Origin of the sequence: Xenorhabdus sp. PB30.3, from assembly GCF_963895965.1 — a bacterium.
In the GTDB taxonomy this organism is placed as follows: domain Bacteria; phylum Pseudomonadota; class Gammaproteobacteria; order Enterobacterales; family Enterobacteriaceae; genus Xenorhabdus; species Xenorhabdus stockiae.
This window is the reverse complement of the sequence record NZ_CAWQMW010000155.1, coordinates 55,027-105,332: the sequence shown is the minus strand read 5'-3', so window position 1 is coordinate 105,332 and position 50,306 is coordinate 55,027. Positions and strand designations below refer to the sequence as shown.

The 50,306-nt window shown below is 41.7% G+C and carries 51 protein-coding genes and 1 other annotated feature (1 of these 52 running past the window's edge); of the genes, 21 read left to right on the top strand and 30 right to left on the bottom strand.

Annotation, left to right across the window (positions count from 1 at the left end):
• The first annotated feature begins 434 nt into the window (after nt 1-434).
• Genes tssA through AACX38_RS15605 form a run of 6 tightly spaced genes read left to right on the top strand, consistent with a single transcriptional unit; the run spans nt 435 to nt 7,458 of the window.
• A complete protein-coding gene (gene tssA, locus AACX38_RS15630) occupies nt 435-2,054 on the top strand; it encodes a type VI secretion system protein TssA (RefSeq protein WP_228863144.1) in 1,620 nt (539 codons plus the stop codon).
• A gap of 32 nt (nt 2,055-2,086) precedes the next feature.
• Nucleotides 2,087-3,850: a type VI secretion system baseplate subunit TssF gene (gene tssF / locus AACX38_RS15625; protein WP_228863143.1), complete on the top strand. Its 1,764-nt coding sequence runs from the start codon at nt 2,087-2,089 to the stop codon at nt 3,848-3,850.
• Nucleotides 3,814-5,031, top strand: a complete 1,218-nt coding sequence (gene tssG, locus AACX38_RS15620) for a type VI secretion system baseplate subunit TssG (RefSeq protein WP_228863142.1) — start codon at nt 3,814-3,816, stop codon at nt 5,029-5,031. Before tssF ends, tssG begins: the two co-directional genes overlap by 37 nt.
• On the top strand, nt 5,012-5,599 hold the full coding sequence (tssJ, locus tag AACX38_RS15615; protein WP_255711944.1) for a type VI secretion system lipoprotein TssJ: 588 nt from the start codon (nt 5,012-5,014) through the stop codon (nt 5,597-5,599). The genes tssG and tssJ overlap by 20 nt, the downstream gene beginning before the upstream one ends.
• 4 nt (nt 5,600-5,603) lie before the next feature.
• Nucleotides 5,604-6,047 (top strand): type VI secretion system baseplate subunit TssE, encoded by a 444-nt coding sequence (gene tssE, locus AACX38_RS15610; protein ID WP_228863141.1) that lies wholly within the window; start codon nt 5,604-5,606, stop codon nt 6,045-6,047.
• A gap of 28 nt (nt 6,048-6,075) precedes the next feature.
• Nucleotides 6,076-7,458: a VasL domain-containing protein gene (locus tag AACX38_RS15605; RefSeq protein ID WP_228863140.1), complete on the top strand. Its 1,383-nt coding sequence runs from the start codon at nt 6,076-6,078 to the stop codon at nt 7,456-7,458.
• Between the two features lie 136 nt (nt 7,459-7,594).
• On the opposite strand, the gene AACX38_RS15600 is transcribed toward AACX38_RS15605, so the two are convergent.
• Both AACX38_RS15600 and cls read right to left on the bottom strand, forming a co-directional pair.
• Nucleotides 7,595-7,918 (bottom strand): HI1450 family dsDNA-mimic protein, encoded by a 324-nt coding sequence (locus tag AACX38_RS15600; RefSeq protein ID WP_228863150.1) that lies wholly within the window; start codon nt 7,916-7,918, stop codon nt 7,595-7,597.
• A gap of 189 nt (nt 7,919-8,107) precedes the next feature.
• Nucleotides 8,108-9,568 (bottom strand): cardiolipin synthase, encoded by a 1,461-nt coding sequence (gene cls / locus AACX38_RS15595; RefSeq protein ID WP_099123114.1) that lies wholly within the window; start codon nt 9,566-9,568, stop codon nt 8,108-8,110.
• Between the two features lie 326 nt (nt 9,569-9,894).
• Here cls and AACX38_RS15590 point away from each other — a divergent pair, with 326 nt between their 5' ends.
• Nucleotides 9,895-10,074 carry a YciY family protein gene (locus tag AACX38_RS15590; protein ID WP_099111766.1) on the top strand — a complete coding sequence of 60 codons (180 nt, stop codon included), beginning with the start codon at nt 9,895-9,897 and terminating at the stop codon, nt 10,072-10,074.
• 118 nt (nt 10,075-10,192) lie between these two features.
• A complete protein-coding gene (tonB, locus tag AACX38_RS15585) occupies nt 10,193-10,912 on the top strand; it encodes a TonB system transport protein TonB (RefSeq protein WP_228863139.1) in 720 nt (239 codons plus the stop codon).
• A gap of 403 nt (nt 10,913-11,315) precedes the next feature.
• Here the strand turns inward: tonB and yciA are convergent, their stop codons facing one another.
• Both yciA and AACX38_RS15575 read right to left on the bottom strand, forming a co-directional pair.
• A complete protein-coding gene (yciA, locus tag AACX38_RS15580) occupies nt 11,316-11,744 on the bottom strand; it encodes an acyl-CoA thioester hydrolase YciA (protein WP_086953261.1) in 429 nt (142 codons plus the stop codon).
• Nucleotides 11,745-11,823: 79 nt separating this feature from the next.
• Nucleotides 11,824-12,360: a septation protein A gene (locus AACX38_RS15575; RefSeq protein WP_099123115.1), complete on the bottom strand. Its 537-nt coding sequence runs from the start codon at nt 12,358-12,360 to the stop codon at nt 11,824-11,826.
• A 262-nt stretch (nt 12,361-12,622) separates the two neighbouring features.
• Between AACX38_RS15575 and AACX38_RS15570 the strand changes: the two genes are divergently transcribed.
• Entirely contained in the window at nt 12,623-14,329 is a 1,707-nt protein-coding gene (locus tag AACX38_RS15570) for a SulP family inorganic anion transporter (protein WP_228863149.1), read from the top strand.
• A gap of 25 nt (nt 14,330-14,354) precedes the next feature.
• Here the strand turns inward: AACX38_RS15570 and AACX38_RS15565 are convergent, their stop codons facing one another.
• The gene (locus AACX38_RS15565; RefSeq protein WP_228863138.1) at nt 14,355-15,092 is read right to left on the bottom strand and encodes a YciC family protein; all 738 of its coding nucleotides are present in this window, start codon (nt 15,090-15,092) and stop codon (nt 14,355-14,357) included.
• A gap of 304 nt (nt 15,093-15,396) precedes the next feature.
• Between AACX38_RS15565 and ompW the strand changes: the two genes are divergently transcribed.
• Nucleotides 15,397-16,038, top strand: coding sequence for an outer membrane protein OmpW (ompW, locus tag AACX38_RS15560; RefSeq protein ID WP_099123118.1), 642 nt, complete (start codon nt 15,397-15,399; stop codon nt 16,036-16,038).
• A 105-nt stretch (nt 16,039-16,143) separates the two neighbouring features.
• Here ompW and AACX38_RS15555 read toward each other — a convergent pair whose 3' ends face one another.
• The 7 genes from AACX38_RS15555 to AACX38_RS15525 all read right to left on the bottom strand — a co-directional run bounded on the left by AACX38_RS15555 (nt 16,144) and on the right by AACX38_RS15525 (nt 23,257).
• Nucleotides 16,144-16,458, bottom strand: coding sequence for a BON domain-containing protein (locus AACX38_RS15555; RefSeq protein ID WP_099123119.1), 315 nt, complete (start codon nt 16,456-16,458; stop codon nt 16,144-16,146).
• A 218-nt stretch (nt 16,459-16,676) separates the two neighbouring features.
• A complete protein-coding gene (trpA, locus tag AACX38_RS15550; RefSeq protein ID WP_228863137.1) occupies nt 16,677-17,483 on the bottom strand; it encodes a tryptophan synthase subunit alpha in 807 nt (268 codons plus the stop codon).
• Nucleotides 17,483-18,673: a tryptophan synthase subunit beta gene (gene trpB, locus AACX38_RS15545; RefSeq protein ID WP_228863136.1), complete on the bottom strand. Its 1,191-nt coding sequence runs from the start codon at nt 18,671-18,673 to the stop codon at nt 17,483-17,485. The genes trpA and trpB overlap by 1 nt, the downstream gene beginning before the upstream one ends.
• Before the next feature lie 46 nt (nt 18,674-18,719).
• Entirely contained in the window at nt 18,720-20,084 is a 1,365-nt protein-coding gene (gene trpCF / locus AACX38_RS15540) for a bifunctional indole-3-glycerol-phosphate synthase TrpC/phosphoribosylanthranilate isomerase TrpF (RefSeq protein ID WP_228863135.1), read from the bottom strand.
• Nucleotides 20,085-20,086: 2 nt separating this feature from the next.
• Nucleotides 20,087-21,085 carry an anthranilate phosphoribosyltransferase gene (trpD, locus tag AACX38_RS15535; protein ID WP_228863134.1) on the bottom strand — a complete coding sequence of 333 codons (999 nt, stop codon included), beginning with the start codon at nt 21,083-21,085 and terminating at the stop codon, nt 20,087-20,089.
• Between the two features lie 16 nt (nt 21,086-21,101).
• Nucleotides 21,102-21,698 carry a glutamine amidotransferase-related protein gene (locus tag AACX38_RS15530; protein ID WP_228863133.1) on the bottom strand — a complete coding sequence of 199 codons (597 nt, stop codon included), beginning with the start codon at nt 21,696-21,698 and terminating at the stop codon, nt 21,102-21,104.
• The gene (locus AACX38_RS15525; RefSeq protein WP_228863132.1) at nt 21,698-23,257 is read right to left on the bottom strand and encodes an anthranilate synthase component 1; all 1,560 of its coding nucleotides are present in this window, start codon (nt 23,255-23,257) and stop codon (nt 21,698-21,700) included. Before AACX38_RS15525 ends, AACX38_RS15530 begins: the two co-directional genes overlap by 1 nt.
• Before the next feature lie 39 nt (nt 23,258-23,296).
• Nucleotides 23,297-23,397 (bottom strand) — a sequence feature (Trp leader region).
• A gap of 309 nt (nt 23,398-23,706) precedes the next feature.
• Between AACX38_RS15525 and AACX38_RS15520 the strand changes: the two genes are divergently transcribed.
• The 5 genes from AACX38_RS15520 (at nt 23,707) to rluB (ending at nt 33,898) form a co-directional block, all read left to right on the top strand.
• Nucleotides 23,707-26,082: a hypothetical protein gene (locus AACX38_RS15520; protein ID WP_228863131.1), complete on the top strand. Its 2,376-nt coding sequence runs from the start codon at nt 23,707-23,709 to the stop codon at nt 26,080-26,082.
• 29 nt (nt 26,083-26,111) lie between these two features.
• A complete protein-coding gene (locus tag AACX38_RS15515; RefSeq protein WP_228863130.1) occupies nt 26,112-31,145 on the top strand; it encodes a trypsin-like serine protease in 5,034 nt (1,677 codons plus the stop codon).
• A gap of 255 nt (nt 31,146-31,400) precedes the next feature.
• Complete coding sequence (gene rnm / locus AACX38_RS15510) at nt 31,401-32,273, top strand: RNase RNM (protein WP_228863129.1); 873 nt, start codon at nt 31,401-31,403, stop codon at nt 32,271-32,273.
• Nucleotides 32,274-32,290: 17 nt separating this feature from the next.
• Nucleotides 32,291-32,911, top strand: a complete 621-nt coding sequence (locus tag AACX38_RS15505) for an L-threonylcarbamoyladenylate synthase (protein ID WP_228863128.1) — start codon at nt 32,291-32,293, stop codon at nt 32,909-32,911.
• 63 nt (nt 32,912-32,974) lie between these two features.
• Nucleotides 32,975-33,898 carry a 23S rRNA pseudouridine(2605) synthase RluB gene (gene rluB / locus AACX38_RS15500; RefSeq protein WP_099111897.1) on the top strand — a complete coding sequence of 308 codons (924 nt, stop codon included), beginning with the start codon at nt 32,975-32,977 and terminating at the stop codon, nt 33,896-33,898.
• A gap of 82 nt (nt 33,899-33,980) precedes the next feature.
• On the opposite strand, the gene cobO is transcribed toward rluB, so the two are convergent.
• Both cobO and AACX38_RS15490 read right to left on the bottom strand, forming a co-directional pair.
• Nucleotides 33,981-34,577, bottom strand: coding sequence for a cob(I)yrinic acid a,c-diamide adenosyltransferase (gene cobO / locus AACX38_RS15495; RefSeq protein ID WP_228863127.1), 597 nt, complete (start codon nt 34,575-34,577; stop codon nt 33,981-33,983).
• On the bottom strand, nt 34,577-35,341 hold the full coding sequence (locus tag AACX38_RS15490; RefSeq protein ID WP_228863126.1) for a YciK family oxidoreductase: 765 nt from the start codon (nt 35,339-35,341) through the stop codon (nt 34,577-34,579). The genes cobO and AACX38_RS15490 overlap by 1 nt, the downstream gene beginning before the upstream one ends.
• Before the next feature lie 267 nt (nt 35,342-35,608).
• Between AACX38_RS15490 and sohB the strand changes: the two genes are divergently transcribed.
• The 3 genes from sohB to cysB all read left to right on the top strand — a co-directional run bounded on the left by sohB (nt 35,609) and on the right by cysB (nt 41,135).
• Nucleotides 35,609-36,655 (top strand): protease SohB, encoded by a 1,047-nt coding sequence (sohB, locus tag AACX38_RS15485; RefSeq protein WP_228863125.1) that lies wholly within the window; start codon nt 35,609-35,611, stop codon nt 36,653-36,655.
• A gap of 564 nt (nt 36,656-37,219) precedes the next feature.
• The gene (topA, locus tag AACX38_RS15480; RefSeq protein WP_228863124.1) at nt 37,220-39,817 is read left to right on the top strand and encodes a type I DNA topoisomerase; all 2,598 of its coding nucleotides are present in this window, start codon (nt 37,220-37,222) and stop codon (nt 39,815-39,817) included.
• Nucleotides 39,818-40,160: 343 nt separating this feature from the next.
• Nucleotides 40,161-41,135: an HTH-type transcriptional regulator CysB gene (gene cysB, locus AACX38_RS15475; RefSeq protein WP_099122609.1), complete on the top strand. Its 975-nt coding sequence runs from the start codon at nt 40,161-40,163 to the stop codon at nt 41,133-41,135.
• Nucleotides 41,136-41,392: 257 nt separating this feature from the next.
• Here cysB and AACX38_RS15470 read toward each other — a convergent pair whose 3' ends face one another.
• Complete coding sequence (locus AACX38_RS15470) at nt 41,393-42,007, bottom strand: FMN-binding negative transcriptional regulator (RefSeq protein WP_255711939.1); 615 nt, start codon at nt 42,005-42,007, stop codon at nt 41,393-41,395.
• 113 nt (nt 42,008-42,120) lie between these two features.
• Nucleotides 42,121-42,516 (bottom strand): hypothetical protein, encoded by a 396-nt coding sequence (locus AACX38_RS15465; RefSeq protein ID WP_228863122.1) that lies wholly within the window; start codon nt 42,514-42,516, stop codon nt 42,121-42,123.
• A 166-nt stretch (nt 42,517-42,682) separates the two neighbouring features.
• Here AACX38_RS15465 and AACX38_RS15460 point away from each other — a divergent pair, with 166 nt between their 5' ends.
• Nucleotides 42,683-43,867, top strand: a complete 1,185-nt coding sequence (locus tag AACX38_RS15460; protein ID WP_099122607.1) for a tyrosine-type recombinase/integrase — start codon at nt 42,683-42,685, stop codon at nt 43,865-43,867.
• Here AACX38_RS15460 and AACX38_RS20805 read toward each other — a convergent pair.
• From AACX38_RS20805 to AACX38_RS15400, 13 genes are all read right to left on the bottom strand, one after another.
• Nucleotides 43,857-44,036: a helix-turn-helix transcriptional regulator gene (locus tag AACX38_RS20805; protein ID WP_193757236.1), complete on the bottom strand. Its 180-nt coding sequence runs from the start codon at nt 44,034-44,036 to the stop codon at nt 43,857-43,859. The genes AACX38_RS15460 and AACX38_RS20805 overlap by 11 nt on opposite strands.
• 143 nt (nt 44,037-44,179) lie before the next feature.
• Nucleotides 44,180-44,359 carry a hypothetical protein gene (locus tag AACX38_RS15455; RefSeq protein WP_099122605.1) on the bottom strand — a complete coding sequence of 60 codons (180 nt, stop codon included), beginning with the start codon at nt 44,357-44,359 and terminating at the stop codon, nt 44,180-44,182.
• The gene (locus AACX38_RS15450) at nt 44,341-44,889 is read right to left on the bottom strand and encodes a phage N-6-adenine-methyltransferase (RefSeq protein ID WP_228863121.1); all 549 of its coding nucleotides are present in this window, start codon (nt 44,887-44,889) and stop codon (nt 44,341-44,343) included. The genes AACX38_RS15455 and AACX38_RS15450 overlap by 19 nt, the downstream gene beginning before the upstream one ends.
• A gap of 11 nt (nt 44,890-44,900) precedes the next feature.
• On the bottom strand, nt 44,901-45,470 hold the full coding sequence (locus AACX38_RS15445; RefSeq protein ID WP_228863120.1) for a hypothetical protein: 570 nt from the start codon (nt 45,468-45,470) through the stop codon (nt 44,901-44,903).
• Nucleotides 45,460-45,642, bottom strand: a complete 183-nt coding sequence (locus AACX38_RS15440; RefSeq protein WP_099122602.1) for a hypothetical protein — start codon at nt 45,640-45,642, stop codon at nt 45,460-45,462. Before AACX38_RS15440 ends, AACX38_RS15445 begins: the two co-directional genes overlap by 11 nt.
• A 311-nt stretch (nt 45,643-45,953) precedes the next feature.
• Complete coding sequence (locus AACX38_RS15435; protein WP_228863119.1) at nt 45,954-46,469, bottom strand: single-stranded DNA-binding protein; 516 nt, start codon at nt 46,467-46,469, stop codon at nt 45,954-45,956.
• Nucleotides 46,470-47,087, bottom strand: coding sequence for an ERF family protein (locus tag AACX38_RS15430; RefSeq protein ID WP_099123939.1), 618 nt, complete (start codon nt 47,085-47,087; stop codon nt 46,470-46,472). It abuts the gene before it with no gap.
• A 2-nt stretch (nt 47,088-47,089) separates the two neighbouring features.
• Entirely contained in the window at nt 47,090-47,764 is a 675-nt protein-coding gene (exoX, locus tag AACX38_RS15425) for an exodeoxyribonuclease X (protein ID WP_339385693.1), read from the bottom strand.
• Nucleotides 47,764-48,099 (bottom strand): hypothetical protein, encoded by a 336-nt coding sequence (locus AACX38_RS15420; RefSeq protein WP_228863118.1) that lies wholly within the window; start codon nt 48,097-48,099, stop codon nt 47,764-47,766. The genes exoX and AACX38_RS15420 overlap by 1 nt, the downstream gene beginning before the upstream one ends.
• On the bottom strand, nt 48,096-48,266 hold the full coding sequence (locus tag AACX38_RS15415; RefSeq protein ID WP_228863117.1) for a hypothetical protein: 171 nt from the start codon (nt 48,264-48,266) through the stop codon (nt 48,096-48,098). The genes AACX38_RS15420 and AACX38_RS15415 overlap by 4 nt, the downstream gene beginning before the upstream one ends.
• Nucleotides 48,263-48,442 (bottom strand): hypothetical protein, encoded by a 180-nt coding sequence (locus AACX38_RS15410; RefSeq protein WP_228863116.1) that lies wholly within the window; start codon nt 48,440-48,442, stop codon nt 48,263-48,265. The genes AACX38_RS15415 and AACX38_RS15410 overlap by 4 nt, the downstream gene beginning before the upstream one ends.
• A 20-nt stretch (nt 48,443-48,462) precedes the next feature.
• Nucleotides 48,463-48,591, bottom strand: a complete 129-nt coding sequence (locus AACX38_RS15405; RefSeq protein ID WP_255711927.1) for a hypothetical protein — start codon at nt 48,589-48,591, stop codon at nt 48,463-48,465.
• Between the two features lie 434 nt (nt 48,592-49,025).
• Nucleotides 49,026-49,148 carry a hypothetical protein gene (locus tag AACX38_RS15400; RefSeq protein ID WP_255711926.1) on the bottom strand — a complete coding sequence of 41 codons (123 nt, stop codon included), beginning with the start codon at nt 49,146-49,148 and terminating at the stop codon, nt 49,026-49,028.
• Between the two features lie 319 nt (nt 49,149-49,467).
• Between AACX38_RS15400 and AACX38_RS15395 the strand changes: the two genes are divergently transcribed.
• On the top strand, nt 49,468-49,923 hold the full coding sequence (locus AACX38_RS15395) for a hypothetical protein (protein WP_228863115.1): 456 nt from the start codon (nt 49,468-49,470) through the stop codon (nt 49,921-49,923).
• A 5-nt stretch (nt 49,924-49,928) separates the two neighbouring features.
• Here AACX38_RS15395 and AACX38_RS15390 read toward each other — a convergent pair whose 3' ends face one another.
• Nucleotides 49,929-50,183, bottom strand: a complete 255-nt coding sequence (locus AACX38_RS15390) for a hypothetical protein (RefSeq protein ID WP_228863114.1) — start codon at nt 50,181-50,183, stop codon at nt 49,929-49,931.
• A gap of 31 nt (nt 50,184-50,214) precedes the next feature.
• Here AACX38_RS15390 and AACX38_RS15385 point away from each other — a divergent pair, with 31 nt between their 5' ends.
• Nucleotides 50,215-50,306, top strand: the 5' portion of a protein-coding gene (locus AACX38_RS15385; RefSeq protein ID WP_228863113.1) for a hypothetical protein. The gene runs 58 nt beyond the window's last position; the window shows 92 of its 150 coding nt (coding positions 1-92); its start codon is at nt 50,215-50,217; its stop codon lies off the right edge, out of view.

Genomic DNA, 50,306 nt, shown 5'->3' with positions numbered 1-50,306 from the left:
CATATAATTATTCCAAAGATTCCATTCTGACTACATTGATTAGTTGATATTAACTGTATCTTTTCATTACCTTGGCACAAGTGAGTTCCAACTAAAATACCTTATTGGAGTTAGAGTAAAAGTGATTGGATTGACTCTGTTTTTTCTGCCATATCTTTTTGTGTTTTTTGATATTTAGCAATAAGGATAAATGATACCTATTTATATCGTATCCCGATGAATAAACGCCAAAATATTGTTTATTTGTACGTAATGATTCGGAAAAATAAGAATATAATTTAAGTAAAATAAAATGTATCTAAGAGTTGTAATCATTTCAGTATGAGCAAATATGATGATTTTATCTTTTTGGTTAGATGAATAATCTACTTTTTTATTTTTATGCTTTATTTTGCTATTTCACGGTTCAATTTTAAGAACAGGGATTACGTGTAATGAGTTTGCTGGATACCTTATGTCAGTCCTGTTTTGGTGATGAACACACCAAATCTGATAAGCTGGCACAAAAACAGATCGCCATCTGGGAAAAATGGCTTATTCCGATTACTGCTGAGCAGCCGGTTGGCAGTGATCCGGGTTACGATGATGATTTTGAACGGATGCGTGAAGAAGTTAATAAACTCTCAGGCGCTGATACAGAGTTAATTTGCCAATTAGCAGAAAAGTTATTAACGACGGTCTGTAAAGATGTCCGTGTGGCAACTTATTACCTTTGGGCACGCTTGCATCGTGAAGGAGAAGAAGGGTTCGCAGATGGGTTAGCGTTATTAGCCGGGTTATTAATGAAGTTCGGGGATGGTTTGTTACCTGCACGGCCTAATAGCCGGAAGGCTGCGTTGGAATGGTTATCCGGCAACCGTGTTCTGGATAGCCTTTCTTTATATCCAGAAGTGGGTAAACCTGAATTTGAGCGCATCATCGCTTTACTGCGGTTTATGACTAATCAGCTCGAAACATGGGATGAAAATAACCGTCCTCTATTTGGTAAGTTATATAGCGCTCTGGAAAGCAGGTTGATGCAATCGGGGGGATGGAATGCTGTGATTCCTCAGAATATCAGTGCTTCTTCTTCACATGATATAGGGCTGGCAACTGGGGCTAAATCTGGGCCGTCTATTGCCATTCAGCCGATCCAGTCCGGTCGTGAATTGTTGGATCAGGCTAAATCTCTGGCTCATTATCTGCGTAACCAGCCTCAAGGCTGGCTTTCTGCTCATCGATTAATGAAAAGTGTACGCTGGGATACCATTCACCAATGCCCACCACAGGATACTCAGGGATGTACTCGGTTAGCACCACCTAGAACTGATGCCCGTGCCCAGCTTAAGCGTCTTTATATGCAGCAAAGCTGGGGAGAATTGCTGGAGCAGGCAGACAGGCTTTTTGCTGAAGGTGTAAACCATTTTTGGCTGGACGTGCAGTGGTATCTCTATCAGGCATTAAGTAAGTCAGGAGCACCCTGGGATGGTTGGGCGGATATCATCAAACAGGATCTGAAGTTACTTTTACAGCGGTTGCCCGGATTAGAAAAATTAGCGTGGAATGATGGCACGCCGTTTGCCGATGATGTTACTGCCAGTTGGATCATGCAAAAAGTGTTGGATGAAGGAAAAGGGTGGTCAGATCCATCAATCAGCCCCAGTGTTGTCGTGGAAGAGGATGATATTTTGTCTCTTGAGGCAGAAGCAATCGCACAGGCGGATAGTGATGGTCTGGAAAAAGCGATGGCATGGTTGCAATCTCGTCCGGCGGTAACAACAGCTCGTCAGTGCTGGATGATGCGTCTGCTGATGTCACGTGTGGCAGAGCAGTTTGGTCGGAACGATTTAGCGTTGCACCTGCTGAGTGAACTGGATACAACCGCCGGAACTCTTACCCTCGTAGACTGGGAGACTGAACTGGTGTTTGAGATCAAGGCGCGTCGCTTGCAATTGTTGCGGGCCAAATCCCAACGTAATAGTACAGATAAAACCGTGATGGCTCAGCAATTGGATGAATTATTGGCTGAATTGGTCAGGCTAGATCCTGTTCGTTCTGTGGTGCTCTATGGATAATCATTTTTTACTTATGGTAAGGATTCCGTTTAATGGATGATTTAACACTCCGTTATTTTGATGCTGAAATGCGTTACTTGAGAGAATCCGCTCGCGAGTTTGCGCAGGCTCATCCTGATCGTGCTGCTTTGCTGGATTTGGATAAAGCCGGTACACCAGATCCTTTTGTAGAACGTTTGTTTGAAGGCTTTGCTTTCTCTATGGGGCGATTACGCCAGAAAATAGATGATGATCTGCCTGAATTGACAGAAGGTTTGATGAGTTTATTGTGGCCACACTATTTGCGTACGATCCCATCTCTGTCTGTCGTCGAAATTTCCCCTGATATCAGCCAGATGAAAATGGGAGAAGTTGTACCTGAGGGATTTGAAGTCTTATCTCAGCCCATTGGCCCAAAGCAGTCAGTCTGCCGCTATCGAACAACGCAAGAACTCTATTTACACCCTTTTACTGTATCCAACGTACACGTCTCGACAGAGCCGGATGGCCGCTCTGTTCTTCGGATCCGTTTTAATTGTGGGGAGCAGGCTGAATGGTCTCAGGTAGATCTGTCCCGGTTACGTTTTTATCTCAGTGGTGATGCTCAAATCAGTGCGGCCTTGCATTTAGCACTGACTAAGCGTCAATCAGCCATTTATTTACGTTTACCTGAAGTTATGGAGCGGATTCGTTTTGATGGTTATTTTTCTCCGGGAGGTTTTACTGATAACGATCGGTTGTGGCCGAAAGGGGATACCTCATTCAGTGGTTATCAACTTTTACTGGAGTATTTCACTTTCCGGGAAAAATTCATGTTCGTTGAATTGAATGGCTTGGAGGGTGTCCGTTTTCCTGACAAAACCCAATGGTTTGAATTGGATATTGTTTTAAGTAATCTTTGGGATTCTGATTTCTTAGTGAAAACAGAACATATTCGGTTGCACTGTGTCTCTGTGATTAATTTATTCACTCTGGAGGCTGACCCTTTGACTGTCAATGGTCTGGAAAATGAATATCTACTGCGTCCACGCCGTTTGCAGGATGGTCATACGGAAATTTATTCCGTCGATGGTGTTAATAGCTCCCGACATGCTGAAGAAGGTGCTTATGTGCCATTTACCAGTTTCCGCCACCGAGGAGGAATGTTGCGCCGCACAGCACCAGAGCGTTATTACCATACTCGTGTCAGACGAGGTGTTACTGGTTTACATGATACATGGCTGATACTGGGTGGACAGGTTTGGGAAAACAACCGGAATATCACATCGGAAACACTCTCCTTACAGATTACGGGTACAAACGGTCAGTTACCGCGTAAAGCCCTTCAAAGTACTTTATTGAATCGCTGTGAGCAAACGTTGCAGCTTCCTGTCAGGGTACAGAATTTATGCAAGCCAACTTTACCTGCTTACCCTCCGGCAGAGGATCGTTTTCATTGGCGGGTTCTAAGCCATTTGGGTTCGAGTTTTCTCAATATGATGGCAAGTGCAGAAGTCTTACGTGGGACGCTGGCGTTATACAACTGGCAAGAAGATGAAATGAATAATCGTAAATTGGATGCGATTGTGGTCGTTCGCCATGAGCATCTGCAACGATTTGAAAAAGGTTTTTTATTACGTGGCATTGATATTGAAGTCACACTGGATAGTAACGGTTTCACGGGAGAAGGCGATATTCATCTGTTTGGTGAAATGCTCAATCGGTTTTTCTCTTTATATGCCGATATTCATCTGTTTAACCAACTGACTTTGATTATTCAACCAAGTGGGAAATGTATCCGATGGACCGAGAATCACAACCAGAACTTACCGCGCTGATTGCTCAGCTTAAAGATAAGCTGCCATTGGTCAATTTTTACCGTTTTTGTCAGTTGATTGAGAGCCTGCAACCTGAGAAATCGGGTTTAGGTAGTACAACAAACCCGGATGATGACCCCGTGCGTTTTCGTCCTCATCCGGGGATGGGATTTCCTGTCAGCGAACTGAAAACGATAGAAAAAGGGCATGAAGCTCATGGCAATAAACCCAGTGTAAGAACCACTTTTTTAGGATTATATGGGGTTGAATCACCGCTGCCACCGACTTATATCGATGATATCGCCCAGCAGCGAGAAGGAGCGGAAGCTGTCACTGATTTTCTCGACCTATTCAATCATCGCCTGACAACACAGTTTTATCGTATCTGGCGCAAATACTCATATCCTGCGACTTTTAAGGCTGGTGGAAGTGATGAAACTTCACAATACCTGCTTGGTTTAATTGGGCTAGGTATTCCGGGATGTGCAAATCATATTGGCACACCTGTCTCTCGTTTTTTGGCTTTGTTGGGCACGATGCGTTTACCTACCCGGACATCAGAAGGTATCTGCTCTTTGATTAAACTGCTGGCACCTAATACCGAAGTAGAGGTTATCCGCCATGATCGACGTCGGATAGCAATAGATAATCCAGTCAGGATGAGTTGCCATTCACCTGTTAGCCTATCTCATAAGCCCGTGTTGGGTCGGAGTGGTATTGATGTAAATAGTCAGATACTACTGGTGTTGAAGACTCAGGATCCAGAGGAGGTCAGACAATGGTTACCTCCTGATGGTCAGTTACATGCAGATTTAATGACTCTGCTTCATGCATATCTGGGATCACGTGTTCATGCTCGTTTACAACTGCGTATACCTCGTGAGTTGTTGCCTGAAGCGCAGTTGAGTGTCACAACCGGGCAAGGGGTGAAGCTGGGGCAAACGGCGGTGATGAGAAGGCTGTCATCTGCTGCGGCTAACGATTCGGTTGTTAATCAAACAATAACTCATAGGGTGATTGTGGGGAATGCGATAATCGATAAAACAAATACAGGTAAAACGGCGAGTAATAACAAGGCCATTAATAGAGCCAGTACAAATAAAAAGGTCAATGAAATCACTATTGGTTTGGGACGTTATCAGGCTGCCCCCGAACAGCTTTTCCGAAAAGAGACTCATGAATATGGCAATTATCGATTCTAAACATGGCTCCACTGAATGCATCATTAGAAGCAATAAAAGCAACAATACAAAAAAAGGGGCTTTGGCATTCATATTGTTTGCTGCAATGTATGTAACTGGGTGTGGATTAACCCAGACTATCGGTAATGGTTCAGCCGAAGTAACCAGGTCAATTTTTTATAAAAAAATCAAAGAAGTTCATCTGGATTTTCAGGTTCGGGATGGATCTAATCTGAATGATAATGGTATCGCATTGTCTACAATGGTTCGTATCTATCAGTTAAAAGATCGCAGGGCCTTTGATTTAATTGAATATCAAAACATATTTACAGATGACATTAATACTATCCAGTCAGATGTATTGAGTGAAAAGGATTTACAGCTTCGTCCGGGAGAAAGTTATTCCCTTGATATGCCTTTAGAGAAAGGAGCTCAATATGTCGCGGTTGTTGCGATGTTTCACTCGCCGGATCTGACAAAGAATAACTGGCAGATTGTTATTCCTAAAACGGCATTGGATCCGGATAAAGCCCGCCAGGTTGAGTTGAAAAATCAGGCGATTCACTTATTACCTCTGAAAAAGGACTGAGACAATGTCACAACCTTCACTTTATGAAATGTTGACAGGAAATTTCTCAGGGGGATTGGATGTGCATCAGGTTTCTGAGGAAAATCAGGTTATCCTTTCCGTACTGGATAATATCCAGAGAATTATCAATACCCGTGCCGGGACTCTCGCTCATTTGCCGGATTATGGGTTGCCGGATATGAGCAAAATCATGCAGGGATTGCCGGGAACAGCCCATAGTTTGATAAATATTCTTTCCTCAACGCTCCTGAAATATGAACCACGTATTAAACGTCTTTCACTGACTTTGTTACCGGAACATGAGTTTGGAACGCTCCGCTATGCGTTAGAAGCGGAACTACATGAAGTTGGTTTAGTTCGCTACGGTACTGAATTTATTCCCGGAGGTAGAGTGTTGATTAGACACTTGAAGAAACAAAATTTTCTCGAATCGAAATATCAATCATAATCGCTTCAAAGCATGATAAAGGAATACCATGAATACAACGCCAGAAAAATATCTGAAGACAGGGGGGGATCCCCGCACTTTGCCAGATTTTACCGCATTACGAGATGAATTGAATAAACTGCACCACCCAGCTCGTCCTGATGTGAACTGGGAACAGGCTGAGCGCCTTTGTTTATCGTTATTTAGTCAAAATGGTGTCGAATTGCAGACTGCTGCATGGTATACGCTGATACGCACAACCCGAGCAGGATTAGCGGGATTAAATGAAGGGCTGGCGATTATTCATGGTTTGGTTACTCATCAATGGCAGGCTATCTGGCCCCTGCAAGTACATGCCCGGATAGAGATTCTGGCAGGTTTGAGCCAGCGTTTGATTAATTCATTACGTATTCAGACCTTTGTCTATACTGATTTACCCCGACTCTATCAGGCAGAGCAATATATCTCTCAACTTTGTCAGACATTACAGCTGTTGGAATTGAAATATGTCAGTCAGCTAGAAAGATTAGGAACATTTATTCATAATGCGGCGATTCGTCTGGAGACTCTGGAAGGTGCAAATATCGATACTTCCTTAGAACAGCCACCTGAGGCAGCGATAGAATTTGAACCGCCACCGATACCTTCACCTAATACTTCTCAGCAAACATGGGTATATGTCGCAAAACCGGAAGAAGAACCTCAACCTAATATTGTGATGCCACCGCCAGAAAAGCCAGGGTTTCAATGGAAGGGATTTGCGTTAGGGATCCTAATCACGTTGGTGTTTAGCGGAGGCGGGATGGGTATATGGCAGTATGCTACGCAGGATAAAGTTGATCCCCGGCTACAGGCCACAGTGGCTTCATTGCCAGAAGTATTAACAGAGGATGTTCTTTTTTCTTTGGAGGCTCAGTCGGATAAAGAACATGAAGAAAATAGTGTGATATTGGATAAGACAAAACGACAGTTAAAAATGTTGGAGTCTTTATCGCCTGTCTGGCAGCTGGATTATGGTTTTTCTTTGGTTCATCAGTCTAAGATATTGTGGCCACAGTCTCCAGTGAGTGCTGAGTTATCAGCGCAATGGAATAAGCAGGTCACCATGAATGCCGCTTCGACTGATAGTTTAGGGCATTGGCACTCCGGGATGGATCAATTAGCAGAACTCACCCGTCGGTTAAATTGGTTAGATGAAAAACGCGGACGTTATATAACAGGCTCTGAATTGAAATCCGTTGTGTTTTCTTTGACTCAAACGTTCAATAAAAATCCTCCATTGGAAGAAAAACTAAGACAGCTTGAAGAAACAGCAATAAAAGAAGAATTATCGCCAGCACTGATCCAACAGACGGATATGCATTTTATCCAGTTACTCAATCGGTATGCATTAATTAAGCAAAGTAGAAACTCTTCAGCAGAAAATCATTAATCTTTGTAAGACTATACACTTCGTCTTTCAAGTTGCCTCTTTGTTGGCTGCACTTCACTATGCAGCCGCAATAAGAAATAATTACATGATTATCTTGTGGGAAGAGATATCGCTGTATGTTTCTAGTTAATTAATATCACGCTTTCCACAATATCCGACAAGTCGGGTGCGCTTTCTCCCGGCAAATCAGTATACGAGCAAAAATATCATCAATTTCGGCTTCATCAGATTCCGCTAATCCAATAATCACTTCTGAAAAGAAATTAGGATCTATTTCAAAATCAACATGTTTAAGCCATATATCTGAGGGTTCTGATAACTCTGCGCCACCGCGCTCTTCGAACTGTAGGCTAAACAGTAAGCTATCCGCAGGATCGAGGTTCTCAACCGCTTGTTCCAGAAAAATATCGTAGGCTTTTTCCAGCGCTTCGTCTTCGGTCATTCGGTTATTGAGATCCAAGTGAAGAGAATGTGGATATGTTGGTTGATTTTCCATAATGGTAGTGTCCGAAACTGATAACAGAAGGGAATTAAAACATGGATGGTAGTGATTGAATACTATCAAATTGCAATCATAGCCCCGTTAGTGGTGGCGAGGCTATGAAAAATAGTCAGATATTTATGTTTTGCTCTTTTTTTGTGCCGAAAATCACAAAAGTGGACTGAAAAAATAACACAGGCGCTCAAGCACTCGTTGCCGGACAGGGCGCTTTTGCCACTCGTCACTGTCAAGCAACACTGAACGGGTAATATAATCCTGCTGGACAAGCATTAAATCACTGCCAAAGAGTTCATCATCGATCACAACAGTAATTTCAAAATTTAGCCATAGGCTGCGCATATCCAGATTAACAGAGCCAACCATACTGAGCTGCCCATCCACCAAAACACTTTTTGTATGCAATAGCCCACCTTCAAATTGATAGATTTTTACACCCGCTTCCAGTAATTCGGTAAAAAATGCCCGACTTGCCCAGCGTACAAGGAATGAATTGTTCTGGCTTGGTACAACAATGCTGACATCAACACCTCGCATGGCGGCGGTACAGATTGCATGCATTAGATCATCACTGGGAACAAAATAGGGCGTGGTAAGAATGAGTTGTTCTCTGGCGGCGAAAATGGCCGTCATCAGTGATTGTTGGATAAGCTCATCAGGAAAGCCGGGGCCAGAGGCAATAACCTGCGCCGTGTGCCCGGATGCCTGCTCAAAGGGCATGATATTAGTGTCAGGAGGAGGGGGAAGCTGGCGCTGGCCCGTTTCCATTTCCCAGTCGAAGGCATAGATAATGCCCAGTGTCGTTGTGACCGGGCCTTCCATTCTTACCATGATGTCAATCCATTGGCCTACACCAGCATTTTGTTTGAAAAAACGGGGATCGACCATATTCATACTGCCGGTGTATGAAATATAGTTATCAATAAGAATAATTTTTCTATGCTGGCGTAAGTCCATGCGACGCAAAAAAAGACGAAAGATATTCACTTTCAGCGATTCTACAAACTCAATACCGGTTTTGCGCATCATATCAGGGTAGGGACTACGGAAAAATTGCCAGCTTCCTGCTGAATCCACCATGATACGACACCTGACACCACGTTTTGCTGCTTTCATTAAAGCATCAGTCACCTGATCAACCAATCCACCCGCCTGCCATATATAAAACACCATTTCAATACTATGTTCGGCAGTTTCTATATCATTGATAAGAGACTTCAGGGACTGCTCATAAGATGTTATCAGCTGCATCTGATTGCCTCTGACACCTTTGATTTTCTGCCGACGTTCACATAACTGGAACAAAGGTTCAGCGACTTCGCTGTTTTTATTGGCAAAAATATGTTGTGACTTTTTTAGATCGGAAAGCCAGTCAGCTACAGAAGAGCGCATTTGTTTTGCCTGTTCAACTCTGCGCTTACCCAGATGTAACTCACCGAATGACAGATAAGCAACGATGCCGACTAAAGGGAAAATATAAATAATAAGCAACCAGGTCATTGCTGATGTCACTGGTCGGCGCTTCATCAGGACCCGGATAGTAATACCAGCGATAATCAGCCAGTATAAGAAAATAGCCAGCCAGTAAAGTACAGAATAAATGGTTGTCATAAGTGGCAATCAATCCTGTTTAAGTATTTTGATACCGTAGTGAGTGCAAGTTTCTGTAAATTTTAAGAAACTATCAAGGAAATACCATCCATTAGGCAGAAAATAATCCAAATATTACCCATGCTCAACTAAATATGATGAGTAGATTGAGTTCAGGCTGATGTTATTTATTGAGATTATTTATTTACGACTGCTGAAACATGCTGAATATGAATATTAAGGTAAACCTGTAATTGGTTGACATCTCCGGTAGTGACGATTAAGAATAACATTACTCACTTATAGTGAGAAAAATTTTGTTTTGAAAACATTTATCAGGGTATTTTATGAAAAGAAGCAGAAATGAAGTAGGAAGATGGCGTCTCCTTCGCCAAAGTATCCAACGTCGTCGTCGTTGGCTGGAAAGTCAGTCTCGCCGTTATTCACGTATTTATGCACTACGTAAGATGGGAACTTACAAGCATCGCCGGTCGATCTTGTTCATTCAAAACGCAGAATCGCTTTAACATGATGTGTGGCATGATACAGATGTTTTTGAATCTTTATTGAATATGATAGTCATTTGCATTTAAACTAATGTCTATCCTAAAATTGACAATCATGCTGCTACTCAAGAATTCTCTTATGCGTTGGATACATTGGCCAGTACTACTTTCTGTTTGTTTACATATTTCCATTGCTGCGGCGCTATTTCATACGCTGAAATCCGGCAATCCGCCAGAAGCGCCCCCGATGTCTGTTGCGATGATCCAGTTGGCAGCGGAGCAGGCCCCGGTCTCTGAACCCGCTATGCCTGCATCTATTTCCGAGCCAGAACCCGAACCGCCAGCCCCGGAGCCAGAACCTGAATCTATTGCGAAAATAGCTCTGCCTGAGCCGAAGCCTGAAAAAAAACCGGTAGAAAAGAAACGGGAAGAGAAGAAAATTGCTAAAAAGGAGTCTAAGCCTAAAGAAATCAAGACAGAGAAAATGTCAGAAGAGGCAGTGAAACCTATTACTGATCAGGAATCTTTGCTGACAAATAATGTGGATGGGAAAAAATCCACTGATCCTGTTACCAGTGAAAAATCTGAAGTTCAGAACGGGCCAAAAGCACTAAGTAGAATAGATCCTGTATATTCAGATAGGGCAAGGCAATTAGGTATAGAAGGGAGTGTACAGGTAAAATACGATATTGATGAAAATGGTCGGGTTAAAAACATTGAAATTCTTTCGGCTGAACCTAAAAACCTTTTTGACCGTGAAGTGAGAAACGCGATGAGAAAGTGGCGGTATGAAAAAAAACCAGCCACAGGATATGTGACTACCATAGAGTTTAAGCTGACTGGTGTTTCAGTATCGTAGTTTTTATCATAACAGGAGGCGCTAAAGCGTCTCCTGTTACGTATTAACACATTTATAATAAAAGCATTTTTATCAAGGTTTTTTATTAAGGTTTATTACTACATTTTGTTGGTACATCATTTTGAGTCGAAATTGGATGATAATTTTAGGATGAAAAATTGATGTATCGTTTAGTAAATAAAACAGCTAATCATGATTTGGAATAGTTAAATTTAAAAAATAAATAGTTTTTTTCTTATAAAGATAAGAAAAAGATTTTTAAAAATACGACCGGTTAAATCTCGAATGATAAGTTCGTTGTTTATAATTAGTGATTCAACTATATTTAAATCTAAATAACAAAAAGGAGCGCATTCAATGCACTCCTTTAATTATGGGTTATTTTCCCAGAGAGTAGCTATTTTTAATTACTGCTTTCCAGTTTGAAATTTCTTTTCCCTTCCGGTAACGGGCGGGAAGTATTATTTTCATTAACGGCGACGTAGGTGAAAACAGCATCAGTGGCTCGATAACGTTGCCCGACGGGTTCAGACGCTACTTTTTTCACCCAGACTTCAATATGAATGGTAATGGATGAATTTCCCGTTTTCAGACAACGGGCATAACAGCAAACGACGTCACCTACCGCGACCGGTTTTAGAAAACTGATGCCATTAACGCTGACAGTGACTACGCGTCCCATTGCAATTTCTTTTGCCAGAATGGCGCCGCCAATATCCATTTGGGACATTAGCCAGCCGCCGAAGATATCCCCGTTGGCGTTAGTGTCAGCTGGCATAGCCAGTGTACGGAGAACCAATTCTCCGTTTGGTAAGCATTGTTGTTGTGTCATTAGAAAAACTTGCTTTATTTGGTGAAGACAACAATACCTGCCAATAATCCGGCAGGTATCCATATGAAACTCATTGTTATTATTTTTGTTCGCGGGGCAGATGGCGGTAGATATATATCACACTCAATACGGTAAAGACCAGTGTTAATGCCGTTAGCCCGAATACTTTAAAGTTCATCCAGACATCCATAGAGAGCCAGAAAGCGATATAAATATTTGCTAATGCGCAAACGATAAAGAAAATTGCCCAGGCTGTATTCAGTTTGTTCCAGATTGCATCAGGTAACTCTAGTTCTTTACCTAACATTTTTTGGATGAGTGGTTTTTTCATCACCCACTGACTGATAAGCAGAGCCAGTGCAAAAATGGCATAAATGACGGTTACTTTCCATTTAATGAATAAATCGCTATGGAAGGTTAAAGTCAGTGTGCCGAAGACAGCTGTTATTGCAAATGTAATTAAAGATGATTTTTCAACTTTGCGATAAACCGCATAGGTGATAACAACAGCTAACCCAGTAGCAGCGATCAATGCGCCTGAAGCATAGAAAATGTCATACATCTTGTAGACGACAAAAAAAACGACTAATGGTAAAAAATCTAGAAGTTGTTTCATAAAATTAGCTCACTGTAATACCTATGATGGCAGGTTTCTGAATTTATGCCAGAGTGTATCAGATCTTAATAAAATGGTTTAAAGAAAAAGATTGTTAAGGAAAGGGGAGGGTTGTGGGCTTTGATTTGACCTAGCATTATAATGTGTCTCTTTTATGACAGGTCTGTATTTCTACATTGTATAAGATCACTGATTGTATAACTCATTGATTGCTTGGTGATGAATCGTGAAAACCGTGCGTAAGGCCATGTTGAGGAAAACTATGCTGGGGAAAAGGTTATATCGCTGGATGCCGGGCTTGGAGAGTCTTTGTAATTATCGGAAAGAATATTTTAGTCATGATATACGGGCTGGTTTATCGGTTACCGCAGTCGCTTTACCTGTTGCTATTGCTTATGCGGAATTAATGGGCATAAGTGCAATTATTGGTCTGTATGCCTGTATTTTACCTATGTTTGTTTATGCTCTGTTCGGGACATCACGCCAGTTGATCATTGGTCCCGATGCTGCAACGTGTGCTGTTATTGCGGCTGCGGTCACTCCTCTGGCATTTGGAAATGCAGATGTTCGCTGGCAGCTAGCCATTATCATGACATTAATGACAGGAATCTGGTGCATACTGGCAAGCCATTTTCGGCTGGGAGCTTTTGCAGATTTTCTGTCGCGCCCCATTTTAAAAGGTTTTATCAATGGAGTTGCCATCACCATCATGGCGGGGCAGATTACTAAAGTATTCGGGATTTCTGGTTTGCCTTCGGAACTGATTGAACAGTTGATTGCATTACCGCATAAATTACTGGAATCTCACTGGCCGACAATGGGCATGTCAGCGATGACCTTATTTGTCCTGCTAAGTGTTCGTTTTCTGCGTCCGGGCTGGCCTGCTCCACTGTTGGCGATGATATTATCCACCTATGTAAGCTGGCAATTTGAGTTAAATCAGTATGGTATTCAGATTGTGGGGCATATGAAAGATGGGCTGCCGATTGTGCCAATGCCTGAGTTTGAGTTCGGTAGTATCCGTGATTTAGTTGTACCTTCTATTAACCTTGCTGTTATCAGCTTTGTTAGTTTTATGATAACAGCGCGTAGTTTTGCCAGCAAAAACGGTTATCAGGTAGATGCAGATTCAGAATTACGGGCATTGGGTATTGCAAATATCGCTTCGTCATTATCACAGGGGTTTGCTGTCAGCGCGGCCAGCAGCCGCACCGCAGTCAATGATGCGGTTGGTGGCAAAACGCAGATGGTATCGATAATTTCTGCAATCGCGATATTGCTGGTATTATTTTTTATGACAGAGTTTCTGTCATATATCCCATTATCGTCATTGGGCATTGTCCTGATATTTTCTACATGGTCACTACTCGGGTTGAGAAATATCTGGGCATACCGGAAACGTAATCGTCAGGCTTTCATTCTATCCATTTTTACCCTTGTTGCTGTTTTGTTGGTTGGTGTGATTGATGGGATTGGTTTCGCGGTGTTATTGGGCTTATTGCAATTTTTGCGTATTATTTTTCGTCCTTCTGATCAGTTGTTAGGGGTAAATGAACAGGGAATGATCCGTTCCATCAATCAGGGTAACAATATTGGGCCTGTCGATGGCATCGTTATGTATCGCTTTAACTCACCTCTAACTTATTTCAATGCTGGCTATTTCAAAAAACGGGTTTTACAACATGTAAACAGTGCTGTCATACGCCCGGAGTGGCTGGTGGTGGATGCAACAGTCAGTTTTACTTACGATGATGTCAGTGTGTTTGCTGTGTTGGATGAATTGATTACTGAACTGAAAAGGAAACGAATAACTTTAGTTCTTGCGGGTCGCAGCACTGAATTGAAGAACTGGATAAAACAGAACAAACTCAGGAGTAGTGATGAGGATTTAATTATTGTCCCGGATCTTTATTTTGCTATTCGTTTGATTCAGAGTAAAAAGCAAGCGGAAGAAAGCCTCGCTGAATAGTGCGAGGCTGTCGGTTTAATATTTATTAATTTTGTGGTTTAGCCAGCATATATAAGCGGAATAGATAAATCAGCAGCATGGAAGACAGCAGATTATTCACGGTTAATAAGGCGATTTCCGGCATTTTGGATAAGCCGAATACAACAATCAGCTTCATTGCAAGAAATAGCAAGACCGCAGGAATTAACAGGCGGAAATTATCGAATGCTAATCTCCAGCTCTCCTGCATAGATGCAAATACGCCTTTGTTTTTCTCAAGTAGCAGAATCGGAGCAAATGCAAACCCGATTGAAAACAGAACCCCCGGGACGAACATCAAAGCGTAACCCACCTGAACTAACAGGGTACAAATAAGTACCAGTAAAAACATCTTAGGGAGTCGAGTTAACGATAGTTGACAAGCCTGTAGCGCATTAGCCTGATGACCGTTTGAAATAGCACTGATAAGTATTAAGACACTGGCAGTCAGCAGAGTATCACCAAAGATATTGGAAAATAAGATCCCGCCAGCGGTGCGCATAAGCATCAGTTGTGCTTCTGGGGTTAATTGTTCAATAACGTTTTTAATCCCCGAATTTCCTGACTCCCTTAGAGTATCTTGTATATCAGTCAATAACTTAAGTTGCTCACTATCAGGAATGAAAAGGTGATTGAGCAGTGTAGTCACCAACGCGGCTAAAACAGAGAGTATGACAATATTCAACAATTGGTGTTTAAAAAAGTTGAGACTGTCACGATACAGGGTATTTGCCGTGATGGGCATGTAAATGGCTCCTATCAGATGAAACAATAATGATATCCAATTGTACCTTGTTCAACGGATTATTGGATAGTGAAAAGATAAAGCTGATAACTATTGTACAATTTTGTTTATCAGAATTGGCTTGTTGTCAAAAATGGGGTACGCGCGAAAGCGTTTAGGGAGGTTAGGTTGTATTAACCCGGTATTAGCCGGTCAAGCTTTGACAGAGATATATTCAGTTAACTTTGACTTGGATCAATTCAAAATATCCCATAGGTGAAATAATAAATTTGTAACCACTAAAACTATATAAATGGGATCGATAATGAAAAAGATTTCTGCGCTTGTCCTGGCTGCGGCAACGTTGGCCCCATCATTGACTTTTGCCCATGAAGCTGGTGATTTTCTGTTCCGTGCAGGTACTGCAACGGTAAGACCGCATACCGGCTCTGAGAATGTATTAACTTTAGGTTCGTTTGATGTAAACAATAATACACAATTGGGTTTAACTTTCGGCTATATGATCACTGATAATATTGGTGCTGAATTACTGGCAGCAACGCCATTTCAGCATAATGTCAGTTTGCCGGGTGCAGGCGAGATTGCGAGAGTTAAACAATTGCCGCCGACATTAATGGCTCAATATTATTTTGGTGAGACAGAAAACGCTTTGCGCCCTTATGTTGGCGTAGGGATAAATTACACTACATTTTTTGATGAGAAATTTAATAATAATACGACTGTAAAATCCGCAAATTTAAATAGTCTGGATTTGAAAGATTCATGGGGTGTTGCAGGGCAGGTTGGTCTGGATTATCAACTTGATAAAAACTGGATGTTAAATACTTCGCTCTGGTGGATTAATATCGAAACCGATGTGAAATTTAAAGTAGGTGATGAAGAACACAAATATAAAACTCGTCTTGATCCCTGGGTATTTATGTTTGGTATTGGTTATAAATTTTGATGATTTGATACAGTTAACCTGTGTGTTTGATATGAGAACCAATGGGGCATTATTTGCCCCTTTTTTTACAATGTAATTTTACATTTCTACAATATATCCGCTTGTTCAGCGGAGTTTTATCGAGTTAATAACTGTTTTAACCCCCGGAATACTTCTTGCAATCTGAATGGCTTGCCTGACTTCTTCAGGAGAACGTGCAAAGCCACTTAATTGAACACGTCCTTTATAAGTTTCTACATTAATATCATTGGATTTAAGGTTCTTTTCTTCAAACAGAGCTGTTTTTATTTTCGTGCTGATTACCGTGTCATCAATATAGTTTCCTGTGCTTTCGGTTGTTGCCGTTGGGGCACATGCTGACAGCATGGCGGTGATAACCGCTGCGATAAGGAGTGTGGAAATGGACTGTAATTTTTTCATAATGGTTCTCCGTTGATGTCAGGAATAATGTTACGAAATACGTTTCCTGTTTTCTGGCGTTGATTTTTAACACATTACTGTGACAAAGTTTTTTTACCGGGGAATAATGTAATAGCAGTGATTAAAAAGTATTGTTGAAGATAAGGGAACTTACAAATAAGCTGAATTTATGTTTTGAGTCATTTCCCCCACGAATTGGCTTGTGGGGGAAAACGGTATTATCGCAGGGTAGCTGATTTCATTGAGTGAACAAATACTCTAAGTTTTTCTAACATAATCGGAGGTTGATGTAAATTATTCTCAATGATATTAACCACGGCTGATCCTGAAATAGCTCCTGCCGCCCCACTATTAATGACAGATGTGACCTGAGCTGGTTCGGAAATGCCAAACCCCTGTATGGCCGGTGCAGCACGGTATTCTTTGAGTTTGTTGACCAGATCCGTCAGTGGTTTTTTCATTCTATTCTGTACCCCAGTAGTTCCTGCTCTGGATAGCAGATAAGTGTAACCGCGACCGAATGAAGCAATCTCACGCAATAAATTATCATCTGCATTGGGCGGGCAGATAAAAATAGGGGCAACATCATGTTTTATGGCTGCCGAGTAAAAAGGACGTGATTCAGATACTGGCACATCTGCAATTAACACGGAATCAACCCCGGCATGTTTACAGCGAGCATAAAATTCATCGATTCCACTGTGAAATACCAGATTTGCATACATTAATAATCCGATGGGGAGCTCTGGATACTTTGCCCGGATCTGTGCCAGTAATTCAAAACAGCGTGTTGGCGTAACATGAGAAGATAGAGCGCGAAGGTTAGCATTCTGGATCGTCGGGCCGTCTGCCAGAGGGTCGGAAAATGGAATACCAATCTCCAGTGCGTCCGCGCCGCCAGAAATAAGAGCATCAATGATATCTAAAGATAATTCAGGATTAGGGTCACCGAGAGTAATAAAAGGAACAAAAGCACCCTGATTTTGTTTCTCTAATTTCTTGAAAAGCAATTCATAGCGTTCCATCAGATTTCCCCCCTGGATTTCAAAATATCGTGAACAGTAAAAATATCTTTGTCGCCGCGACCGGATAAATTGACGATGAGTAATTGTTTTTTATCCGGCTCCTGATGGATCATTTTCAGCGCATAGGCGAGGGCATGTGAAGACTCTAAAGCCGGGATAATTCCCTCGTTTAGTGACAGTGCCTTGAATGCATCCAGTGCTTCATCATCTGTGATGGAAACATAATCTGCTCTCCCGATGCTGTTCAGGTAGGCATGCTGGGGACCGACGGAAGGAAAATCTAACCCGGCAGAAATGGAATATGACTCTTCTATTTGCCCATCTTCTGTCTGCATAATCGGCGATTTCATACCAAAGTAGATGCCCAGCTTCCCGTGTTTTAATGGTGCGCCATGCTCTCCGGTTTCGATGCCATGCCCTGCGGGTTCAACACCTATCAGGCGCACATGAGTTTCCGGAATAAATTCTGCAAATAAGCCGATAGCATTTGAACCACCACCAATACAGGCAATAACCGCATCGGGCAGGCGTCCTTCTTTTTCCAGAATCTGAGCTTTGGCCTCTTCGCCAATCATGCGCTGAAATTCACGTACCATTGTTGGATAAGGATGGGGCCCCGCAGCAGTGCCAAGCAAATAATGCGCTTTATCATAGCTGCCGGACCAGTCACGCATGGCTTCGTTACAGGCATCTTTCAGTGTTGAAGACCCACTGTGAACGGGAATGACTTCTGCTCCCATAAGACGCATACGGAATACGTTGGGGGACTGGCGTTCAATATCTTTTGCACCCATATAGACACGGCATTTTAAGCCCAGAAGGGCGCATGCCAGTGCGGTTGCAACCCCATGCTGACCTGCACCGGTTTCGGCAATGATTTCTTCTTTTCCCATTCGTTTTGCCAGCAATGCCTGCCCTAATACCTGATTGGTTTTGTGTGCACCGCCATGAAGTAAATCTTCACGTTTCAGATATAAACGGGTTTTTGTGCCTTTGGTTAAATTCTGGCATAACGTTAAAGCCGTTGGGCGGCCAGCATAGTTTTTCAGTAAGTTATGAAATTCTTGCTGAAATTCAGGATCATTTTTTGCCTCGATAAATGCTTCTTCTAATTGATCAAGGGCAGGGACGAGAATTTGGGGGACGAATTGCCCGCCAAAATCACCAAAATACGGATTTAATTTACTCATTATTTTCATTTTCCACTTTCTGTCTGAATATTAGTTATCTGAAAGATTACGGGTAGCAGCGTAATTGTTGGAAGACTTGTTTTATTTTCTGGCTGCTTTTAATCCCGGGTTGGATTTCGACACCGGAATTAAAATCCAGTCCGTAACAACCCAATGCGGCGGCCTGCCGACAGTTCTCAGCATTTAAACCACCCGCGAGAACACTGTTATGTTGAGAACCTTTATCAATTAATTTCCAGTCAAACGTTTTTCCTGTACCGCCGGAACCATTATCCAATAATAAGTGATCAATATTGGAGAGACCGGAAAATACTTCAGTTTTCGACATATCAACGGATTTCCAGATTTCACAATTTTCCGGCAATAAAGAACGAAGTGCATCAATATAGGGCTGATCTTCATTACCATGTAATTGAACGGCTGTCAGTGAAAGCGCCCGGGCAGTCTGGCAGACAAAATCAACGGGCTGATTCTGGAATACGCCAACATATAATAAAGGAACCTCATTAATAATTTGTTGCGCTTGTTGCTGGCTAATTCTGCGTGGTGATTTTTCAGCAAAAATCAGGCCACCATAAACAGCTCCCGCCTGCAATGCAGCTTTGGCATCCTGTGGACGGGTCAAACCACAAATTTTATTGTCACCCAGAATCAGTCGTCGTAACGCTAGATCTAAATCGGACTGAGCCATTAAAGCACTGCCAATCAGAAAACCGTGAGCAAACTGGCTTAAATCACGTACCTGTTGGTGGCTGTGAATACCTGATTCGCTAATAACGATAGTCTCTTTTGGTAAACCGGCGGCCAGTTTTCGGGTACGTTGTAAATCGATGGACAGATCGCGCAGGTCACGGTTATTGATGCCAATGACTTTTGCTCCCAGAGCAACTGCCCGGTGGCGTTCAGCTTCATTACTGACTTCCGTTAATACTCCCATATTAAGGCTATGTGCCAGAGCGGAAAGTTCGCGATAGGTATCATCATCAAGCACGGAAAGCATCAGCAGGATAGCATCTGCCTGATAATAGCGGGCCAGATAAACCTGATAGGGATCAATGATGAAGTCTTTACACAGAACAGGTTGGTGTACGGTTGCACTAACCATACGGAGAAAATCATAACTGCCCTGAAAATATTTTTCGTCGGTCAGTACTGAGATCGCAGCCGCATAAGGCTGGTAAGTTTTAGCAATGCGTACCGGGTCAAAATCAGACCGAATTAAACCTTTTGAAGGAGACGCCTTTTTACACTCCAAAATAAAAACGGTCTGTTTGTGAGTCAGTGCCTGATAAAAGCGGCGATGGCTCGGTACAACAGAATCCAGAAAACTCTCCAGCGGCTGTTCAGCCTTGCGGGTGATGAGATATAACGCCTTATCTTCAACTATTTTCTGTAATACATTACTTTTCATGATTAAATCCCTGCTGCTAGTGCGATCACTTTTTCATAGGCCCGGCCACTATAAATCGTGTCTAATGCCTGTTGTGTATTTTGCCGTAAATCTTCCTGACCATGTATTTTCATCAAAAGAGCAACATTGGCAGCCACCGCATCGACATGCGCTTTTTTACCTTGTCCTTGTAATAATAAGCTCGTCATATGACGATTTTCTTGTGGTGTTCCTCCACTGAGTGATGATATCGGATGATTTGGCAGCCCAAAGTCTTCTGCTGTTAACTGATATTGGATAATTTCACCATGGTTAAGTTCAGCAACCTGAATCGGAGCGTGTAAGGCGACTTCATCCATGCCACCGCTATGTACGACCGCAGCACGCTGAAACCCCAATACCTGTAATGTCTGAGCAATAGGGTTCACCAATTCCGGACTGTAAACACCAATCAGGGCAAGAGGCGGGCGAGCAGGATTGATTAACGGACCAAGTACATTAAACAAAGTACGGGTTTTCAGTTGCTGGCGAACATTAACTGCATGACGAAATCCGCTGTGGTACTGCGGAGCAAACAGAAAGCAGATGCTGATTTCATCCAGTGCCCGACGGGATTCTTCAGCACTGGCATTGAGTGCGATACCAAACTCAGCCAGTAAATCAGATGATCCTGAGCGGCTGGAAATGCTGCGATTGCCATGCTTTGCCACTTTAAGGCCGCAGGCTGCGGCAACAAAAGCGCTGGTTGTCGAGATATTGATGCTGTTTGTTCCGTCACCACCTGTTCCGACGATGTCGCAGAAAGGGTAGTCAGGGCGTGGAAATGGAGAGGCATTGGCTAATAGTGCCTGTGCAGCCCCGGCAATTTCCTGAGGCTGTTCACCGCGTAGTTTCATACTGATTAGTACGGCCGCGAGTTGAGGCTCACTCAGCTCGCCACAAATAATAGCAGTAAAAAGTTTTTGGCTTTCTTGCTGGGTCAGTGCCTGAGCATTAAATAGTTTTTCTAAAATTAATTGCATTTTCCCATCCTCCCTTTTATTGCCCCGATTCCTGTGAATTTAGTGCCCATGCCAGTGTTTGCTCAAGTAAGCGGGTTCCCTGCGTTGTCAGGATGGATTCAGGGTGAAACTGGAATCCACACACTCTGTTCTCGTCGTGACGAACTGCCATTACTGTATCGTGACAATAAGCGGAAACAATCAGTGTTGCCGGAATATTTACACCCACCAGAGAGTGATAACGGGCAACGGGAAGCGGGTTAGGTAAACCGGAAAACATAGCCAGCCCATCATGAGTCGCTAATGTTGATTTGCCATGCAGAATTTCACTGGCGGCTGAGATATTGCCACCATAGGCTTCGATAATTGCCTGATGCCCGAGACAGATACCGATCACGGGGATTTTACCGATAACCTGCTGAAGTAATTGTGGCATACACCCGGCTTCTGAGGGTTTTCCGGGGCCCGGAGATAGCATCAGTAATGGTGATACCATGTTTTCCAGTTGAGCCATGATTATCTCGACGGATACCGTATTACGGTAGATAACAACCTGATGACCCCCACAGCGTAGTTGATCCACAAGATTGTAGGTAAAAGAGTCAACATTATCGATCAGAAGAATATTTGCCATTAGAATGTTACCTCCGTGTTATGAGCCTGAGCGATAGCGTGAATGACGGCTCTGGATTTGCTCTGGGTTTCCTGAACTTCAGATTGTGGAACGGAATCCAGAACGATACCGGCTCCGACCTGAACCGTTGCTTCCCCGTTTTCTACATAGGCAGAACGAATCACAATGCATGTGTCAAAATCCCCTTTACCGGTGAAATAACCCACTGCCCCGGCATAGCTGCCCCGGCGTTCATTCTCATATTGCGCAATAAGTTGCATCGCCCGGACTTTCGGCGCACCTGTCAGTGTTCCCATATTCATACAGGCCTGATAGGCATGGAAAATATCCAGATCGTGGCGCAGTGTACCGACCACCCGGGAAACAAGATGCATAACAAATGAATAGCGGTCAACGTTCATTAAATCAGCAACGTAGCGGCTACCTGGTTCACAAATACGCGCTATGTCATTACGGGCTAAATCAACCAGCATGATATGTTCGGATAATTCCTTAGCATCGGTACGCATTTCTAGTTCAAGCCGGCTATCCAGATCTGCATTTAGTTCGCCACTTGCATTGCGTCCACGGGGGCGTGTGCCCGCGATTGGATAAATTTCAATTTGCTGGCTGTCGGCATCATATTTAAGGGCACTTTCAGGGGAAGCACCAAACAGGCAAAAATCCTGATCCTGCATGAAAAACATATACGGGCTTGGATTTAGTTTTTTCAGGGTGTGATACGCATTCAGTGGTGCTGGGCAGGGCAACGTGAAACGCCGGGATGGAACGACCTGAAATATATCACCCCGCCGGATAAAACCCTGTAATTGCTGAACGATATCGGCATACTGTTCATCACTCCGGTTACAGGAAATTTGTATAACCGGTAATGTTACGGGCGTTAAGGGTTGACGAGGCTGAGCAATGATGTTTTCCAGTGCAGATAAACGTTCGTCAAGGCGCTGTTCTTCTGCTTTTGATTCACCAAATCGTGTTGTTTGCAACATGGCGTGCTGGCGCGGATGGTCGATCACCATCATGGTTTCTGCCAGATAAAAACAGAAATCTGGGCAGCGCTGAGAGGTTTTGAGTATGGGAAGCTGTTCAAATTCTGCTACTAAATCATAGGAAAATAATCCGCCTGAAAAAATGGCATCAGAATCTTCAGTTAGGGTGGATAATTGAGTCAGAGCACGTAATGCATCAAAAACAGAATCGGCTTTTAAACGGCTGTCTTCATCTAAATTTTCCTCAATAACAGGAAATTGAGCCTGAAGAGTGTGTGCTTTGAGAGTGATCTGAGCTTTTTCTGATAGTAGGCCGGCTAAGATGGGCAGCAGATTTTTGCCATTTTCAGTTAACGCTGCAAAATCAACCTGTCGGCCATTAGCGGTAATACGCATAGCGCTATCAATAATCAGCATGCTTTTGATAGCGTTCTTACTGTTAACTTCCGCTGATTCTAACAATAATGTTGCTGGCCGATTATTGCATAATTCATTGAAAAGCAACGTTGGATCAGACTGGTAGACTGTCTCTCGTTGATTTATCGAAATATTAAATTTTTTACCCATCATACCCACCTCTTTTGTTATCTTTTTCTACAGAAAATTGGTATAAAAAAACCCGCTTTTCAGAGCGGGTTATTGGCACTTTGGATCTCGACTTATGTGTGCTACTCAACCGCCCTGAATGGGAAACTGGGCCACCAACGCATGTTTTGAGCTGCTTTCATAAGTGTGATCATCGTAAGTGCCTTGTTAAAGTAGAGTGTTAGTAATATGTGTTCAACAAGCAAATCTTGCGTACTAGTAAACTGGGTCTGTGTTTACTTGTCAACCGTTTTTTCGATGTATTTTTCTTCTGTGTATATTGAATGGGTTGTATCGATCAGTAGTTTAAATCTATAACAGATGGCTCATTTTTTATAAACACAATTGATTGAATTTTGCTCTTTATGAATTTATTGTGAATTACTTCTGTTGTTTTTCATCAACGGCATTATTTTTTAATGAGCTATTATCTTATGAAAAAAATAAACTTATATGCCATGTTGTTTTTTATTACCCCAATTTTTTTTCATAACTCTAGTGCAATTGATTTAGATAAAAATGTTATTGTTCCCTATAAGATAAATAACCAAGATAAACCGAAAAGAAAGCCATTTTTAGTACCTCCTTCTTCTTATTACAATTTAACAATTAAGAACGCGAGTAAATATGATAAATTAAATCTTTATCGAAACGACGATCATTGTATGTATAATTCAGGAGAAAAAAGTATTGATTTGAAGGCGGGAGACGAAAAAACACAACAAATTGAAATTAGAAACAGCGTTTTTTCTTTTCCTGTATGTTCTCAAGTAGCAAAAAGCATTAGTTGGACAGCAACAACTTATTTTAATAATAAAGAATATAAAAATTGCTATGTTGATTTGACTTTTTCTTATAATCCGTTCGCGCTCCTCGGCCCAGGGATGGGTTGGTTTTACCATGTTGATACGGAACGAGGATGTGGGTTAGAGGTTTCCGCCGATTGTGGTGGGAATGATTGTTTAAATAACGATGGAACACCTATTACAGACGATTATAACATTACTATCACTATAAAAGATGATAAAAACTGGGAGTCGCCAAGAATTACATCTCCTAAATCGGGAACACAGTTAAGCAACAACTATACTACAATTTTAGGGAAAGGGCTCAATGAAGATGGAAGCTTACCTGAGATTTACGCCTTTGTTTGGAGTGAAACTTATCCAACTCGGTCTACAGGTGATGGTGATAATTGGATGGCGCAAATCTGGTGGCCTTGTTATATCAAGAGTGACATTCAAATTAAAGATGTAGTTAATGCTGGCGTAATGTTATTTGGTCCCTGGTGTGGTGCAACAATTACTTCAATGCAGGATGGGCAAACTATTCCTGCTGGAAAATACAGTTTATCTGGTCTGGTGAATAGCGATACGATTGATGAATCAAAACGTATGCAGGTTAAAATTACGGGTTATAACCGTGATGGGTCGATTTATTTACCAACAAAGAATTATACGCCGACTGTTGATACGGATACAGGTCGATGGAGTCTGGAAGATATAGAGGCTGTTTGTTCCATTAAGTATAAAGCTTCTTCATCTGTGTCTTCAGGCTATATTGATACATCGGGAATGCCGGGTCTACCAGAAGTCAATTATTCTGTACAAAGTTGCCCGGCAAAGATAACCAGCCCGAAACCTAATTCCACCGTTGGCAATAACTATATTACTGTTTCAGGAACAGGCCATAGTGAAGATGGAGGCTGGCCTGATCTTGTCACCAGTTTCGATAGCAACAGTTATTCAACTCAGCCTACAGGTGATGGCGATAATTGGACGGCACATCTCTGGATGCCGTGCGGTATTACCGGCACAGTGAGTATTGCTGATATGGAAAACTCGGGGGTAACGTTTAATGGTCCTCCATGTGGAGAAACGATTACGTCAATGCAGGATGGGCAAACTATTCCTCCCGGAAAATACAGCTTATCGGGTCGGATAAATAGTGATACAGCGGATGATGAAAAACACATGCAAGTTCAAATCACGGGTTATAATCGTGATGGGTCTATTTATTCACCAGCAAAAAGTTATACGCCGACTGTTGATACAGATACAGGTGAATGGAGTCTGGAAGGTTTAGAGGCTGTTTGTTCTATTAATTATAAAGCACAGGTTTCCGATCCTTCATCAGAATTGCAGGCTACTCATCAATCTCTCTTACCCGGAGGAATGTCCAGCGTGGATTATTCTACGGAAGAATGTTCTGTGAAGATAACGAAGCCTAAAAAAGAGGAACGAATTTCATCAGGTACTGAAAATACACAGAATATTCCAATTGAAGGTACGGTAAATAACGATATTATCGTTTATGTATCATATGATACTAATGATTCACAATCGCCTGCCATTTTTGATAATGGTTATTGGAGCTATGAAGCTCAGGATGTACCAATGGGCTTTATCACCATTAACGCTGTTGGCAAAAGTTTATCTGGTGAGCTCCTTACCAATGAGAAAGATAAAGTAGTAATACTTAGCTCTAAAATTTTTTCTGTAGTACCTGAAAAGGACAGTTTTTTTACTCTGTTTAATGGAACAGCGATGCCAACTATTACTGACATTTCTTATATGGATTTAAATGTGTATGTTGAAATATCACTTGATGGATTTGGTCTTTTAGAAAAGGCTGCTTCTGATGAGAATGGTGACTGGAAATATGGATATAAGAATTATGCAAATAGAGGAGAGTATATCTTTATATTTAAAGAAGAATCTGATGATTCTGATGATTATGCTGGTAGAGGTGAAAAAACGTTTAAATGCACCGGTAGCGATCGTGGGATGGATTGCGTTGCTCAAAATTAATCATCGCCTTAATATTTAAGGAGATTGGAATGATTATTGTTAGAACTCTATTTATATTATTATTTTCTTTATTACATTTTAATCATTCATTTGCTGAAAATGAATTTAAATCTACTCCCTTGAAAGCTATTGCAGGAGGAGAAGAAAGTTGTAATGAGACTAGCAGCGATAAATGTAAATCTTGGGTGGTTGATATCTACTATAAAGATGATAAAAATGATGAACATGATAAAGGGAATAGTATATGTTCAGGTTCATTGATTGCACCAAAGTATGTTCTAACCGCGGCACATTGTGAAAAGACGAAAACAAAGAAAGAGTCAATTTATTATGTGGTTAGTCCTAATGGTCAAAAAATGACGGCATCTATCCATGGTTTTATACCGATGAATATTCCTGGGCGATTTGAGCCTGATCGACATGATTTGGCAATTTTAAAGCTGGATAAGCCATTAGAATTGGATGGGAAAGAATATGGTCGAATTCGTCGTTTTTTCAGTTATGATGAAGCTTATGAAAAAATAAATAGTGAATATTATTACGCTGATGTCTATGGATATGGATATAGAGGAATTGATAAAGAATCAGGAAAAGAACAGGACAATAAGGGTAATAAGCAATACCGTGCTGATACTATCATTGTCTCTCCTGCTTTCGATTCTCGTAATGGTAATGGATTAATTCTAAAGGCAAATGAAAAAGAAGGATTAACTCCCGGAGTTATACAACATGGTGATTCTGGTGGTCCGATTATTTGGAATAACACCATTATTGGTGTTAATTCCTTTGGGTTTGATGCTCCTAGTGTAAAAGAGGGGGATACTCATAATAGTTATTATCCATTTTTTGTAGTTTCAGATGTGACAGGAAAACATAATAATAAGATAAACTTTATCAATAGCTTTTCTCCTGGAAAATGGTTTTCTCAGAATATGAAACAAATCTGGATTGAAAATCCAGACTGGAATGGACATTTAAGAAAGAGAGGTGAATATATTATTATTAAGGGATGGGGAAGGCCGAAAAGCTCAATGGAACTCATTTATTCTATTAATGACGCTCCCTCCAAAACATTTAAATGTAACGATGTTACTAGTCGTGAAGGTAATTGGACGTGTAGTATCCCGAATAGTGAATTTTTCACTGAGGGAATTAATAAAGAAGAAGAGCAAAATGTAACGATTATAGCGAAAGAGTCATCAGATGGTTTGTCTAAAGCTATACAATGGAGAGAAGATAACATACAAGCAAAAATATCTTCCATTTCAAAGGAATTTGGTATTGTTTACCCGGCAGATAAGTCAACTGTATTTACTAAGTATTTTACAATTCGTGGGTATGCAGATCCTGAGTCAGAAGTGCGGCTTATACTGCAATCTAATATAAATAAGATTAAATATACTCAAGATAATTTATGTAAGGATGTTGGCCCCAAGCAGCCAATAAAAACAACAGAATATGGGATTTGGTCATGCACTATAAAACAAGACCTTGAGGGAATTGAAAATCCCGTTGGAGAAATAGAATGGAATTATACAATCACAGCGAGACAAGAAACAAAGGAAGTGCATCTTTATGATCAGGTTAATATATTATTTCAGCCTAAAGAAATAAAAAGACCAAGTATAAAAGTTAGTCAGGAAAAACAGTATGGAAAAATGATTCCTTTTCAGCTGGAGTTGAATAATTCAGCTAAATTTTTTTGTTTCTTTGATCGCTTATACTTTGATTGTGGTAATGATTATTCTGGTACAAAGTATATGCTTAACGACAAAATAGATAAACCAAGTGATAACCTGAGAGGTTTTAATATTTTTATAACACAGAAAATTGACCATGTTGACCCACTTGATCAAGCTTTTTGGAATAAAGGGCATTTACAAGGAGGCTATTTATTCCCGGCGTTTAGAAAAGAATATAAATTTACGGATGAAAAACCAGTACCGATAGATCCTGCAAATCAAAGTAGTCGGGAATTTAAAGGCGATGGAGGTGATAGAAGTGAATATACCTGGCCAAATGGTGATATTATTTTACCATCCGAATATTCTATCCACATGAAAGATAAGGGCAAAGAAACATACTCCCTAATAACATTAGATGGAACTCATGACTTTTTGCCTATTCCACTAGAAGGTAGCCCTCCTACTTGGGTTATTAAATTACCAGATTATCAATTAGAAGACGGGACTTACTATATCGAAGTGGCAGATACATATCATCCTGTGGGGCTGAAGGGATTTAGAGAGTATTGGAATATTTCATCTGTTGACAAAACTTATTTTGTAATAAAAACACCTGACATTAAGACTGAAACACCCTCCAAAGGAGAGACGATTACAGAAGGAACGCCAAGTTATGTATCAGGTAGTTCTAATGTTCCCGGCGATGAGGTTGATGTTAAAAGGCGTAAAATAGATCCTTCTTTATCTGAATCGGAGGGGAATAACCAAAAACTGGCTAAAGAAACGACTATTTGTACCGGCGCTGTTGTAAGTGATAATGGTAATTGGGAGTGTAGAGATCCAATCATTTTTCCTGTAGGAACTTATGAAATAATTGCTGAACTAATGAACGAAGGTAAAGTTGTCGCTAAAGATACTACACGCCTGACTATTGAAGATGACAATGATGATGATGATCCGGACAAGAAAAAATTTGAAGTAGAGAATCCTAAAGATAATTCAACTGTTGATCCGGATAATCCAATTCGCCTTTCTGGCTCATTAAGTGGTTCCGGAGGAGGTGGAGGAGGTGGAGGAGCTGGTGGGGGAGGTGGTGGTTTTGGTGGTTTTCTCGGTGATATATTCGGAGCAATTTTTGGCGGTGTGTCTTCATTAGCTAACTCTCCATTCAGTACTGGTCTTGGCTTCTTTTGGAATTTGGTTATTCAGCCTGATGCTATTTCAGGTGGAGATACTTATACGATTAAATTACAGGAAACTCACAATAAGGCACATGTCGGAGATCCTATTACCTGGCATTTTACTGTCCCTATACGTATTACCTCGCCTGCCAAGGGGGCTCAATATAGGCTAGATGACGGGATATCCATAGAAGGTCAGGGAAGCCCTAATCAATTAATTATCGTTACTGGGGCAAAAGATTTTCTACCACCCAAAAACATGACACTCCCGAGGTCTAATGAGGGAATGATCTGTTCTACTACTGTGGATTCAAAAGGGAAATGGGCTTGTCCTAATAAACCTGCATTATTAGCATCAAATGAAGGGACGTTTTATATATATGCGGCTCAGTATAAAGAAACAAAATCGACGGAGTTTGGAGGTAATTATGAAAGGACTTCTGAAGTTACTCGCAAATATGTCGTCGCCAAAACAAAGATAGATATTACTCACCCTACTCATGGCGCAAAAATAACAACTCTCCCTTTTACGATTGAAGGAACTGGGGAAGAGAATGCGAATGTATACATCAAAGGGTTTGGTAATGCTAAAGATTGTATTACCACTGTTGATGAATCAGGTAAATGGTCCTGTGGGCCTTATCATCCGGAAGAGGGGAAATATACTGTATCCGCAGAGCAGTTTATTGATGATACACAAAATTCACATTCATCTGTTTCTTTTGAAGTCCAGACTAAAACCACTAAATCAGTCACTATCACGCAACCACATAACGGTGGCTTATATAAGTATCTCGCAAATATCCTGCCAACGGGTACCGGAGTACCGGGAACGACAGTATGCCTGGATGTAAAAGAGTTATCGCAGGTTTGTCAGAATGGCATCACTGTAGATGATAAGGGGCATTGGCAAGGAATTAGCGGGTTAGATACCTCCGTTAAAGGAGAAAAAAAATTGGTAGCAACAGCCTTTTTGGATAAGGTGAAGCAATCTACAGCCAAAGTGGCATTTTATGTGGGAGAAGATGCACTAACAGTACAGTTTCCTAAAGAAGACGAAGTTATAAAAGCCCCTTCATATACTTTTAGTGGCACGATGCAGGAGAAGATTAACTCAGTGACAGTCAAAGCATTCGCTGGTCATGATGAGTGCTCCGCGAAGCTCAATAAACATAATTATACATGGACATGCGGGCCTTATAGTTCTGTGCCGGGAGATTATCATGTGACGGTGGTGGATGATGCCGGCTCCCATGTTAATCGGAGCTTTAAAGTGCGCTATGGGGATAATTTGCAAATGCGCATATTGGCACCTGAAGAAGGGGAGCAAATCACAACTCCAACCTATACCATCACCGGTAAAGGACAGGCCGGTGCTCTTATCACCGTACATATTTCAGACACACTGGTTGCAGACACGCTGAGTTGTAGTGTTTATGTTGATGAATATCAGAGTTGGTCTTGTCCGGTAATGGAATCAATTCCGGGCTCATATAAGCTCAAGGCCCAGCAATGGGTAGATAATATGGCATCAGGTAAGCCTGTAATACGCAATTTTGATGTGATCTATATGCGCGATATTACGATTAATCCTACGGCAGCTCCTATATGTACAGCCCCAGATGAAACTATTTCTATTCCAATTACAGGAACAGCAACAAAGGGTGCTGATATTTCTTTATCGGTAGGTGACAATGCCTATAAATGCGGCCCTGTACAAGTTTCAACAACGGATGGTTCATGGAACTGTACTCTGGAGAATGTAACGCCGGGAAGGTATCAGGTAAAAGCGAAGCAGACTATTACAGTGAACGGTCATATCCATGAAAATGAGAAAGTAGATTATGTGAATGCGGCTATTTTGAGTATCTCCCAACCAGTAGATGGGGGAATTTTTTCTACGTATAGTTCTTCAATAGATATGTTTATAGGGGGATATTCACAACCGAAAATGGAAGTGTCATATGATATCCTGGATTATGGAAGGAGTTATAGGTGTCATAGCGCTAGCGAAACAATGATATCAGGAAATGTTGGTGCAGGTAGCATAACTGCTGATGATAAGGGGTACTGGAGTTTTGATGTAAACCTTAAACATTTAGGTTGGTACAAATTAACAGTTTCTAGTTCTGGAACATTTTGTGGGAAACCCATTCAGACAGAAAGCAAGTTTTGTTATCGTCTATATATGAAATAAAGACTTTATCTTTTAATTGCTACGATTTGATAAAAATAGATACAGTGAATAGACATGCTATTTCAACCCTATCGAACCTGATACGATTATCATAGTTCGATAGGGTTTCTCTTTTTCATCTAAATAACGAAGTCTATTCGGTATTTAGCCCCTGCAACGCCATCACTGTGGTATCATTCCCGCTTTGTACGTCATATCGCCTGATAGCTGATAGACAGTGCGCCTGCTTTTCATCCAACACACAGGTAAAGAACAATGACTGAAGCCATCAGTGAAATGACAAAACGCTATGATCTACATAGTCATACGACTGCTTCAGACGGCGTTTTATCACCTGATCAGCTCGTGGACAGAGCGATTTCCATGGGCATTCATGTACTGGCAATTACGGATCACGATACAACGGCAGGTATTCCGGCAGCTTTAAACCATATTAGGCAGAATGAGTTGCCTATGAAATTAATCTCCGGCGTTGAAATTTCAACGTTATGGCAAAATATGGAAATTCATATTGTTGGGTTAAATGTTGATATTAACTCCGTTGCCTTAAAATCATTCCTGTCTAATCAGGTTAATTTAAGAAAAGAGCGTGGCATTGAAATCGGGCATCGGTTAGCTAAAGCTGGTATTCCCGGTGCTTGGGAAGGTGCATCCCGGCTAGCCAATGGCGGACAGGTCACTCGCGGGCACTTCGCCCGTTACCTGATTGAAGTGGGAATTGAGCCGACAATCCAGCGGGTTTTCAAAAAATATCTGGCGAAAGGAAAAATCGGTTATGTTCCGCCTCAATGGTGTACAATCGAGCAGGCAGTTGAAACCATTCATCAGGCCGGAGGACAGGCAGTGATTGCTCATCCCGGTAGATATGGTTTGTCAATGAAATGGCTGAAACGCTTGATTATCTGGTTTAAACAACATGGTGGTGATGCAATGGAAGTTGCACAATGCCAACAAGCACCTAATGAAAGGCAACAACTTGGTCAACTGGCAAGAGAATATGGGCTGAAAGTATCATTAGGGTCTGATTTTCACCAGCCTTGTTCATGGATAGAACTCGGTCGTAATTTGTGGTTACCCGGTGATGTTGTACCGATATGGCACGATTGGTCACAGAGCGGAGCTGCATAGAAGTAGAGGTTATTGTTATGAGCCAGTTTTTTTATATCCACCCTGACAATCCACAGATGCGTCTTATTGACCAGAGTGTGGAAGTACTGAAAAAGGGCGGAGTTGTCATTTATCCTACTGATTCAGGTTATGCTATTGGCTGCTGCCTCGAAAACAAGGAAGCAATGAACCGTATATGCCGAATTCGTCAACTGGATGGGCGGCACAATTTTACGCTGGTATGTCGTGATTTATCAGAAATTGCGACTTATGCCCATGTGAGTAATCAGGCATTCCGGCTAATTAAGAATAATACACCCGGTAATTACACATTTATCCTGCAGGCGACAAAAGAAGTGCCGCGCCGTTTAATGAATGAGAAACGTAAGACGATAGGGCTGCGTGTTCCATCGAACCCTATAGCATTAGCGTTGTTGGAGGCAATGCGTGAGCCTCTGATGTCATGTAGTCTGATTTTACCCGGAAATGATTTTGCGGAATCTGATCCGGAAGAGATTAAAGATGCGCTGGGTAAACAGGTTGATTTAATCATTCACGGTGGCTATCTTGGGCAGCAACCGACAACGGTAGTGGATTTAACCGAAGATTCACCAGTGGTTCTTCGCGAAGGCGAAGGCGATGTAACGCCTTTTTTATAAGATAACCACTTTATTATTTTTTTATTATACGACGCCTGTGAAGGCGACAGCAGAGGTTGCTCAATGAGCGATAAAACAGAAAAGTTACAAAAAATTCTTGCGCGTTCTGGTCATGGCTCCCGCCGTGAAATTGAAGGATATATTCAACAGGGGCGCATCAGTATTGATGGCAAGATCGCAACGTTGGGTGATCGTATTGAAGTTAAACCCGGCACAAAAATCCGCTTTGACGGCCGGATCTTAAATATCAAAGAGTCACAAAAAACAGTTTGCCGTGTTCTGGCTTACTATAAACCTGAAGGTGAGTTGTGTACCCGCCATGATCCGGAAGGCCGTCCGACAGTCTTTGACCGTTTGCCAAAAATGCAGGATGCACGCTGGATTGCCGTTGGGCGTCTGGATATCAATACTTGTGGTCTGTTACTGTTTACAACAGATGGTGAACTGGCAAACCGCCTGATGCACCCAAGCCGTGAAGTTGAACGTGAATATGCGGTTCGTGTTTTTGGTGAAGTAGATAACGCAAAACTGCGCCAACTGACACAAGGTGTCCAGTTGGAAGATGGCCCGGCTTCATTTAAGACGATTTCGTTTAAAGGTGGGGAAGGTATTAACCAATGGTATAACGTTACTCTGACGGAAGGGCGTAACCGCGAAGTCAGACGTTTATGGGAAGCCGTTGGCGTGCAGGTCAGCCGTTTGATCCGCGTTCGTTATGGTGATATTGATCTGCCGAAAGGTTTACCTCGTGGTGGCTGGACTGAATTAGGTCTGGAACAGACTAACTATTTGCGTCAGTTGGTTGAGCTGAATGAAGAGACTGTATCCAAAGTTGCGGTTGAACGCGACCAGCGCCGTCTCAAAGCCAATCAGATCCGTCGTGCAGTAAGGCGACATGCTCAGGTAGCTTCTCGCCCGGCAGGAAAACGTCCTGCAAGTAGTTCCCGCCAGAACACAGGAAGAAAAACGACACCTAAAGGCCGTTAATCTTCTCAGGCCGCTGTTTAGCGCTTATTGCGCTTTCAAACAGCGGCTCCCATCACTCAATAATTTTTACCCGCCATATTGCTTACCAATCGATACCTTTCTGGGCTTTGATTCCCGCATCAAAGGCATGTTTGACCGGCCGCATCTCTGTCACGGTATCGGCAAATTCAAGCAACTCACGGTGACAACCTCGTCCGGTAATAATAACTGACTGTCTGGCAGGGCGCTGTTTCAGTGCTGTCAGAACTTCGCGAAGTTCCAGATACCCATAACTGACCATATACGTGAGTTCATCAAGCACAATAAGCTGGATTGAAGGATCGGATAACAATCTTAAGGCATGTTGCCATACTGACTGACAGGCGTGAGTATCTGTTTCTCGATTTTGGGTTTCCCAGGTAAATCCGGTTCCCATAACATGAAACTCAACCCCATTTTTTTCCAGCAGATTTTTTTCTCCGTTTTCCCATGTTCCTTTAATGAACTGGATGACGCAAGCACGTTGACCATGACCAACGGCGCGGGTGACAGTCCCGAATGCAGCCGTTGTTTTCCCTTTTCCATTGCCAGTGAAAACCATAACAATACCGCGCTCTTGTTGTGCGGCAGCGATGCGGGCATCGACTTTTTCTTTCAGGCGTTGCTGCCTTTTTTGGTACTGGCTGTTATCTCTTGTCATTATTCGGCTGGTCCCGCTTTGCGGCCCGGTTGTGCATCAAAACTGATACCTGAATCATGCTGGCTGTCATCTCCCATTAAGTAAAGATAAACGGGCATAATATCGGCAGGTGTTTTTAATTTGGCGGAATTTTCATCAGGAAATGCACTGGCACGCATACTGGTACGGGTTCCACCCGGATTAATGCAATTAACCCGCAGGGACGTTTCCTGATATTCCTGTGCTAAAACCTGCATCAGACCTTCTGTGGCGAATTTGGAAACAGAGTAAACTCCCCAGCCACTTCTGCCTTCACGCCCTACACTGGAACTGGTAAATACCAAAGAACCCCAGGGGGATTTCAATAGTAGTGGGATCAGTACCTGAGTCAGCATAAATGTGGCATTGACATTCACCTGCATCACATCATGCCAAAGTTGGACGGGCTGTTCTGTGATGGGCGCGACAACCCCCAATAAACCTGCGTTATGTAATACGCCATCCAGACGGGGATAATGCCGTGCCAGCTCGTCAGCAAAAGTCTGGCATTCATTAGCTGTGACAGTTAAAAGATCCATCGTATAAATAGCCGCAGGTAAGCCGCCTTCATTTTCGATTTGCTGTTTAACTACTTCCAGTTTTGCCGTTGTGCGCCCAAGCAAAATAACCTGTGCACCATGCCGGGCATAAGTTAGTGCAGCTTCACGACCAATACCATCACCGGCACCAGTGACTAAAATGATTTTTTGTTGCAGCAGGTCATTCTTTGGTTGGTAATCTAACATCTGACTCTCTTCTATAAACAGTTTTTAAATCTGGCGGGTAGATAGGTGTAGCACATAGCGTCTTATCAGAACAAAACTTCGTGTTTTCGTCAAATTGACAAAAGTTTATCTGCTTTCTTTTTTGTGAAAATAGATAAATTATATTAATTATTTTTTCTGAAGTAGATTTGACGGAACAGAAGCAAGATAAACTGTTAGAGCACTGTTTCAGGTTTTTAGTTAAAATGAAATATATATTGTTCATCATTAATGAAGAAAGGTGGATCTGTGGAGTATGTTTCTCTATACGGACTGTTCTTGGCAAAAGTAGTGACTATCGTCCTGGCAGTCGTCGTTCTGGTAGTATTTTGTATTGGAGTTGGTGTGCGTAAGACAATGCACAAAGGCGAATTGCGCCTGACCAATCTTGGTGAAACTTATAAGGAAAAACAACGTCAGATGCAGCAGGCTCGAATGAGTGAGGCAGAGCTGAAAATCTGGCAGAAAGAGCAGAAAAAACAGCAAAAAAGTGAAGCCAAGCAGAAAAAGGCTGAGGCAAAAAGCGGCCTGAAGAGCGAACCGAAAACCAGTCTTTATGTGCTTGACTTCAAGGGCAGTATGGATGCCCATGAAGTAGATTCTCTGCGTGAAGAGATCAGTGCGGTTCTGGCTGTTGCTGATAAAAATGATGAAGTTCTGGTACGTCTGGAAAGCCCCGGTGGTGTGGTGCATGGTTATGGGCTTGCTGCATCTCAACTGGCTCGTTTGAAAAACAAAGGTATCCGACTGACAATCGCGGTAGATAAAGTGGCGGCAAGTGGTGGTTATATGATGGCGTGTGTGGCTGATCGTATTATTGCTGCGCCTTTTGCCATCATTGGTTCAATTGGTGTGGTCGCGCAATTACCAAACATCCATCGGTTACTGAAGAAAAATGATGTTGATATCGAATTGCATACAGCAGGCGAATATAAACGTACTCTGACCATGTTGGGAGAAAATACTGAACAAGGACGGCAAAAATTCCGGGAAGAATTGAATGAAACACATAACTTATTTAAATCGTTCATTCATGATCATCGTCCTGCACTGGAAGTCGATAAAGTCGCGACAGGTGAGTATTGGTATGGCACACAGGCAAAAGAGCTTGGATTGATTGATGAAATTGGTGTCAGTGATGATTTCCTGATTTCACAAATTGAACACCGTGAAGTGATTGGAGTCGGCTATGCTCGCCGTAAGCGTGTAGTAGAACGTTTCATGGGAAGTGCAATGGAAAGTGCTGATAAATTGCTGATGCGCTGGTGGCAAAGAGGCCAGAAGCCACTGCTCTGACAGTAAATCTGGCGATACAAGCAGTAAACTATAGATTAAACAATATCATATAGCTACATTAATGGCGGATAGTATGACACGGTCAGAATGGCAGTCATATTATCCGCTCCGTAAATTAAGAAAGTTTTTCCTGCCTTATGTTGTCTGAACTATCTTGAGAGATAGTTTACCTTGCACAAAAATCACAATTTTCCTAATCATTTCATTTGGTTTATATAGCAGCAATTGCCGCTTGACAGGAAGTGTTCTAGTTTGCATCTATTCTGCTTTCCAGAAAAATAAGTTGTTGCGCATCGTTTTTTATCAGGTACAGTGTGGGCTTTTCGTCATGCAGATGGAAGATTTTGTTTACAACTGTTAGGCCATGTCATTGCATGGTATGCGTTTATGTATAAAATATCTCATATATTTCAAAGGGTTTGGTGTTTGAGCGAAAGTCTGGGATAAAAATTAGTTGATATCTTGCGAATCTATCGCAATATAAAAAGAGATCTATTTTATATACCGCAACATAACTTCGTAATTTTCGCCATCTGAAAAGAAGATAATTAGGTAAAGGTAACTATGGGTAAAGCTCTTGTTATAGTGGAGTCCCCGGCAAAAGCCAAAACAATCAATAAATATCTGGGAAATGACTACGTTGTGAAATCCAGCGTTGGTCATATCCGTGATTTGCCGACCAGTGGTACAACGAGTCAAAAGAGTTCGAGCTCATCTACCGATAAGAATAAAAAGAAAACTAAAAAAGATGAGAAAACAGCGCTGGTTAACCGAATGGGAGTTAACCCTTACCATGGCTGGGAAGCGAATTATCAGATCTTGCCCGGCAAAGAAAAAGTGGTAGCAGAGCTGAAAACACTGGCTGAAAAAGCACAGCATATTTATCTGGCAACGGATCTTGATCGCGAAGGAGAAGCCATTGCCTGGCATTTGCGGGAAGTCATTGGCGGAGACGATACACGTTTCAGCCGTGTTGTTTTTAATGAAATTACCAAAAACGCTATTACTCAGGCTTTTGATAAGCCGGGTGAGTTGAATCTTGACCGTGTTAATGCACAACAGGCGCGCCGTTTTATGGATCGCGTGGTTGGTTACATGGTTTCACCATTATTGTGGAAAAAGGTTGCCAGAGGGTTGTCTGCTGGCCGTGTTCAATCCGTAGCTGTCCGTCTTGTTGTTGATCGTGAACGGGAAATTAAAGCATTCGTTCCGGAAGAATACTGGCAGATATATGCGGATCTCATGGCTAAAGGGGGCGTTGAGCTCCATATGGAAGTTACCCATAAAGAGGGTAAACCATTTAAGCCAGTTAACGCTCAACAGACTCAGGCTGCCGTTTCTTTACTTGAAAAAGCCAGTTATAAGATCACTGACCGTGAAGATCGCCCAACATCAAGTAAGCCGAGTGCGCCGTTTATTACTTCTACGCTGCAACAGGCTGCCAGTACCCGGTTAGGCTTTGGCGTAAAGAAAACCATGATGATGGCTCAGAAATTATATGAAGCAGGCCACATTACTTATATGCGTACTGATTCTACCAATCTGAGTCAGGATGCTTTGAGCATGGTGCGCGGTTACATCAGTGATAACTTTGGTGATAAATATCTGCCTAAAGAAGCCAATATTTACAGCAGCAAAGAGAATTCGCAGGAAGCTCATGAAGCTATCCGGCCGTCTAATGTTGAGATTATGGCTGAAGCACTGAAAGATATGGAAGCTGATGCCCAGAAATTGTATCAGCTTATCTGGCGCCAGTTTATTGCCTGTCAGATGACTCCGGCAAAATACGATTCAACCACACTGACTGTTCAGGCCGGCGATTTCGAATTGCGGGCAAAAGGCCGTACCTTACGTTTTGATGGCTGGACAAAAGTTATGCCTGCTTTGCGTAAAGGGGATGATGACCGCACTTTGCCTATCGTGGAAGTAGGGACTGGCCTTGATTTACAAAAATTGCTCCCAAGCCAGCATTTTACTAAGCCACCGGCGCGTTTTAGTGAAGCGTCACTGGTTAAGGAGTTGGAGAAACGGGGTATTGGCCGTCCATCTACTTATGCTTCAATCATTTCCACCATTCAGGATCGTGGTTATGTGCGGGTTGAGAATCGCCGCTTCTACGCGGAAAAAATGGGTGAAATTGTCAACGATCGTTTAGAAGAAAACTTTAACGAGCTGATGAACTATGATTTTACGGCAAGAATGGAAGATCAGCTCGATCACGTTGCAAACAATGAAGCAAACTGGAAAGGCGTATTGGATGAGTTTTTCGTCAATTTCAGTGAGCAACTGGACATCGCCAGCAAAGACCCGGAAGAAGGCGGAATGCGCCCGAATCCGATGGTCATTACTTCTATTGAATGCCCGACCTGTAGTCGCCCGATGGGGATCCGTACCGCAACGACAGGTGTATTTTTAGGTTGTTCAGGTTATGCATTGTCTCCAAAAGAGCGTTGTAAGCAAACTATTAACCTGATCCCGGAAAATGAAATACTGAACATTCTTGAAGGCGATGATGCGGAAACGAACGCGCTACGTGCCCGCCGTCGCTGCTCTAAATGTGGCACAGCAATGGACAGTTATTTGATTGATACCCAGCGTAAATTACACGTCTGCGGTAATAACCCTGCTTGTGATGGCTACGAAGTAGAGAACGGCGAATTCCGTATCAAAGGTTATGACGGCCCTATCGTTGAATGTGATAAATGTGGCTCGGAAATGCACCTGAAAATGGGGCGTTTCGGCAAATATATGGGATGCACAAACGAAGGGTGCAAAAATACCCGCAAGATCTTGCGTAGTGGGGAAGTTGCACCACCGAAGGAAGATCCCGTGCCATTACCTGAGTTGCCGTGTGAAAAGTCAGATGCTTATTTCGTTCTGCGTGATGGGGCTGCCGGTGTATTTTTGGCTGCCAGCACATTCCCGAAATCACGTGAAACACGTGCACCTTTAGTTGAAGAACTGGCTCAGTTTAAAGACCGTTTACCTGAGAAATTGCGTTATCTGGCGGAAGCACCGACTGAAGACCCTGAAGGGAATAAAACAATTGTGCGTTTTAGCCGTAAGACAAAACAACAATATGTCTCTTCAGAGAAAAATGGTAAAGCGACGGGTTGGACAGCATTTTTTGTTGATGGTACATGGACGGTCAAAGAAAAGTGATGATTATTATAATGGGTTGCCAGCCAATCCATTGAAATATAATCAGACAGATATTTTATTTTTGACTTAAAATATGACTTTTTTTTCTGGAAAGCCAGTTCTCAGGACTGGCTTTTTTTGTTTTTATGAAGAATTTAAACATAATATTTTTATAGACCATAATTAATAATCGTTATTGTCCCTAATTATTTGTTATATATATATACAGCAAGTGTTATAGTAGTTATATGTCTACATAAATATATTCTATATGGTTATAAGTGAATAACTGTTAGCAATATAGAGCTGATATAAACTACAAAAAACATTCGTATATAAATTACAATTTAGGGACAGTGCTGATATGAAACTACAGCAATTACGTTATATCGTTGAAGTGGTTAATCACAACCTGAATGTCTCTTCTACGGCGGAAGGATTGTATACCTCTCAACCAGGGATCAGCAAACAAGTAAGGATGCTTGAAGATGAGCTGGGTATTCAAATATTTGCGCGCAGTGGAAAACATCTGACACACGTTACACCGGCTGGTGAGGAAATCGTCCGTATTTCACGTGAAGTTCTGTCAAAAATTGATTCGATTCGCTCAGTTGCCAGTGAACACACTTACCCTGATCGTGGGTCTTTATATATTGCGACGACACACACACAGGCAAGGTATGCATTACCGCCTGTTATTAAAGGTTTTATTGAGCGTTATCCTAATGTTTCCCTTCATATGCATCAGGGCTCACCAACTCAAATTGCAGAAGAGGTCTGTAAAGGGAACAGTGATTTTGCAATCGCCACTGAAGCGCTTCATCTTTATAGTGATCTCATCATGTTGCCTTGCTACCACTGGAATCGTTCGGTCGTTGTCACCAAAGATCACCCATTGGCGACAAAACAAAATGTAACCATTGAAGAGCTGGCAGAATACCCGATTGTGACCTACACCTTTGGTTTTACGGGGCGTTCTGAGCTGGATGTTGCTTTTGACCGTGCAGGACTTAAACCTAAAATTGTATTCACCGCGACAGATGCCGATGTGATTAAGACATATGTCCGTCTGGGACTGGGAATAGGTGTTATTGCCAGTATGGCGGTAGAGCCGGTTCAGGACAGTGATCTGGTTCGAATCGACATGCGTGATAAGTTCAGTTACAGCACAACTAAGATTGGTTTCCGTCGTAGCAGCTTCCTGCGTAGCTACATGTACGATTTCATCTGGCGTTTTGCTCCACATTTAACCCGTAATGTTGTGGATCAAGCGGTTGCCTTGCGATCTAATGAAGAAATTGAAGAAATGTTCAAGGATATTGAATTACCGATTATATAAAATGGTATATACACTTCGTCTTTCAAGTTGCCTCTTTGTTGGCTGCGCCCGTTCACCCCAGTCACATAGTTATCTATGCTCCTGGGGATTCTCTCCCTTGCCGCCGCGACGCATCTTGAAATCCATTGTGTATAAGCGCAGTATGGGTTCAGAGAAAAGCAGAGGAAAATAGCCACGGCTATTTTCCTCTGCTTTTCTGTATCTCATGAATAAAAACAAGCAATAAACAATCTTTATAGAGTTAAAAGACTGTTTAATTATTCTCCGGTTCCGACGTTACGCACTTTCATATAATTAGCGAGTTCTTTATTATCTGGTATTTTACTTTCCTTCAAAGAGGAAAAAACGCCTCTTTGATCACCTTGATTTTTATGCTGCCCCAGTTTTTCTTTTGCATCTATTTTTGTGATGATGATTTTAAATCCGACAATTGCCTGACGTTGTTTATTGAGATATTCCTCTGGCATTAACTCCGTGTTGTTCATTAGCCCCGGCTCATATTTATTAACTAAATCTTCTAAAGCTGATTGAGTTTCATTGCTATTTAAAAATTTTGTGACACCGTAACAGTGAACGGCAGTGTAATTCCAGGTGGGTACAGCGTGTTCAGATTCATACCACGTAGGTGATATATAGGCATGAGGGCCGGTAAAAACGGCGAGAACAGGCTGATTTTCTAATTCTTTCCAGTGTGGGTTGGCCTTAGATATATGGCCGTATAGTGTACCATATTCTCCTTCATCGGGATTCAGGACTAAAGGAAGATGTGTTCCGGTCAAAGAGGGAGAAACCAGCAATCCAAAGCTATAAGTAGAAATAAACTTAGTAATATCTTCTCTGTCCTGCATTTGCATTTTGTGAGGCGTATACATGTCTATCACTCCGATAACAATAAATTTAACTGGTTTCAGAATAACGCTGACATAATAATATAACAATCATATATGAATATATTATTCAAACTAAAATTTATAACTTTCTGTTTTTAAAATTCACCGCTAAAAAAGTTATCTGATTTTTCTATTGATGCTCGTTTGTTTTTAAGAAGAAAACTTTCAAAAGCCGATTTTATTTCTGGATCTTCCAATGCCTGATAATCAAATAATGACACGCAGGAAGAGTAATTAAATTCAACATTGATAGTTTCATTGGAAGCGCAATTTGATGTAACTTCTGAATTTGTTCTGTCAAAATCCAGCTTAAAAAGCTTTATTTTGGGAATATATATGACTTGATTATCGTTACCGACTGCCTCAATGATGCTTGCCAGTGTGATTGTTGAATAACGGTCATCATTTTTTTTCAGCCCGAGTCTGATAGCATCCCCCTGTTTTTGCAGAAACTGTGAAAAGCTCTTCATGCCCGGAGAGTTAGTATTCACAACGAAAATAAAAACTGAGATATCATGAAGTCCCAACTGGTATCACAATAGCTGAATAATCTAAGTCTTATCAAGGTCATCAGTATCATGCGATATCAATTGGTATATTGACATATCATCAAAAACCGGACAACGTACAGGACAACGAATTAACAGGAGTCCTGTCATGTCATTAACAGAAGTAAAGGTAAGGAACGCAAAACCAAAAGATAAGCCATATAACCTATCAGATGGGAGAGGGCTATATCTTGAGGTTAGGCCATCTGGTGCCAAATTTTGGCGGTATAGATTTTGGTTAACTCCAACTAAAGATGGAAGATACACTATTGGTGAGTATCCATATGTTACCTTAGCCAAAGCAAGGGAAGAAGCAGAGTGGGCTAGAGGTGTTGCCAAGGAAGGAATAAACCCAACAGATAAAAGAAAAAGGGAAATGGAGGATAAGGAAAAAGAAAAAGAGAACACATTCAAAGCAATATCAGAAGAATGGCTATTAAGAAAAGAAAAAACTATCGGTGAATGGACAATCTACAAGTACAGAAGAGCACTGATAAGAAATTGTTATCCTGCATTTGGTGACAAGCCTATAAAAGATGTAACATCATCTGACATATTAAAGGTGATGAAATCACTGGAAAGTGCGGGTTCTCCGTCAGTATCAATAAGAGTTAGGTTCTTGTGCGCGTCAGTATTCAAATACGCAATATCAAATCTAAAAACTGACTATGATCCATCACAACCACTATCTGGCGCAATAATAAAGCCAAAGACAAATCACTCAAGGTGCCTATCAAGGGAAGAGATAAAACTGTACTTCGATAGGCTGAATAGCTCAAATTCATCTTTTATAGTTAAATCATTCCTTAGAATATTGCCATTTGTTTTTGTTAGACAATCTGAGCTTAGATTTTCATCATGGGGTGAATTTGATTTTGATAATAAGATATGGGTAATAGGTGGAGAAAAGATGAAAATGGGCAGGAACCATTCAGTTCCGTTGTCATGCCATGTAATTTCTTTGCTTAATGACATAAAGCTAAATTCAAAAGAAAACAGGGATAGCCTAATTTTTAGCGTGAACGGCACAAAAGAAATAAGCTCTGTAACCCCAAATAATGCAATAGAGAAGATGGGGTTTAAGCGCGGGGAGATCACGTGTCATGATTTTAGAGCCACAGCATCAACAATGCTATATGAGATGGGATTCAGAAGAGAGGTGATAGAGAAGCAGCTATCTCACTCAGAACGAAATAAAACGATAGCTGCATATAATCACGCTGAATACATGGCAGAGAGGAGGGAGATGATGAATATATGGGAAAAAACCTTGCTTGATATAATTAATAGCTAGCCCTTGATAGAGAGTTGATGTATTCCGATATATCACTCTCTTTCCATTTAGATGTCCTGCCATCCTTAAGAGGTTTAGGTATCTGCCCAGACCCAATCTTTCTGTATAGAGTTGGCTTACTTATAGAAATTGTTTCACACACTTGTTTTGTGCTTAGTAGTTTTTCCATTTTTACCCTCATTTATCTTTATTGTTTATTTGAATGAATTTAATATAATTGAGGCAATCCATTGCTGTCTTCTTTTTTGTGTTCTTTAATTAATCAGTCATTGACAATCCCTTGCCGCCTTCCTCCTTACGTTCTCGAATTCGTTAGTCATCGGTGATGGTGATGTTCACCTCTGACTCAGGAAAGCTAATCGACAGTAATCCCTCTACAACGAGATCTGTGACAAAATCTGCCAATATTTCATCTGGGACTTCTCTACCGGGATTAGTAATTTTCTCTGCTGTGGTTCTAGGGATAGATATTGCTATTTTTGGTGATTGCATTCTATTTTCCTTATTTCGTTATTACCTATATTGAATAGGTATTCTTTATCAACAGTGGTTATTAGTTTTCGAGGGGTAATGAAAGGTCGCCAAATTAAAAACATGGAACCTTTTGTATTTGAATTTCTCTTTCTTTGTTCTACTGGTATAAATTGAACTCTTCCTCCCGTTATTAATCTGATTTCATCAACCGTCTCCAGCGCCAACTTGAACCAGCCCACAGAGGTATCAGACGGAACTAACATAACGACTGGCTGTAATTGCTTTTGGTATTCGATGGTGGCTTTCTCTATCCACGGCCCAATATTGGAGTAAGGCGGGTTACACCAGATAGCACCGTGGCTCACCCAGTCAGACTCCAGTGCATTATCTCGTTCTGTGAGATAATGTGTGCACAGCGCGTTTTGAGCAGATGCTGCTACATCAAGGGTAAAGTTAAATTCTAGGTCGAGTGCTTTAAATAACGGAAGGGGAGTTTGCCATAAATCTTTAAATTCGGGAGGGGTATTACTACCTCCAAAATCTGCCATATTATTTCCAGTTATTTGTTTGGGTGACGTATCTTATAAACTGAGTTTTGGGTTTTAATATATCCGTCTGATTTGTAAGTTTCAGAATTTTGCACTAATGAAGTTCTTATCTGAGTTCCATCTTTAAATCGGTTGCAGTTATCGTTAAATATCTTTCCAACTGCCATCGTTTTATCATTGCCAATATGAACGAAATCAGTTAATTCTATTTCGGCGGTGAATTGAAGTGTCTCTTTGGATTCCATTGGCGCATTTCTCACTGCTTCAATGTTAGGCATTTCTGAGCGAATGATTTCCAGTGCTTTGGTTGTGCTTACTTCATTTTCCATACGTTTATTAACCCAACAATCTAAATCATCTGAATTACTTTTTGCCTCAGATAATAAATCTTCCTCAGTCCAATCAAAAAGGCCTTCCATCCAAGCTATAGCCTGCTCTTTATCTCCTTTTTCTAACAAGCAGAGTGCGGCTGCATTTGCTAGTAAAAGTCTCTCTATTATCCAAGAATTAGATAGCTCCATTGCTGCTTTAACTTGCAAAGTTTCTATTTCCCGCGCCAATTCAATTACATCATTTTTCATTATTATTCTCTCCTGATTCTTCTATTATATAATAATTATCGGCTCCGCATTTTGGACAAGTTTGGATAAATGCAAAATCTGGAAATTCAGGATCTGAAATTGGAACTCTATCGTTTTCATAATGAACATGCTTGCATTTACGTTTAGCGCATACTATTTTGTCATTTCTCACCTAAACCTCCTACATATACTCTCTGCTTTCTTACATATATCAGTATCAAACCAGCCGAAGTGACAGGTGTTAAAACTGATGTCTAATTGAGTTGCTATACATGTAATCTCCTCAATGCTTCTTTCACAGCATTTAAACGAGAATCCATCCTTTTGTATTTTGGACTATCAGTGTTTAGCGCTGGAGCAAGATATCCAATGAGATACCCGTTATCAGCCTTGAGAACAAAATCAGATAACGAGCAGCCCATCGCAGGCCAGAATGCAGACCATGAGTTACCATATCCTAAGTTGGGGGGAGAGTTGTTTTGGTTAAATCACGTAGATAGTATGGTTGGGGTATTGCTTGCCGATTGGAGCGAATGGCACGTCATCGGCAAAATCCATTGGCGGTGTTGATTGTGGCCGTTGTGGTTTCCCCCATCCCTGAGATTGTTGTTGCTGTCTTGGGTGCTGCTGTGGTGACTGCTGGTTTTCCTGTCTGGCTCCTAGCATCTGCATCGTTCCACCGATATTTACCACCACTTCAGTTGAATAGCGATCCTGTCCTTGTTGGTCTTGCCACTTTCGTGTTTGTAACTGGCCTTCAATGTAAACCTGGCTGCCTTTTTTCAGGTATTCACCGGCAACTTCGGCGAGTTTCCCGAATATCACAATTCTGTGCCATTCCGTTTTTTCCTTCATCTCCCCGGATTGCTTATCCCGCCATGTTTCAGAGGTGGCTAGTGTGATATTTGCCACTGCGCCCCCGTTTGGCGAATAACGCACTTCAGGATCCTGCCCTAAGTTGCCTAATAAAATAACTTTGTTAACTCCGCGTTGTGCCATTTATGCCGCCTGTTTCAGTTCTTTAAATCTAATCCCGGTTACTTCCTTACATTTTTCTTGCAAATCTGGGTGTCCTTCCAGTGATTTCCATGTATCGGAATATTGTTGCTGTAGTTTTTCTCTGCTGCTTTCATGAGTTGCATATTCAGTAAAATCCCGCAAAATTTCATCGGCTCCTTTAGATGCCACATGATGGATTTCTGCGTCAGCATCAATGGCTGTTTCTTCGGTTGGAATACAGAACGCCTGAAATGCAGCATATTTATATGCGATGGACATAGCTTTGTTCGTTGCTTTGTCTCCGCTATCCATCGCTTCACCAAACGTGGTCACAGTATGCTTGCTGCCATCTTCTGTGGCGATAAAGTCAAATTCAGCTTTGACGACGACATAAAACAGCGCACCTCCTGTTTTTGTGGCCCGTTCTGTTACGGTGCGTTCAGTTATGCGTGGCAAGATAAGTAATCCATGTTTGACTAGTGCCGGGGCTAGTGCGTTATAAACAGCATCAATCCCCCTGAACATGAACTTTTGAACTTTATTCTCGCTGTTTTTTTTAATCCCTGTTTCAGCCAGTTCTTTGGCAACATTACTGATAGCTTTGTAGACTGCACTCATAACTACCTCGATAACCAATAATTGAGGGTGAATTCAATATCAGGATCAATGTCAGGCTGTTTTAATAGCCACGCAAAATAGCTGGGGTTAGTTTTCTTAACCTCTTCAAATGTCATGCCTTTGTGCTTGCCAAATCTGAACTTGTGCAGCAATGAGGGCTGGTGACTAATCTCCAGCATCTCTTCATCAGACCAACCTGATTCATCCTTGATACGTTTAAATAGTGCGGCGGTGACTATGCAGTCATACAGTGCCCTGTGTGCATGTAACCCATCCGGTACAAAAACATCCAGTTTTAGTGCATACCGGAGATATTGGTTGCTGTGACTTTCCATGTCTGGCCACAAACGCTTGGCTAATTTCAATGTACAGATAAACGGTGCGTCCATCTCCGGCATCATACGTGAATCGAAAGTAGCATTATGTGCAACCAGAAAGTCAGCCCCTTTGTATTTAGTAATAACATCATTAATTAGCGGAGAATTAGCGACCATTTCATCCGTAATATGGTGAATCGCCATTGCCCCGACTGAGATGGGTTGTTGGGGATTGACGAAATGAGATTGTTTTTCCATGTAATTTATGATGTTACCTACAATGTCAATGCTGGCTATCTCTACAATCCCGCTGTCCATGTTGCAGGTTTCGGTGTCTACTACTCTGTAAATTGTCAAAATTAATCTCCTGTCCAGATACCACCATTATGGCGGCGAGGTGATTCACCCCGATAGTGATCGTGCTCTTTACTATTCTTTGACCAGTATTCTCGCCACCCCTGACGTATCTCTTCATCACGCTGTTCTTGCATATGCTGAGGTAGGGGCGGGTTAAATGAAGATTTATAGTTAATATTGAAGAGTCGCTCTGCTAAGACACGCTCCTTAGCACTCATGATTGCGGGATGTGGCGTTTTATTACTGATTGCCGCGACCAGTTCATCCAGGTACTGCTCTTTCTCCTTCGGGTCTTTTGGCACAAAACAGCCGGGCGATCTGCGGGGATAAGTGTTCATCTGAAATCCCCCCTAAATTCCATCTCACTGGCTGGTAATCCTTCTCTGCCTAATACCTCCCTTTCATATTGCCGCCAGTTGTGTTCGGTGATTTGTTCTTCCGTGTATTGTCGCTGCTGAGATTTTTTATCGGGATTGGTGTGAGTGTTGTAATCGAAATTTCTCATAGTGGGATCCTTTCAGATTTGGCTGTTTGTTTTTTGCTCCGCGCCATCAATAATCTGAACTTAATTTCATTAACCAGATCATCAAGTTCTGATTCGGTTAATTCATTCTCTTGAGCAATTCGTGCTATTTGTTCCATGCCGTGGCGTTTTTTAACTGCAAATCTTGTGAGACGCATGTGTTATTTCTCCATTGTGATTAAACGGGAATAAATACAGTTAATGAGATGAGAAAGAGAGTAATTCGGCGCTTCCATGTGCGCCTGTTCCTGACTGCTTGTGGTTTTGCGGGAATGACCGCGCTGCCATCGTGCATGTTATTACGCATGTAAAAACCCCTCGTTAGTGAAAACGATTAATAAGATCCCTGGTGTTGGATTTATTTTTGAGGCTAGCGAATTAATTCAGGTAATAAAAAGCCTCGTATTGGCGAGGCTGGTGTTTGGTTATTTAATAAATAAATTTAAATAGCATCATCAACAAAAATACAAATATTGATGGAAATGCAAAGAATATAGCCAATATTGAAAATGTTATTTTGCTAAATTTTGTTTTAAATAAAAAAGCCAAAAGTATGAAGATTATCCCTATAGGAATAGTAATCCACCAAGCGAAACTAAATAGATAAAAATAAGTTTCAAAAAGCAAAACTATTGTTCTTACCACTTCATCCACACATAATCCCTCATGAATCCCATTGTCGAATCCATGAATATATCAGAGTAACTCACCACAGCCCACTCGGAAATGAGCTGGAGTTAATTAACCATAGATAGCTACTTGTTCGCGGATAAATTGACGCTTAGCCCATGCTAATTTGATGAAAGATTTACGCAATGTGCAGTCATCACGCCATTTAATAGCAGACTGGCGGTTAAGTTTCATAGAAACTCTAACTTCGTTGATGAATTCGATATCCATATTTATACCCTCAGAATTAATATTGTTTATTTGGAATGACTCGAAGTTAATTGTCTGCTTTTAGCCACATCAGGCGAGGTGGTTTTGTTACTCCCCAGCAACAAAATAGGATGTACCTGCATATTTAACCACCTCAGGCGGCAGTGGTTTTGTGGTTTACCACAACACACAAAAAGGCTGTGCCTGCTTTGATTACTCACTCAGGCGGCGTGAGTTCCACTGTACCCCTACAGTGAGAAATCAGTTAACATATTCTCACCCCTACAAAAGTGAGAGCAATTGAATGCCCATTAGTACTGCATTGAATATCGTGAAAGATATATCAGGTATTGGTAAGAAGATTTTTGATAAAAAAGTCAGTGATGAAGTCAGAAAAGAAATTCAGGACATGATTGATAAGTCATCAGAGTTATATGAGCGTGTCGTACTCCTTGAGGATGATCGACAGGCGAACAGACAACTTATCTCTGAACTTCAAGAGAAAATCCAGCGTTCTAAAAATTTTAAACGTGAATTTAAAAAGTATAAACCATATCAATTTGAATCTGGTGCGCTTGTTTATACGTACGACACAGCAATTCATCCTGACAAGCCTACGCATCATATATGCACAAAGTGCGTAGATGAATCGGTAATATCGATACTTCAACCAAAGGATACATCTTGTTATGAATTGATTTGTCATGCGTGTAGCTCAAATTATGTCATCAAGAAAAAAGTAGTAGGCTTTATTGGCTGATATACCTACGCTCTAGCCGTAATCCCGCCTGACTCCAACCAACGGCGGGATTTGGTTTTGGTTGAAACTGATTTTTTATTTACTACGGTGATTAGGCTGCTGGGCATGTTAGCAGTGTCAGGCTCTTGTTTGGTAGCACTAGGTTTCGACTCGTTATTATTCCAAAAGTCTTTTTTACGGTGCTTCCGAGCCTGATTAAGAGCATCATCAATGGCACTTTCCAGTTTATCGAAATTCCCGTACTTGTAATTTTCGTACATAAAACTTCCCCCGTTAATTGGCTTTGATGCTATGGCGATGATCACCACACCTCAAAGCCAACTGCACTTTGAACCACACTCTCGCAGTGGTCGCGCTCATGCCCTTGAGTGCCTTCTTTCAGC

Bases quoted from the DNA above. Each gene is read 5' to 3' on its own strand.
- trpA (WP_228863137.1), bottom strand. From the start codon at position 17,483: ATGGAACGCTATGAATTGCTTTTCAAGAAATTAGAGAAACAAAATCAG.
- tssJ (WP_255711944.1), top strand. From the start codon at position 5,012: ATGGCAATTATCGATTCTAAACATGGCTCCACTGAATGCATCATTAGA.
- AACX38_RS15530 (WP_228863133.1), bottom strand. From the start codon at position 21,698: ATGGCAAATATTCTTCTGATCGATAATGTTGACTCTTTTACCTACAAT.
- AACX38_RS15445 (WP_228863120.1), bottom strand. From the start codon at position 45,470: ATGAAAAATGATGTAATTGAATTGGCGCGGGAAATAGAAACTTTGCAA.
- AACX38_RS15400 (WP_255711926.1), bottom strand. From the start codon at position 49,148: ATGAAACTTAACCGCCAGTCTGCTATTAAATGGCGTGATGACTGCACA.
- AACX38_RS15395 (WP_228863115.1), top strand. From the start codon at position 49,468: ATGCCCATTAGTACTGCATTGAATATCGTGAAAGATATATCAGGTATT.
- AACX38_RS15450 (WP_228863121.1), bottom strand. From the start codon at position 44,889: ATGGCAGATTTTGGAGGTAGTAATACCCCTCCCGAATTTAAAGATTTA.
- AACX38_RS15435 (WP_228863119.1), bottom strand. From the start codon at position 46,469: ATGGCACAACGCGGAGTTAACAAAGTTATTTTATTAGGCAACTTAGGG.
- AACX38_RS15525 (WP_228863132.1), bottom strand. From the start codon at position 23,257: ATGATGGGTAAAAAATTTAATATTTCGATAAATCAACGAGAGACAGTC.
- cysB (WP_099122609.1), top strand. From the start codon at position 40,161: ATGAAACTACAGCAATTACGTTATATCGTTGAAGTGGTTAATCACAAC.
- cls (WP_099123114.1), bottom strand. From the start codon at position 9,568: ATGACAACCATTTATTCTGTACTTTACTGGCTGGCTATTTTCTTATAC.
- yciA (WP_086953261.1), bottom strand. From the start codon at position 11,744: ATGACACAACAACAATGCTTACCAAACGGAGAATTGGTTCTCCGTACA.
- AACX38_RS15570 (WP_228863149.1), top strand. From the start codon at position 12,623: ATGCTGGGGAAAAGGTTATATCGCTGGATGCCGGGCTTGGAGAGTCTT.
- AACX38_RS15390 (WP_228863114.1), bottom strand. From the start codon at position 50,183: ATGTACGAAAATTACAAGTACGGGAATTTCGATAAACTGGAAAGTGCC.
- AACX38_RS15415 (WP_228863117.1), bottom strand. From the start codon at position 48,266: ATGAGAAATTTCGATTACAACACTCACACCAATCCCGATAAAAAATCT.
- trpD (WP_228863134.1), bottom strand. From the start codon at position 21,085: ATGCAATTAATTTTAGAAAAACTATTTAATGCTCAGGCACTGACCCAG.
- AACX38_RS15410 (WP_228863116.1), bottom strand. From the start codon at position 48,442: ATGCGTCTCACAAGATTTGCAGTTAAAAAACGCCACGGCATGGAACAA.
- AACX38_RS15430 (WP_099123939.1), bottom strand. From the start codon at position 47,087: ATGAGTGCAGTCTACAAAGCTATCAGTAATGTTGCCAAAGAACTGGCT.
- trpCF (WP_228863135.1), bottom strand. From the start codon at position 20,084: ATGAAAAGTAATGTATTACAGAAAATAGTTGAAGATAAGGCGTTATAT.
- AACX38_RS15555 (WP_099123119.1), bottom strand. From the start codon at position 16,458: ATGAAAAAATTACAGTCCATTTCCACACTCCTTATCGCAGCGGTTATC.
- AACX38_RS20805 (WP_193757236.1), bottom strand. From the start codon at position 44,036: ATGGAAAAACTACTAAGCACAAAACAAGTGTGTGAAACAATTTCTATA.
- AACX38_RS15590 (WP_099111766.1), top strand. From the start codon at position 9,895: ATGAAAAGAAGCAGAAATGAAGTAGGAAGATGGCGTCTCCTTCGCCAA.
- AACX38_RS15405 (WP_255711927.1), bottom strand. From the start codon at position 48,591: ATGCGTAATAACATGCACGATGGCAGCGCGGTCATTCCCGCAAAACCA.
- AACX38_RS15575 (WP_099123115.1), bottom strand. From the start codon at position 12,360: ATGAAACAACTTCTAGATTTTTTACCATTAGTCGTTTTTTTTGTCGTC.
- AACX38_RS15490 (WP_228863126.1), bottom strand. From the start codon at position 35,341: ATGTTAGATTACCAACCAAAGAATGACCTGCTGCAACAAAAAATCATT.
- AACX38_RS15520 (WP_228863131.1), top strand. From the start codon at position 23,707: ATGAAAAAAATAAACTTATATGCCATGTTGTTTTTTATTACCCCAATT.
- AACX38_RS15605 (WP_228863140.1), top strand. From the start codon at position 6,076: ATGAATACAACGCCAGAAAAATATCTGAAGACAGGGGGGGATCCCCGC.
- AACX38_RS15460 (WP_099122607.1), top strand. From the start codon at position 42,683: ATGTCATTAACAGAAGTAAAGGTAAGGAACGCAAAACCAAAAGATAAG.
- AACX38_RS15420 (WP_228863118.1), bottom strand. From the start codon at position 48,099: ATGAACACTTATCCCCGCAGATCGCCCGGCTGTTTTGTGCCAAAAGAC.
- tssE (WP_228863141.1), top strand. From the start codon at position 5,604: ATGTCACAACCTTCACTTTATGAAATGTTGACAGGAAATTTCTCAGGG.
- AACX38_RS15455 (WP_099122605.1), bottom strand. From the start codon at position 44,359: ATGCAATCACCAAAAATAGCAATATCTATCCCTAGAACCACAGCAGAG.
- rluB (WP_099111897.1), top strand. From the start codon at position 32,975: ATGAGCGATAAAACAGAAAAGTTACAAAAAATTCTTGCGCGTTCTGGT.
- topA (WP_228863124.1), top strand. From the start codon at position 37,220: ATGGGTAAAGCTCTTGTTATAGTGGAGTCCCCGGCAAAAGCCAAAACA.
- AACX38_RS15515 (WP_228863130.1), top strand. From the start codon at position 26,112: ATGATTATTGTTAGAACTCTATTTATATTATTATTTTCTTTATTACAT.
- AACX38_RS15505 (WP_228863128.1), top strand. From the start codon at position 32,291: ATGAGCCAGTTTTTTTATATCCACCCTGACAATCCACAGATGCGTCTT.
- tssG (WP_228863142.1), top strand. From the start codon at position 3,814: ATGGACCGAGAATCACAACCAGAACTTACCGCGCTGATTGCTCAGCTT.
- AACX38_RS15565 (WP_228863138.1), bottom strand. From the start codon at position 15,092: ATGCCCATCACGGCAAATACCCTGTATCGTGACAGTCTCAACTTTTTT.
- trpB (WP_228863136.1), bottom strand. From the start codon at position 18,673: ATGAGTAAATTAAATCCGTATTTTGGTGATTTTGGCGGGCAATTCGTC.
- tssA (WP_228863144.1), top strand. From the start codon at position 435: ATGAGTTTGCTGGATACCTTATGTCAGTCCTGTTTTGGTGATGAACAC.
- tonB (WP_228863139.1), top strand. From the start codon at position 10,193: ATGCGTTGGATACATTGGCCAGTACTACTTTCTGTTTGTTTACATATT.
- ompW (WP_099123118.1), top strand. From the start codon at position 15,397: ATGAAAAAGATTTCTGCGCTTGTCCTGGCTGCGGCAACGTTGGCCCCA.
- AACX38_RS15470 (WP_255711939.1), bottom strand. From the start codon at position 42,007: ATGTATACGCCTCACAAAATGCAAATGCAGGACAGAGAAGATATTACT.
- tssF (WP_228863143.1), top strand. From the start codon at position 2,087: ATGGATGATTTAACACTCCGTTATTTTGATGCTGAAATGCGTTACTTG.
- rnm (WP_228863129.1), top strand. From the start codon at position 31,401: ATGACTGAAGCCATCAGTGAAATGACAAAACGCTATGATCTACATAGT.
- cobO (WP_228863127.1), bottom strand. From the start codon at position 34,577: ATGACAAGAGATAACAGCCAGTACCAAAAAAGGCAGCAACGCCTGAAA.